Below are 43,252 nucleotides of genomic sequence, written 5' to 3'. Positions count from 1 at the left end.
GCGAAGAGGCCAGCCCGGACAATACAAATCCTGGAAATGATTCATGACTTCTGATCAACAGTGCTTTGTCCCGTCAGCGGTTTTTCTCAACCATCCGGATGCGGATACTCCTGGCCATTCCCACTGCAACCCCTGGAGTCTTTCATGTCTGTTCCCGCTTTCGGTCTTGGTACATTTCGTCTGCAAGGCCAGGTGGTCATCGATTCGGTGAACACCGCCCTGGAACTCGGCTACCGGGTCATCGACACCGCGCAGATCTACGAAAACGAAGCCGATGTCGGTGTGGCCATTGCGGCCAGCGGTATCCCGCGCGATGAGCTGTTCATCACCAGCAAGATCTGGATTGCCAACTTCGCCAGGGAGCGTCTGATCGCCAGTCTCAAAGAGAGCCTGGAGAAGCTGCAGACCGACTACCTCGACCTGACGCTCATCCACTGGCCATCGCCGGACGACCAAGTGCCCGTCGAAGAATTCATGGGCGCATTGCTGGAAGCCAAGCGTCTGGGCCTGACCCGGCAGATCGGCGTTTCGAACTTCACCATCGACCTGATGAAACAGGCCATTGCAGCCGTCGGCGCCGAAAACATCGCGACCCATCAGATCGAACTGCATCCGTACCTGCAAAACCGCCAAGTGGTCGAGTTCGCCCACAGCCAGGGCATTCACGTCACCTCATACATGACCCTCGCTTACGGCGAAGTACTCAAGGACCCGCTGATCCAGCAGATAGCCGAGCGCCTGCAGGCCACCCCGGCGCAAGTCACTCTTGCCTGGGCGATGCAATCGGGTTATGCGGTTATTCCGTCATCGACCAAGCGCGCCAACCTGCTCAGCAACCTCGGCGCCACCGCACTCACGCTGAGCGATACCGACATGATGCACATCGCCACGCTTGATCGCGGCTATCGCCTGACCAGTCCAACAGGCATTGCGCCACAGTGGGATTGAACCGTTAAGTCTCAAGACGTTGCGCGAGGCCGTGCATGGCATCGCGCAACGTCTTGATCGCCATGACGACCGCCACGGCTTCGGCCGCACGGCAAGCCTCTTCCAGATCCGTGCACGCGGACACCAGCCGCGCCGCGCCGACCATTTGCGCGCCCCCCTTGATGTGATGGGCCAACTCGCGCAGCCCGGAGCGGTCGTGTTCATGGCTCATCTGGTCGAGCTGTTGCAGATCGTTGTGCAGGCTGCTCAATACTTCTTCACGCAGGCGTCGGATCATCGAATGGTCATTGCCAGCCATCTGCTCCAGCGTACTCAGATCGAGCTCCTTCAGGGCGACCTCCTCGACCGACTGAACTTCACTGTCACAATGGCTGGCCCCCTTCAAGGCCTGCTGCAGATCGTGCAAGCGAATCGGTTTGAACAGACACTCATCCATACCGGCATCGAGGCAGCGAAGCTTTTCCTCCACTTGCGCGTTGGCGGTAAACCCGAGGATCAGGCAAGGTGCCCGAGCGCGCTGCGCTTCCTCATCACGAATGGCCCGCGCGAGCGCGTAGCCGTTACGCCGCGGCATGTTGCAGTCGGTGATCACCACATCGAACGCCTGTGCCCGCCACCGCTCCAGCCCGGCATGACCGTCCTCGGTGTCAACCGTGCGATGCCCCAGTTCACTCAACTGCCAGCACAACAACAAACGATTGACCGGATGATCGTCCACCACCAGAACACTGAGTGAATGCCCAACCGCCTCCAGTACTTGCGGGGAGGTCGGAACGTGTGACAACGCCTGCAGCAGAGGCATCTGGAGTCTGATTTCAACCCGAGTCCCGAGACCTGGTTCACTGTCGAGCCGCAATTCGCCGCCCATCATTTCGCACAGGCTGCGACTGATCACCAGGCCCAGACCGGAACCGCTGCGCGCCGATCGAACGTTATTGCTCGCCTGCACGAACGGACTGAACAGCCGTTGCCGGTCCTCATTGCTGATCCCGATCCCGCTGTCTTCGATGAGCACTTTCACCGCCAGTCGCTCGGCTGACGTTGGCGTCACAACCAGCCACAGACTCACTTCGCCTTCTTCGGTGAACTTGATCGCGTTGCTCAGCAGGTTTGACAGCACCTGCTTGAAGCGCGTCGGATCAATCAATACGTCGACGTCGCTATGGGCATCCAGTTCGATGTGCCACAGCAAGCGTTTCTGCCGTGCCAGCCCCTCGAACACCCGACACACCGACACCACCAGCTCACGTAGATTGGCCCGTTCGGGAGCCAGGGACAAATGGCCAGTCTCGATACGCGCGATGTCGAGAATGTCACCGATCAATGCCAACAACTGTTGGCCGGCGTTGGAGGCTACCTGAATCGCCAATCGATCGGTCACGCCTTCCTCTGCCCGTTTCAAGGCCAGCTCGAGCATGCCGATCAGGGCATTCATCGGGGTACGAATTTCATGGCTCATGGTTGCCAGAAACGTGGTCTTGGCCCGGTTGGCATCGTCCGCTGCGTCCTTGGCTTGCTGCAATTGCCGTAACCACTGCTGACGCTGGCGGATCTGCCAGCGCTGAAAACCGATCCACGCCAGCGCCAGTATCAGCAAGCCTGCCGCACCGGCAAAACCAAAGACAATCTCACGGCGATGCCGCAACCAATAGCTGTCATCCACCACCACGTCATGGCTCCAGCGTTCGACCAGTTCGTCCATCTGTTGCGGGGCGATGCTCAACAGCGCCTTGTTCAGGATCGAATGCAACGTCGATGCTTGCGGCGCAGTGGCCAGCGCGATACGGGCCGGTTGGTCGCCGATGGTACTGGCGATGCGCAGACGATCACGGTAATGACGCGAGATCAGAAAGCGCGCGACCAGCAAAGAGCTGACCGTGGCGTCGACCTGCCCCTTGGCAATCATTTCCATGCCCTCGGCGGGACTTCTGACGTCGACAATGCGTAAGCGCGCGACGCGTTCCTGCAGATAACCACGCAATGGATGGCCGCGATAAATCGCCAAGCGCTTGCCCTGCAGATCGTCGAGACTGCGCACACCCTGCGTCGTTGCCGCACTGACCAGCACAAACGGATTATTCAGATAGGCACGGGTAAATTGCAGTTCGTTTTCGCGCTCACTGCTGGGCGTTACCACGGGCAACAGATCCAGTTCCCCGGCCTTCAATTGCTCGATCTGACGATCCAGCGAGTTCCCTCGGACAATCTCGAAATTCAACCCGCTACGCTGGCTGATCAAGGCCAGCAGTTGCGCTGAAAGCCCGCTGAAACGGCCATCCGCGTCAAAGAACGTCAGAGGAGCGAAGTCTTCAATGCCGCCGACCCGTATCACTGGATGCTGATCTCGCCATTGCCGCTCGACGGCACTGAGTTGCACCCGTGATTGTTCCGCCATCTCGGCGAGGCCGGCACTCCAGCGCTGTTCGATGCGCTGCCGATGCTCCATGGGGATGGCTGCCAACGCCTTGTCAACGATACGCTTGAGGCGCACCTGGCTACGCAGCAGCGCAAAACCGAACGGATTGGCGTCGAGCCCGGCCGGCCCGGTCAACTGCAGATCGTTACGATAATTGGTGTTGATCAAGTAGTTGGCGCTGATGAAGTCGCCCAGGTAAACGTCATCTGTGCCAAACGCCACGGCGCCGAGTGCATCCATCGCCGATGGGTAGCGCTGCACGTTCGCTTCGGGATAGAACGCCTGCACACTCGCCAACGGCAGATAATCCTCGACCATGGCCACGCGCTTGCCCGCAAGATCCACCGGCAAGGTTTCTTCGAGTCGGGTCACCAGCATCGGCTGATCTTCGGCGTAGGCCCGGGACAAAATGAACGCAGGATCAGCAAGCTCGAAACTGTTCGAAGTGCCCAGCAGCTCCACTTCACCGTGTTTGAGCGCGGCCATGGCCGCATCCCGGTTGGCGTAGCGCTGTATCTGTATCCGTACGTTGAGCAATTGCGCGATCAGATCCGCGTAGTCAGCCGTCAGCCCTTCCAGCTCATGCCGATTGCGCGTCACCTCGAACGGCGGATAGTCGGGCCCTGAAATACCGACGCGCAAGAGTGGGTGCTCCTGCAGCCATTGACGATCCTGTTCATCCAGTCGTATCTGGATATTTTCCGGGCGGGTCCGGCTCAGCACTTCCAGCATCACTGGCGCGTCGTTTGCTCCTGCCGATGCGCCGAGGGTCATCAACAGCGCGAAAACGACCCGACGCAGCTCCATGGCCGATCCTCAAATCAAACTGTTACGTTGGGCAAATTCGCGTAGCATCACCAGTGACAAAATTCCCAGCTTGATCATCAGGCGGGTCTTGTAGGTGCTGACGGTTTTGTGGCTCAGGTGCATGTCCTGGGCAATGGTCTTGTTGGCTTTGCCTTGTGCCAGTTGCAGCAAAATGGCCAGCTCACGATCGGAAAGCTGATCGATCATCTGCTTTTCCGATAGCTGGATAGCGTTCAAAGTACTGGTGCTTTCAGGCAGCGCGCTGAAATAGCTGTAGCCCGCCATCAGCGCCTGGATCGCCTTGTGCAGCTGCTGCAGTTGATTGCTTTTGGTCACATAAGCCATGGCTCCGGCGCGCAGGCAGCGTTCCTGATAGATCTCCGGCGCATGCAGTGAGAACACCAGTATTCGGCAGGCCGGGAAGTTGGCTTTGATGCGCACGATCACATCCAGGCCACTGAGCCCCGGTAAATTGAGATCCAGCACCACCAGCTGTGGCGAGTGCTCACGGATCATTTCCAGCACTTGCTCGCCAGTGGAAACCTCATGTATCTGTTTGAAGCTTTCGGCCTGCAACACGATTTTAACGGCGGCGCGCACCACCGGATGATCCTCGACGATCAGCGCTGACCTCATGTCCACTCCCGGTGCAAAATCTGACGACGGACCACTGGCACAGGCTCACGCGGACTCAGTGGCTGCGCTGGGACTGTTACACGTAACGGGAAGTGAATCACCTGTCAGACCTGACAGTTGCGCCCAGTGTCTTTCTATGCATAAGCCAGACGCCGCACCGCCTCATCCTGCTCCGACCGAGGTCCGTCGACCCACGCCATCAAATGCATGATCGCCTGTGCATTGGGCAATGCCGCATGACTGATCTGCAGGTTGCCCTGGGCAAAGCCCTCGGCCATCTGTATCGTTTTCGACGGCACTTTGTAGACCAACGCATGACGCACCTGCGGGTTATCGAGCAGGAATTCCGGCAGATCCAGCGCGCCGCCCGCCAGTTCGGCGTTGATGACTACCACATCGAACGGTTCGCAACCGTAGTCCACCAGTGTCAACAGCTCGGCGAGGCTCTGCACTGGTGCAACACGGTAGTAATCGAGCTCGTTGAACAACCGCTCGATTTTCATCCGGTAAAAGTGTTGCGTGTCGGCGATGAGGATACGCAGGGCTTTATTGATCATGCTCAATCTCTTGGCAGCCAGGTTTTCGGGTGCGGCAAGACTACGCAACCTGATCGGCGGCTTCTGTAGGACTTTTCCGAAAAAATTGGCCCTTCGCCTGCGCGTCAGCACGGTTGCCACTCATTCGGTGGTACTCGGACTCCAGAACGCCTGCACCACCAGCGCCGACGTCGAGATCCGTGCCACCAGAGCATCCAGTTCATCACCATCCACCGAAGTGGTCGCCAGGGTGGCTTCGATCTCGATTTCATCGGCACCGAAGGCATGGACGTCGACATCACTGGCCGGGTAATTGCTGCGCTCAAGCTCGGCTTCGAGCAAAGCGAACACGGCGGTTTGCTGTGAGCGTCGAGCGATGACGTAGACAATGTTGGTGACTTCCGCCGAGACCACATCCAAAGGCTGACGGTTGATGTTGTTGACGATCGGCCGCAGCAAGGTGTTGGCGGCCAGAATGAACAGTGTGCCGAGCACGGCTTCGGCGAGCAGATCAGCCCCCGCGCAAGCGCCGACTGCGGCGGAGGTCCACAGAGTCGCGGCGGTATTGAGGCCACGTACGTTGCCTTCTTCTCGCATGATCACGCCGGCGCCAAGAAAGCCGATGCCGGAGACCACGTAGGCAACCACGCGCACCGCGCCTTCAGCACCGGCGAGACGGTTGGCCATGTCGACAAAAATCGCCGCGCCGACGGCGACCAGGACGTTGGTGCGCAGGCCGGCGGTGCGTTGCCGGTACTGGCGCTCGAAGCCGATCAGGCCACCGAGGATGAATGCAGCGCTGAGGCTGACGAGGGTGTCGAGCAGCGAATCGAGGTTGAGGTTGTTGATGGCTTGCATAGTCTTGTCCTTGAAAACACCCAAATCCCCTGTAGGAGCTGCCGCAGGCTGCGATCTTTTGATTTTGTTTTTAAAAGACAAGATCAAAAGATCGCAGCCTGCGGCAGCTCCTACAGGGGGGAGCAATCCTGCGGTTATTGCCAGCCGAAGCGGCGGATGTAGAAACCTTTCACTGCCTGGGTCAGCGCCATGTACGCCAGCAGAATCACCGGCAGGAACACGAAGTACAGCGACGGCAGCGCCTGCAATTTGAAGTAGTGCGCCAGCGGCCCCATCGGCAGGAAGATGCCGACCGCCATGATGATTCCGGTCATCACCAGCAGCGGCATGGCGGCGCGGCTTTGCAGGAACGGAATCTTCGGCGTACGGATCATGTGCACGATCAGCGTCTGGGTCAGTAGCCCGACCACGAACCAGCCGGACTGGAACAGCGTCTGGTGATCCGGGGTGTTGGCGTCAAACACGTACCACATCAAGGCGAACGTGGTGATGTCAAAGATCGAACTGATCGGGCCGAAGAACAGCATGAAGCGCCCGACGTCGCCCGGCTGCCAGCGTTGTGGTTTCTTCAGCATTTCCTCATCGACGTTATCGAATGGAATCGCAATCTGCGAAATGTCGTAGAGCAGGTTCTGCACCAGCAGGTGCATCGGCAGCATCGGCAGGAACGGAATGAACGCACTGGCGACCAGCACCGAGAACACGTTGCCGAAGTTGGAACTGGCGGTCATCTTGATGTACTTGAGCATGTTGGCGAAGGTGCGACGCCCTTCGAGCACGCCCTCCTCCAATACCATCAGACTCTTTTCGAGGAGGATGATGTCGGCCGCTTCCTTGGCGATGTCCACCGCGCTGTCCACGGAAATGCCGATGTCGGCGGTACGCAGCGCGGGTGCGTCGTTGATGCCGTCACCCATGAAACCGACCACATGGCCGTTGCCTTTGAGGATGCGCACGATGCGTTCCTTGTGCGACGGCGTCAGTTTGGCGAAGACATTGGTCTTCTCCACGGCCACCGCCAGTTCGGCATCGCTCATGCGCTCGACGTCGTTGCCCAGCAGCAGACCTTGTTGCGCGAGACCCACTTCGCGGCAGATCTTCGCGGTCACAAGTTCGTTGTCACCGGTCAGCACTTTCACCGCTACGCCATGTTCGGCCAAGGCTTTGAGCGCCGGCGCGGTGCTTTCCTTCGGTGGATCGAGGAACGCCACGTAACCGATCAGCGTCAGTTCCTGTTCATCGGCCAAGCTGTAAATCTCGCGACCTTCCGGCATCGAGCGAGCGGCTACCGCCACTACGCGCAAGCCTTCAGCGTTGAATGCTGCGGTGACCTGACGAATCCTGGTCAGCAATTCATCGCTCAAGGCTTCATCGACCTCGCCGTGACGCACGCGGCTGCACACCGCCAAGACTTCTTCCACCGCGCCTTTGCAGATCAGTTGATGTGGCTGGCCACGCCCTTCGACCACCACCGACATGCGCCGACGATTGAAGTCGAACGGGATCTCATCGACCTTGCGAAATGCCGTGCCGACTTTCAGTTCGCGGTGGACTTCCACGTGTTCCAGCACCGCGACGTCGAGCAGGTTTTTCAGGCCGGTCTGGTAGTAGCTGTTGAGGTAAGCCATTTCCAGCACGTCATCGGAGTCTTCACCCCAGACGTCGACATTGCGCGCCAGGAAGATCTTGTCCTGAGTCAGCGTGCCGGTCTTGTCGGTGCACAGCACGTCCATGGCGCCGAAGTTCTGGATCGCGTCGAGACGTTTGACGATGACTTTTTTGCGTGACAGAAATACCGCACCTTTGGCCAGCGTCGAGGTGACGATCATCGGCAGCATTTCCGGGGTCAGGCCGACGGCAATCGACAGCGCGAACAGCAGTGCTTCAGTCCAGTCGCCCTTGGTGAACCCGTTGATGAACAGCACCAGCGGCGCCATCACGAACATGAAGCGGATCAACAGCCAGCTGACTTTGTTGACGCCTTGCTGAAACGAAGTCACTGCGCGATCAGTCGCGCCGACACGCTGAGCCAGCGCACCAAAATAGGTGCTATTGCCGGTGGTCAGGATCACCGCCACCGCTGTGCCGGACACGACGTTGGTGCCCATGAACAGGATGTTTTCCAGCTCCAGCGGATTGCGCGTATCGCGATCAGCCTGACGTGGAAACTTCTCGACCGGCATCGATTCACCGGTCATCGCCGCCTGGCTGACGAACAGGTCCTTGGCGCTGAGCACCCGGCAATCGGCCGGAATCATGTCACCGGCCGAGAGCACGATGAGATCGCCCGGCACCAGTTGCTTGATCGGCAATTCGCTGCGCGGCGCGTCACGGCGCATTACCGTGGCGGTGTTGCTGACCATGGCTTTCAGTGCATCAGCGGCCTGGTTGGATTTGCTTTCCTGCCAGAAGCGCAGCAGCGTCGACAGCACCACCATGGAGAAAATCACCACGGCGGCCTTGAGGTCTTCAGTCAGCCACGAGATCACCGCCAACAGGGTCAGCAGCAGGTTGAACGGGTTTTTGTAGCAGTGCCACAGGTGAGTCCACCACGGCAGCGGCTGCTCGTGTTCGACCTCGTTGAGGCCGTACTGCGCACGCAGTGCATCGACTTCGAAATCGGTGAGGCCATCGGAATGCGTGCCGAGTGACGACAGTAAACCCGCGGTGTCGCAATGCGCGGCATCGACCAGGGTGTTGGCCAGAGTGGGTGGGACTTCACGGCTGACCGTGGTGTCGTTGATCGATTCCAGCAGCGCCAGGCGACGGAAGTGCCGGGCGATGTGGCGGGTCCGCAGAAAACCTGCGAAAAATTCCTTGAGCGTAAGTTTCATGGCTGTTGCCCCTATGGTCAGCCGGGAAACCGTCAAGCAGGTACGGCCGCGCCTCGTCCGCCGGAAAAACCGGCACGGCAAGGCCTGGCGCGCCGGTCAGGAAAGACAGGCGTGTCGATAGGGCTGCGATCACAACAATAAAGTCGCAATCACGCTCTGTTCAGCGTCGATGAGAAGGACGTCTAGACATGACCACGGACGGGCCATGCACGGGATGCCGCTGCTCGCTTTTACGGCGAGACAACGACAGAGAAAGTCTGCGCGTTATCTTGCCGAGAATCTGCCGGTTACCGAGACCGGCCGACAACTGTCACTCGAACAAGTACCCACTGTGGGTCTCCGCTATTGATGAAAACGCGCGAAGCTTACGCCCCGATGTCTGGAGAGTAAACCCGCAAAAGGCAGTGTGTCGGGGAATATGGGGGATGTTCAGGAAGGGTTCAGGAACAGAATGTGTGGCGCTTTTGATGGCCCCTTCGCGAGCAAGCTCGCTCCCACATTGGATCTTCATCTGACACAAAATCTGTGTTCACTGAAAATCCCCTGTGGGAGCGAGCTTGCTCGCGAAAGCGGTATGTGAGGCGCTAAAAATCAGCTGGCAGTTGCCAATAACAAATCCGCCATCGAACGATGCCCACGGTTTTTGCCATGCTCATACAAAGAACCGGCAATCTCGTCCGCGCGAATCGGCAACACCGACAGCAACGTATCGCTCAAACCATGGCTGGCCTGGCAGAAACCCTGCATGTAGATGCCGGCCTTGCAGCGTTCGTCGGTAATCAGTTTGTAGTTGCGATCAACCTCGAAATCGCCGAGGTATTCTTCCAGCGGCGCCAGCAGTTTGCGATGCATCTGCCGCTCGTAGCCGGTGGCCAGAACAACCGCGTCGTAATTGCGCACGGTGACTTCGCCAGTGGCGTTGTTGCGCACGGCCAGTTCGATACCGTTGTCGGTGGCAGTAGCGCTCTCGACAGTGGTCAGCGTGCGGAACGCGTGACGGGCAATCCCGGACACCTTCTGACGATAGAAGATGCCGTAGATGCGTTCGATCAGGTCAATGTCGACCACCGAGTAGTTGGTGTTGTGGTACTCGTTGACCAGACGCTCACGCTCGGCGCTGTTCTGCTGGAACACCAGGTCGGTGAATTCCGGCGAAAACACTTCGTTGACGAACGGGCTGTCATCCGCAGGTTTCAGGGCCGAGCCGCGCAGGATCATGTCGACCTGTACCGACGGGAACGAATCGTTCAGGTCGATAAAGGCTTCCGCCGCACTCTGCCCGCCACCGATGATCGCGATGCTCATCGGCTGATTGTTCACACACGGCTGCTTGGCCATTTGCGACAAATACTGCGAGTGGTGGAACACGCGAGTGTCGCCCTTCAGCGCTTTGAACGCCTCGGGAATACGCGGCGTGCCGCCGGCGCTGACCACCACCGAACGGGTGGTCCGCACATGCTGCTGGCCATCGCTGCCACGGGAAATCACGCGCAGGGCTTCAACCTGATGGTTGTGCAGCACCGGCTCGATGGTCAGCACTTCTTCGCCGTAACGGCTTTGTTCGGTGAACTGCCCGGCGACCCAACGCAGGTAGTCGTTGTACTCCATGCGGCATGGATAGAAGGTGCCGAGGTTGATGAAGTCGACCAGACGACCGTGGTACTTCAGGTAATTGACGAAGGAATACGGGCTGGTCGGATTGCGCAGGGTCACCAGATCCTTGAGGAAGGAAATCTGCAACTCGCTCTGGGTCGACAGGGTGTTGCCGTGCCAGCTGTAGTTGGCCTGCTTGTCGAGGAACAGCACATCCAGCTCGCCCTGGGTCGGGCCGCGCTCTTGCAGAGCGATGGCCAGCGCCAGGTTCGAAGGGCCGAAACCGACGCCGATCAGGTCGTGAACGATGGGCGATGCAATTGCCTGTGTCATTTCCAGTGTCCTCTGGATGAACCCCTCAACCGTGGGGATAAAGCCTGGGTGACCTGACCGGCCCGAAGCAGGACAGCAGATCGTCTGTTGAGTAGGAACGAGGACGGTGAAAAAAAATTTACTGAGGAAGGCTCAATGGGCGTCCCATTGTTTGATGCGTAGCCGGCAATGTTTCATGGCATTGACGATGTGTTTCTCTACCAGCGCTTTGGAAATCCCGAGGCTCTCGGCGATTTCGTTATGGGACAGGCCTTCGATCTTGCGCAGCAGAAAACTTTCGCGACACAGCGGCGACAATTCTGCCAGTGCGCGCTGAAGCATCGCCAGGCGCTGACCGTGATCAAGGGTGCCATGGGGCGACGGGGTGAAATAGCGCTCTTCGCTGTCCAGCACGTCAAGCGGCTCGGCCTGACGCAAGGCGTTGCGCCGATGATCATCGATGACCAGGTTCAAGGCCGTGCGATAAAGGAAGGCACGCGGTTGTTCGATCGGCGTGTCGCTGGAACGCTCCAGCACCCGCACATAAGCGTCATGCACCACATCTTCGGCCACCTGACGGTTGCCCAGCCTGGCGTTAAGGAAACACACCAGCTCGCGATAGTAGTTTTCCAACATGACTCCCGACCGCAACGGTGCGGTTTCGATCCTTGAGCCAGATCCGCCAGGGTCAAAACGACAATGGCACGATGGTGGCAATTTCAGATGCGTAATTTATAGTAATTCTCATATAGATTTAAAGTGCTGTTTCAATTTGCCCGACAAATTGTGGGCATCTATACCTGTTACCGGGTTTTTCAGCGCTTAAATTACCTGCCGCGTCTCTCGTTTAAAGGACAGTTCCCCGTATCTGTCGCCTCCTGCGCCAGCGTTCGGTCGTGGCCCGCGTGCGGTGCCGGCTGGATGACGGGTCGATTCTCACTGGCCGGAACCCTGCATGAAACGTCCCCGCCCCGCCCGACGCGCCCTGCTCGTAGCCCTTTGTCTGATTCCCGTTGTCGCCGTAGCCGCCTGGCAGATATTGCCGCCCGGTCGGGACAAGTTCGCCACCGTGCAAGTCAGTCGCGGCGACATTGAAAGCAGCGTCACTGCCCTTGGCACTTTGCAGCCACGGCGCTATGTGGACGTCGGCGCCCAGGCTTCCGGGCAAATCCGCAAAATCCATGTGGAAGTCGGCGACGTGGTCAAGCAAGGCCAATTGCTCGTCGAAATCGACCCGTCGACGCAAAAGGCCAAGCTCGACGCCAGCCAGTTCTCCATCGAAAACCTCAAGGCGCAGTTGCAAGAGCAACAGGCGCAGCACGAACTGGCGCGGCAGAAGTACCAGCGCCAGCAGAACCTCGCGGCCGGCGGCGCCACCCGTGAAGAAGACGTGCAGACCGCCCGCGCCGAGCTCAAGGCCACCCAGGCACGTATCGACATGTTCCGCGCCCAGATCCGTCAGGCCGAGGCCAGTCTGCGCAGTGATCAGGCCGAACTCGGTTACACGCGCATTTATGCGCCGATGGAAGGCACCGTGGTCGCACTCGATGCCCGCGAAGGCCAGACACTCAATGCCCAGCAGCAGACGCCACTGATCCTGCGCATCGCCAAACTGTCGCCGATGACGGTCTGGGCCGAGGTCTCCGAGGCCGATATCGGCCATGTAAAACCGGGCATGACTGCTTACTTCACCACACTCAGCGGTGGCAATCGGCGCTGGAGCAGCACCGTTCGGCAAATCCTGCCGGTGCCACCCAAACCGCTGGACCAGACCAGCCAGGGCGGTGGCAGCCCGGCCAGTTCGAGTAAAAGCGGCAGCGCGCGCGTGGTGCTGTACACAGTGCTGCTGGACGTCGATAACGCCGACAACGCTTTGATGGCAGAGATGACCACGCAAGTGTTCTTCGTCGCCGACCAGGCGAAAAACGTTCTCACCGCACCGGTCGCCGCCCTGCAAGGCAGCGCGGCGGCCAATCGGCAGACCGCGCAGGTCATTGCCGCCAATGGCGAGATTCAGTCCCGCGAAGTACGCACCGGCATCAGCGACCGCCTCAAAGTGCAGATTATCGAGGGCTTGAACGAAGGCGATCACTTGCTGATCGGCCCGGCCGACGGCAGCGGAGGTTGAATGCAAACGCCTCTGATCGACCTGCAGGACATCCGCAAATCCTACGGCGGCGGTGACGCTCCCGAAGTTCACGTGTTGCGCGGCATCGACCTGTCGATTCACGCCGGCGAGTTCGTGGCGATTGTCGGCGCGTCCGGTTCCGGCAAATCGACACTGATGAACATTCTCGGCTGCCTCGACCGGCCGACGTCCGGCGAATACCGCTTCGCCGGGGAAAACGTCGCCGGCCTCGACAGCGATGAACTGGCGTGGCTGCGGCGCGAAGCCTTCGGTTTCGTGTTTCAGGGCTATCACCTGATTCCGTCCGGCTCGGCCCAGGAGAACGTCGAGATGCCGGCCATCTACGCCGGCACCCCCGCCGCCGAACGGCATGCCCGCGCCGCCGCCCTGCTCGACCGTCTCGGCCTCGCCTCGCGCACCGGCAACCGCCCCCATCAGCTTTCCGGAGGCCAGCAACAACGCGTGTCGATTGCCCGCGCACTGATGAATGGCGGCCACATCATTCTGGCCGACGAACCGACCGGCGCCCTCGACAGCCACAGCGGCAAGGAAGTCATGGCGCTGCTCGATGAACTGGCGAGCCAGGGCCATGTGGTCATTCTCATCACCCACGACCGCGAAGTGGCGGCGCGTGCCAAGCGCATTATCGAAATCAGCGATGGCTTGATCATCAGCGATAGCGCCAGAGACAACCCCGACGCCCAGCACAGTGCCAATCCCGGCGCCCTGCAAGCGGTGGATCTGCGCAAGCGCTTGAGCGAAGGCGCCGAAGCTACCGGCGCCTGGAAAGGCGAACTGGTGGACGCCCTGCACGCCGCGTGGCGGGTGATGTGGATCAACCGCTTCCGCACCGCGCTGACCCTGCTCGGCATCATCATCGGCGTAGCCTCGGTGGTGGTGATGCTCGCCGTCGGCGAAGGCAGCAAGCGCCAGGTCATGGCACAAATGGGCGCGTTCGGCTCGAACATCATTTATCTCAGCGGCTCGGCGCCCAACCCGCGAACGCCACCGGGCATCATCACTCTTGACGATGTGCATGCCCTGGCGAGCCTGCCACAAGTGCAGCGGATCATGCCGGTGAATGGCGCCGAAGCCGGCGTGCGCTTCGGCAATGCCGACCACCTCAGTTACGTCGGCGGCAATGACACCAACTTCCCGGCGATCTTCAACTGGCCGGTGGTTCAGGGCAGTTACTTCACTGAGGCCGACGAACAGAACGCGGCAGCCGTTGCAGTGATCGGCCACAAGGTGCGCACCAAACTCCTCAAAGACATACCGAACCCGATCGGCCAGTACATCCTGATCGAGAACGTGCCGTTTCAGGTGGTCGGGGTACTGGCGGAAAAAGGTGCCAGCTCCGGCGACTCCGACAGTGACAACCGCATCGCCGTGCCCTACTCCGCCGCCAGCGTGAGGTTGTTTGGCACGCGTAATCCGGAGTACGTGGCCATCGCTGCCGCCGACGCGCGCAAGGTCAAGGACACCGAGCACGCCATCGAACAATTGATGCTGAACCTGCACAACGGCAAGAAGGATTTCGAACTGACCAACAACGCCGCGATGATCCAGGCCGAAGCGCGCACACAAAACACCCTGTCGCTGATGCTCGGCTCGATTGCGGCGATCTCGCTGCTGGTCGGCGGCATCGGCGTGATGAACATCATGCTCATGACCGTCCGCGAACGCACTCGCGAAATCGGCATCCGCATGGCCACCGGCGCCCGCCAGCGCGACATCTTGCGCCAGTTTCTCACTGAAGCGGTGATGCTCTCGGTGGTCGGCGGCATCGCCGGCATCGCCCTGGCGCTGATCATTGGTGGCGTGCTGATTCTCAGTGAAGTCGCGGTAGCGTTCTCGTTGATGGCGGTTCTCGGCGCTTTTGGTTGCGCCCTGGTCACCGGTGTTGTCTTCGGCTTCATGCCGGCCCGCAAAGCTGCCCGACTCGACCCGGTCACGGCCCTTACCAGTGAATGATCGCTCTATGAAACCGCGCCTCAGTCTGTTGACCGCCTGCCTGATACTCAGCGCTTGCGGCAGTTCCCCGCAACGCCCGGACAGCGGCATTGTGCCGCCCGCCGCCTGGCAATCACCGCACAACACCAGCGCCGAACGCGACACCCTGCACTGGTGGACGCGCTTCGCCAGCCCGCAACTCGATCAATTGATCGAGCAGGCCCAGGTCGGCAGTTACGACCTCGCCGCAGCCATCGCTCGCGTGCGCCAGGCGCGTGCCGACACCGTGATTGCCGGCGGCTCGTTGCTACCGGAAATACAAGGAACCGGCAACGCCAATCGACAGAAGCTGTTGCGCGGCGATGGCTATCGTCAACTGGATGCCGACAGCAGCAACAAGGCAGTGGATTATTTCGACGTCGGCCTCAGCGCCAGTTACGAAATCGACTTCTGGGGCGGCAAGCGCGCATCGCGCGACAGTGCCCAGTTCAGCCTGCAGGCCAGCGAGTTTGATCGCGCCACCGTCGAGCTGACCCTGCTCAGCAGCGTCGCCAACAGCTACACGCAGGTGCTGTCGCTGCAGGAACAGAGCCGCATCGCCGAGCTTAATCTGGCCAACGCGCAAAACGTCCTGCAACTGGTGCAGACGCGCTACAACGCAGGTTCCGCCACGGCGCTTGAACTGGCGCAACAGAAAAGCCTGGTGGCCGCGCAGCAACGCCAACTGCCGACCGTCCAGCAACAGGCTCGAGACGCTCAGATCGTCCTGGCGGCACTGCTTGGCCGCCCGGTGCAAGACCTGCCGGCCAGCCACGAGGCCTTCGACCAGTTGCAATGGCCGCCGATATCCGCCGGCCTGCCCAGCGAACTGCTGACCCGGCGTCCGGACATCGCCCGTGCCGAGGCGCAATTGGCGGCAGCTCAGGCGAACGTCACGGTGGCGCGGGCGGCGATGCTGCCGAAAATCACGCTGGGCGCGAGCATTGGCTCGGGTGCCAACCAGGCCGATGACCTGTTGCGCAGTCCGTTCTACAACCTCACCGCCGGGCTGATCGCACCGATCTTCAACAATGGCCGTCTGGGGGCCGAGCGCGACAAGGCCACGGCCCGCCAGGAGGAGCTGCTGCAAACCTATCGGGGCGCCATCATCAATGGTTTCGCCGACGTCGAAAAAGCCCTCAACAGCATCCGCGGTCTTGATCAACAACGGCAGTGGCAGAGCGAAGAACTGAATCAGGCGCAAACCGCCTTCAACATCGCCCAGAGCCGTTATCAGGCCGGCGCCGAAGACTTGCTGACCGTGCTGGAAACCCAGCGCACGCTGTATGCAGCGCAAGACCAGAACGTGCAACTGCGGCTGTCGCGAATGCAGGCGAGTATTGCCTTGTACAAGGCGCTGGGCGGCGGGTGGCAGACCCTGTAATCGCGCAGCCCGTTCAAGCGCGTTCGCGAGCAGGCTCGCTCCCACAGGGGATCACATTTCAATTGAAGGAATGCGGTCAACCTGTGGGAGCGAGCTTGCTCGCGAAGAACGATGACGCCGTCTCAGAGCGAAGCCTGTTTCGGTTTCAGATTGCGCGCATACCACGGCCGTTGCGGCACGCGGCGGAACAGGCCGGCGAGTTTTTTCTCGTCATTGAGAAAGGTAATGCGCAGTGCCAGCTTCATGGTTTCCGGGTCCATCTCCACCGTCTTGCCCGCCTGCAACCCTGGCGTAGTGCTGCAGCCATGCGTGACCGGCCCCAGCCACGGATCATCGACTTCGTTCCAGCGCCCTGGTGCAAACCACTGCACACCATTGACCACCTTGCGAGTGACTTCACCCGGATGGAAGCGCTCGTGCGCGCGAAACCAGTCTTCGATACGGTCGTCGATCCAGCCATGAAAATGCCAGAACGACGGATTGACGTGGGATGAAAACGGGTCGCCAAGGAAGTCATTTTCCGGGCCGTACCAACGCGCAGCGAAGTCGGCAGGATCACGCGCGAAAGGCACCGGCTGACCGTTCGACGGGTCGCGCGGTACAGACGCCCAGCGCATGTGCAGCCAGTCGTGCAGGCCCAATTCAACCTCGGAACCGAACTGTCCGAGCGTGAGCCTGGCCAGGTACACCGGATCACGGTATTGCGACTCCCAGACCTGGAAGTTGCTTTCGTAGGTCTCGGCCGTTTTGATGTCGCTGACCCACTTGCTGTACTCGTCATCACCGTCAGCCAGCCATGCGGGCGGCAGCGCCGTGCCGTCATGGTTGTCGAAGTAACGGGCGAAGCCCGGGCGATCACGGATCAATTCCGGTTGTGGCAGCGGAAAGTATTGCCACGATGGCAGGTCCTGCATAGAACGCGCCGTGCCGAGCATGTGCCGGTGCATGAAGAAGAAATCCACCCCGGAGCCGTTGCGATCCTTGCGCGGCCCACGGGCATCGCGCTCCTTGTCACGCGGTCCGGGCTGCCAGCCGATGCCGCGCAGGGCTTCGCGCTTGTCTTCGGGCAAGGTGTGCCACTTGTCCCGCGTGGCATGCCACAACTGGTGGAACAGTCGGTGCTCGGGGGAAATCAACCAGGCCAGCAACGTCGGATTCAACGGCGTACGTTCACGCGCCTCGGGAAACAGGCGCTTGACTGCGACGAAACCATTGTCCTGTACCGGCAAGGCCAAGGGGCGATCCAGGCGCAAGACTTTACCGCTGAGGGTGCCTTTGCCAGCGTTGCCGAAATCGGCCCAGACCTCATCGAGGATCATTTCCAGCTCATAGCTGATCTGGCCTTGCGCACCGATCAGCCGCCAACTCAGTTTCGCCGCATCGGCACCGGCCAGATCGCCAAGAATTCGGTAACGAGGTGTTTCGCCGGAACGCAAACGCTCCGGCGTATCAAGGAAACCACAGACGCCACGACCTTTCTGGCCGATGTCGAGGAACACTTGCAGCCCCCTGACCGGCAGGCCTTCAAGGCCCGCGTCACGGCCTTCGAAGCGAATATCCCAGACGCCCCGCAAGGCACTGGCCAAACGTTGTCCGGCGAGGTCGGCGACGTCGAAAGACGCTTCACCCGGAGTGATCGTCGGATCCGGCTTCGTCCATTCACGATGCCCAAAATAAGCCGCCGGCACGGCAGCGCCGGTCAGCGCCAGGCCTGCCATGAACCATCGTCGAGAAATCTTCATTGCCCTACCTGTGTCAGCCATGAAGCAGGCTTTATCCAAGCTAGAACGTTTGCTGCCCGGGCAAATTTAAGCCGTCATTTTCGCCGGGGGGCGCTCGTCCTAAATTTCCCGCTCGATCGCTCGTTCCTCCCAGATAGCAAAGGCTTTGCGCCTGCACCTCGATGGCGAACCCGACTGAGATGGCAATGACAAAACCACGTTCGAAAAAGGCTCTATTCATCGGCCTGCCCTTAGCCCTGGCGATCAGCGCCGGTGCAGGCTTTGCCGCTTGGCATCACTGGTTCAAGGACGACCTTGGCTATGACGCCAAGATTGTGAAACAGGCAGATGAACTGCACGAACGCATGCTCTCTTTCGACAGCCATGTCAGCCTGATGCAGAACTTCGGCACCGACGGTCACGAAGCCGACAAGGATGGCTCCGGCCAGTTCGATCTGGCCAAAACCAGTCGCGGTCGCTTGTCTGGCGCGGCGCTGACCATTTTCGGCTGGCCGGAAATGTGGAACGGCCCCGATGCCCCCCACAAACCGACTGCCGGCTTCATCGACGAAGCCCGCAACCAGCAGGAAATCCGCTACCGGATCATCTCCGGGATGGTTCGCGACTACCCCAATCAAGTCGCGATCGCCTATACCCCGGACGACATGCGCCGCCTGCACGGCGAAGGCAAGTTCGCGATTTTCATCAGCATGCTCAACGCCTATCCGCTGGGCCATGATCTGAATCTGCTGGACCTGTGGACGGCGCGCGGCATGCGCATGTTCGGCTTCAGCTACATCGGCAACAACGACTGGGCGGATTCGTCTCGCCCACTGCCATTTCTCAATGACTCACCGGACGCCCTCGACGGCCTCTCCGATCTGGGCAAGCAGGCGGTCAAGCGCCTCAATGATCTGGGCGTGATCATCGACGTGTCACAGATGTCGACCAAGGCCCTCGAACAAGTCGCACAGCTGAGCCGTACGCCGCTGGTTGCCTCGCACTCGGCGCCGCGCGCGATGGTCGACATCCCACGCAACCTCAGCGACAAAGAGATGCAGTTGATCAAGAACAGCGGCGGCGTGGTGCAAATCGTTGCGTTCTCGCAGTACCTGCGGCCGCTGACCCAGAAGACCCAGGATCGCCTCAACGAGCTGCGCAAGGAATTCGACTTGCCGCCCCTGCCGAACCTGGCGATGGCGCTGATGCCGGGCGACCCGATCATTGCGGCCTGGTCCGAAACCAAATTCGGTCTGTACGCCAGCCGCCTCTACGCGATCCTCGAAGACGAACCGAAGGCCAGTCTCAAGGATTTCGGCGACGCCATCGAATACGCCGTGCGCAAGATCGGCATCGACCATGTCGGCATCAGCTCCGACTTCAATGAGGGCGGCGGCGTCAAAGGGTTCGAGAACGTCGGCGAGATCCGCAATGTCACCGCTGAACTGCTGTCGCGCGGTTACTCCGAAGCCGACATCGGCAAACTCTGGGGCGGCAACTTCCTGCGCGTCTGGGATCAGGTCGAAAAAGCCGCGAAACCGGCGCTGGCCAACGCGCAGGGAACAACGCAGCCATGAACAATCGTCGTGATTTTCTGAAACAGGCCGGACTGCTCGCCGCTGCGCTGCCACTGGGCGCAAGCCTGCCGAACATCGCCAGCGCTGCCGCCACGGCTGCGCCCCCTGCGCCAATGCCGCGCAGCAAGTGGACGCAGTTGCAGCAATTGTTCGACCAGGATCCGGACTACCTGCACTTTTCCAACTTCCTGATCACCTCGCACCCGAAACCCGTGCGCGAAGCGATTGAACGGCATCGCGCCGCCCTCGACAAAAATCCCGGCCTGGCCATGGATTGGGACCTCGGCGTGATCGAGCAGCGCGAGGAAAACGTGCGCGTCTGGGCCGGCCAATACCTGCAAGCCAACGCCAAACAGATCGCCCTGACCGGCAGCACTACTGAAGGTCTGACGATGATTTACGGCGGTGTGCAGGTGCGCCCCGACCAGGAGATCCTCACCACCGCCCACGAACACTATGCCACTCACACCATCCTCGCCTTGCGCAAGGAACGTGAAGGCACGCAGGTGCGCAAGATCCGTCTGTTCAAGGATCCGCAGACCGCGACCAAAGCCGAAATCCTCGCCGCCATCGACACGGCCATCCGCCCTGAAACCCGCGTACTGGGCATGTGCTGGGTGCATTCGGGCAGCGGCGTGAAGCTGCCGATCGGTGACATCGGCGCCATCGTCGACAAGCACAACCGTGGCCGCAGCGATGCCGACCGGATCATTTATGTGGTCGACGGCGTGCACGGTTTCGGCGTCGACAACCTGAGCTTCGCGCAGATGAACTGTGACTTCTTCATCGCCGGCACCCACAAGTGGATGTTTGGCCCGCGCGGCACCGGCATCGTCTGCAGCCGTTTCGAGGAGGTCAGATACGTGACGCCGATCACCCCGACCTTCTCCGAGGCCACAGCGTTTTCCACCACCATGACGCCCGGTGGCTATCACTCCTTCGAGTATCGCTGGGCGCTGGACGAAGCCTTCAAGCTGCACCTGCAACTGGGCAAGGCCGAGGTCGAAGCGCGCATCCACGCGCTCAACAGCTACCTGAAGAAGCGTCTGCTGGAACACCCGCAAATCGAACTCGTCACCCCGCTGAGTCCGCAACTGTCGGCCGGTTTTACCTTCTTTCGGGTCAAGGGCCAGGACAGCGACAAAGTCGCCGCGTACCTGATGCAGAACCGCGTGGTTGCCGACGCCGTGAACCGCGACGTGGGTCCGGTGATTCGTACCGCACCGGGCCTGCTCAACGACGAAGCGCAAATCGATCGCTTGATGGCGCTATTGGCCAAACAGCTGTAGGCGCCCCGCTCTCACGTTTCCTTTCAACCTGTTATCGAGAATCATGATGAACAGTAGTGAACTGCGTAATTTTTCCTTGAAAGCGTTGCCCGCGCTCGGTCTCGCTGCATTGCTCGGTTGTGCCTTGCCGGGGCTGGCGCAAGCGGCCGAACCGCTCAAACCGGGCAAGGTCTTCAAGGACTGCAAGGACTGCCCGGAAATGGTCGTGCTGCCCACCGGCACCTTCACCATGGGCACCCCGGATGACGAAGTCGGCCGCGAACCGGACGAAGGTCCGATGCACCCGGTGACCTTTGCCAAACCGCTGGCCATCAGTCGTTTCCAGGTGCTCAAAGGGCAATGGGACGCCTACCTCGCCGACACCGGCTATCAGCTGCCCGACGGCGACAAACGCCCGGGCCGCGCGTGCAAGGCCGGTATTCCCGACTACGCGGGCAGCGATCCGAAAAAGCAGTACACCGACAAGCATCCGGCGGTGTGCATGGACTTCGCCGAAGCCGAGGCCTACGTGGCCTGGCTGTCAAAGAAAACCGCTAAATCGTATCGACTGGTCAGCGAATCGCTGCGTGAATACGCCGCCCGTGCCGGTAGCACCGGGCCTTTCCCGTTCCCCTTCGATGAGGGCAAGGAATACAGCATCGCCAAACACGCCAACACCTATGGCGCTGCCGACGGCTACAACTTCACCGCGCCGGCGGGCAAGTTTCCGGCCAATGCCTTCGGCGTCTACGACATGCACGGCAACATCTACGAATGGACCGCCGACTGCTACAACGAAAACTATGTCGGCGCGCCGAGTGATGGCAGCGCCTGGTTGACCGGTGACTGCAAGATTCGCCGCATCCGCGGCAACGACTGGGGTGAAGCACCAGTGTTCTCGCGCTCGGGCAACCGCAACGCCACCTACAGCGACACCCGCGGCGACTGGATTGGTTTTCGCGTCGCGCGCGATCTGTAAGGACAGCGGTAACGGCAACCGCCACGGCGGCGCTGGGCGCTCGCTCGTCGTCTCAGCCTCGATAAACCCGTGGTCGGCTAAATCGCCGCCCACGGGTTTCGTCTTTTAACCAGCCCAATCCTTGAAACGATGCCGTTAGCGGCACTAGAAGCGGAAACCTCCATGACCACAAAATCGCGCGGAGCCATCAGTGAAGTCCTCGGCCTGCTCAAGCCTTACCGGGTCGTCGTGGCGCTGTCGATCCTGCTCGGCATGCTCGGTGGCGTCAGCGTCACTGCCCTGCTCGCGACCATCAACAAAGCCCTGAACGGCAGCGGCGTTCCGTCAGCCACCGTACTCCTGACGTTTGCCGGCCTCTGCGCGTTCGCCCTGTTGACTTCGATTCTGTCGGACATCGGCACCAACCACGTCGGCCAGCACATCATCGCCGGTCTGCGTAAATCACTCGGCGAAAAAGTCCTGCTGGCGCCCATCGAGCAGATCGAACGGTTTCGCAGTCATCGCCTGATTCCGGTGCTGACCCATGACGTCGACACTGTCAGTGATTTCGCGTTTTCCTTTGCGCCACTGGCGATCGCTTTCACCGTCACTCTCGGTTGCCTGGGTTACCTGGCCTATCTGTCCCTGCCAATGTTTGCCCTGCTGTTGATCGCGATCGTGATCGGCACCGTCGTGCAATACATTGCTCGCGCCAAAGGCATCAAAGGTTTCGAAGCGGCGCGCGAAGCCGAGGACGAGCTGCAGAAGCACTACAGCGCAATCGCTGCGGGTGCCAAGGAACTGCGTATTCATCGCCCGCGCCGCCAGCGCATGTTCAGCCAGCGCATCGAGGGCACGGCGGATTACATCTGCAACACGCACATCCGCTCCATCAACACGTTCGTGGTGGCGAAAACCTTTGGCTCGATGCTGTTTTTCGTGGTGATCGGTCTGGCCCTGGCCCTGCAATCGTTCTGGCTCGGTACCGATAAAGCCGTGCTCAGCGGTTTCGTGCTGGTGCTGCTGTACATGAAAGGCCCACTGGAATATCTGGTCACCACCTTGCCGGTGGTCAGTCGCGCGAACATTGCCTTCAAACGCATCGCCGAACTGGCCGAACAGTTTTCTTCGCCGGAACCGCATTTGCTCCTGCGCGACTGCGCTGCGGCGAGCAAAACGGCGGTACAACAGTTGCAAATGCACAACGTGCACTACGCCTTCCCGCCGGTTCAGGGCAGCGCAGCGTTCGAGCTGGGGCCGGTCAATCTGGACATCGCGCAGGGTGACATCGTGTTTATCGTCGGCGAGAACGGCGGCGGTAAAACCACCCTGATCAAATTGTTGCTGGGCCTGTATGCGCCACAACGCGGGGAAGTCCTGCTCAATGGCCAGGTGGTCGATGCCCAGGCTCGCGATGACTATCGCCAACTGTTCACCACGATCTTCGCCGACTACTACCTGTTCGATGAACTGGTACAGGGCGACAAACAAGTGCCGGCCGACACCAGCCGCTATCTGGAACGCCTGGAGATTGCGCACAAGGTGAGCATTAACGACGGTGTTTTCAGCACCACCGATCTGTCCACCGGCCAGCGCAAACGCCTGGCGCTGATCAACGCCTGGCTGGAGGAGCGTCCGGTGCTGGTGTTCGACGAATGGGCTGCCGATCAGGACCCGGCCTTCCGGCGCATCTTCTACACCGAGCTGCTGCCGGAGCTGAAACAGATGGGCAAGACCATCATCGTGATCTCCCACGATGACCGCTACTTCGATGTCGCCGATCAGTTGGTGAGGATGGAGGGAGGCCGAGTGGTCACCCACAAGAAGCCCCTCGAGACTGCTTGATCGATTGCACCTTTGCAGCCGGCCGGACACCCGCCCTGCCGGCCTTCAATCCGAATGTTTATCGCCGTGGACCCGACTGTCGGCAACGCCGTCAGCGCTCACGGTGCTGCCAACCACGAGAGCCCGATGAACGACTTACTCGATGATGAGGTACTGGCGCTGCTGATGGCAGATGCCGGCGAGCAATCCCAAGGCATCATTGCCCGTCCCCACCCGGCCCCGGCCCCCCTCTCCTTCGCGCAGCAGCGACTGTGGTTCGTACAACAGCTGACACCTGACAGTGCCGCTTACAACTTGCCACGCGCCGTACGCCTGAGCGGCGCTCTGCAAGCACAGCATCTGGAAATGGCGCTGAATAGAGTCATCGAACGCCACGATGTCCTGCGCAGCGCGATCGTCGAGATCGACGGCGTAGCCATGCAGGTGGTCGATGCACACGCAACGCTGCAGTTGGGGTTCGATGATCTGCGCGGCCTGAGCGCTGAAGCACGCGAACAGCAGATTGCCCGGCGCACTGCCGAAGAGGCCGCCAAACCCTTCGACCTGAAGCAAGCACCACTGATGCGCGCGACACTGCTACAAGTCGCCGACAAGGAGCACTTGCTGTTGCTCAACATGCACCATATCGCCTCGGACGCCTGGTCCAACGCGATCCTGATGCAGGACCTGACCCGCGCCTATGCGCAAGCGGCAATGGGCATGAGCGCGCCACTGCCGCGCCCGGCCATCCAGTACGCCGACTATGCCGACTGGCAGCGTGGCGACTATCTGCACAGCCCAGCCTGCAAGACCAGCGCCGAATACTGGCAGAATTATCTGGGTCAGACGTTGCCGCCGCTGGATCTGCCGGTGGACTTTGCGCGCAACGACCAGCACAGCCATGCGGCCGGCAAACACGACTTCAGCCTGCCCGCCACCTTGGCGCAAGCACTTAATCGCTTCTGCCAGCAGCACGGTTTGACTCCCTTTGTGGTCGCCCTGGGCGCCTGGCAATTGCTCCTGAGCCGCTACAGCGGCCAGGACGATTTCACCGTCGGCGTGCCCAACGCCACACGCAACCGCAGTGAAATTCAGGACCTGGTCGGGTTCTTTGTCAGCACCCAGGTCTATCGCGCGCGGATTGACCCGCAGCTGCCTTGCAAGGACTTCCTGCTGCGTCTGCGCCGCGAATCGCTGGCCGCGCTCGACCATGCCGACTATCCGCTGGAATTGAGCTTCGACGACCTGCAACTGCAAAGCAGTCAGCAGATCAATCCGTTGTTCCAGGTGCTGTTCAACTGGCGCACGGACGGCGGCGCCTCGGTGCCGCTGAACCTGGGCGAATTGACCCTGGACTTTGTCGATGCCGGCAGCGGGCAGGCGAAATTCGACCTGTCGCTGGACGTCAGTTATTCCCTGAACCGCATCGACGCCAACATCGAATTCAGCCGCGATCTGTACAGCCCCGCCACCATCGAGCGGTTGGCCGGGCATTGGCAGAACCTGTTGCACGCCATCACCGCCAATCCCGAGGTTGCCCTGAGCGAATTGTCGCTGCTGAGCGACACCGAGTGCCGCCAGCAACGCGAACAATGGAATCCAGCCGTGGCGCCATTGCCGAGCGCAGGCGTGCATCAGCTCTTCGAACGCCAGGCACTGGCCACGCCGCATGCCCTCGCGCTGATTTGCGATGACGTGCGCATGAGCTATGCCCAACTCAACTCGGCAGCCAATGGCCTGGCACAGACCCTGCTCGGCTACGGCGTGGGCCCGGAAGTGCGGGTGGGCATCGCGGTCGAGCGCTCGGCGCGGATGATCGTCAGCCTGCTGGCGGTGCTCAAGGCCGGCGGTGTGTACGTGCCCCTCGATCCCGAATACCCGCAGGAACGCCTGACCTCGATGATCGAAGACAGCGGCCTGAGCGTGCTGCTCAGCCAGCGCTCTCTGCTCCAGCGCCTGCCCTCGGTAGACGCGGTGAGCGTGCTGTGCGTCGACGAACTCGACCTCGCCGACAGCGCGCACAGCGACAATCCGACCTGCCGTACCCATGGCCATAACCTGGCGTATGTGATGTTCACCTCAGGTTCCACCGGTCGACCAAAAGGTGTGGGAATTACCCAGGCGGCGTTGACCCGACACGCGCAAGTCGCCCTGGAATTCCTTGGCCTGACACCCGCCGATCGTTCGCTGCAATTTGCCACGTTCAACTTCGATGCCTTTGTCGAACAGCTCTACCCGGCGCTGATCTGCGGCGCGTCGGTGGTACTGCGCGGGCCGGACATCTGGGACAGCGAAACCTGGTACCAGCAGTTGCTCGACAAGCAATTCACGGTGAGCGACCTGACCACCACGTACTGGAACATGCTGGCGAGGGATTTTGCCGCTGCCGGTGTCCGTGACTATGGGCCGTTGCGCCAGGTGATCGTGGGCGGCGAAGCCATGCCACCGGAAGGCGTGGCGGCGTGGGGCAAGGCGGGACTTGGCCATGTGCGCCTGCTCAACACCTATGGCCCGACGGAAACCACGGTCAGTGCCACGGTGCTCGATTGCACGGACTACGTCACCGGGCATGCGCCGCTGCCGAAAACCATGCCGATCGGCCGCCCCTTGGCTGGACGCGCCATTTACCTGCTGGACAGCGGTGGCCAACCGGTCCCGGTGGGCGTCGTCGGTGAATTGGTGATTGCCGGCGATCTATTGGCGCGGGGCTATTTCCAGCGCCCGGAGCTGACCGCCGAACGCTTCATGCCTGATCCGTTCAGCACGCAGGGCGGGCGTCTGTACCGTACCGGCGATCTGGCACGCTATCGCGCCGATGGCGTCATCGAATACGTCGGCCGACTCGATCACCAAGTGAAGATTCGCGGCTTCCGTATCGAACTCGGTGAAATCGAATCCTGCCTGCTGCAAATTCCGGCCGTTCGCGAAGCCCTGGTCCTTGCCCGCGAAGGATTGGCCGGGATGCAGTTGATCGGTTATGTCGTGCCGAGCGACAGTGATTTGTCGAGCGAACAGCACGATCAACTGCGCGCAGCGCTCAAGGCTGAACTGAAAAGCCGTCTGCCCGCTTACATGGTACCGAGCCATCTGCTGATGCTTGAGACCATGCCCGTCAGCCCGACAGGCAAACTTGATCGCAAGGCGTTGCCGCTGCCTGACTTCAGTCAATCGGAGACCCGCTTCAAGGCCCCGGAAACTGCATTGGAGCAAGCGCTGGTCGAGCTCTGGCAGGAAACCCTGCACGTCGACCGGGTCGGCCTCGACGACAACTTCTTCGAACTGGGCGGGCATTCGATTCTGGCCATCCAGTTTATTGCCGCACTCAATGCGCGCCTGGGGATCAAACTCGCGTTGCAGCAAATGCTTGCCCACGCCACCGTCGAAGCCCTGGCGCAATTCATTGCTACGCAACACCAACAGCAAGCCCAATGCGTGGTGGAACTCTCGGCCTCAGCCGCCAGCGCCCCGCCGCTGTTCTGCCTGCATCCCAGCGGCGGCATCGTGTTCTGCTACCAATCGTTGGCCAAACGCCTGAGCAAACACGCGCGCACTTTCGGCGTGATGCACACAGGCTTCGCCGACAAAAACGCCCACGCCCAAACATGGGCGCAAATGATCGCCGATTACACCCGACAGATCATCGATAAACAGGCGGACGGCCCGTATCGCTTGATGGGCTGGTCGCTCGGCGGCTCCATCGCCATGGACATCGCCGCCGAACTGGAGCGTCAGGGACGTGAAGTGAGCTTCCTCGGTCTGGTCGATACCACACTGCCGGACAGCCTGTTGCCGGCCGACCTGCCGCGCAAACCGCTGGAAGAAGAAAATCCCGAGTACTTCAGTGCACAAAATGAACTGGCGACGGCCGTGGAAATGTTCAGCCTGATGTTCGCGCATCTGCACGAGCCGGCGGCACGCTTCCTCGCCGAAAACCCGCAAACCGATCTCAAGGCTTTCTACCAGTGGGCCAGCCAACAGGCCGCCACCAGCGAACAGGAAATGGTGGCGACGCTGGACGCCATCAAACAGGAAATCATGAACGCCCAGGCGTTCGAAATTCATGACCGACTGGTGAAATCCTACGACGCCTTCACGCTGCCAACGCTCAAGGTCGAGGCCAGTTGCTGGTGGTCGCTGTCGCACAAGACCCTGGAGCAGGTGTTGCACTCGGAACAGGTGCTGCGTGAACACACCGTCAGCGGACGACTGCAAGGCTCGGTGCATTCCAACCTGCCCCACCGCAGCATGATTTACGGTGAGTCGTTGCTCGAGTCCTTTGAAGCGGTGTTCTTGACGTGTGAGGCGGCACTGAACAACTGACTTTCATAGGGGCAAACAAAAACGCAGAAGCGCTGGCTTCTGCGTTTTTGTTTGCATGATTTGCCACATCACCTGCGCGCGCTGCGCCCACCGCGAATCACCTGCCGACGGTATGCAAAAAAAACGGCCCACGCCCTCTTTCGAGGAGCGTGGGCCGCTTCGGTGAAGGCCCTTCAGTGCATCAGAACTTTGGGGTCCACTTCACGGAGAACATCAGGTTGCGTGGATCACCGAAGTTGTTGTTGCCGTCGAGCTGGTTGTAACCGGCCGCAATGTACTTCTTGTCGAACAGGTTGTTGGCGTTCACGGCCAGATCGACTTCCGGTGTCAGCTGGTAACCGACACGGGCGTTCCATACGGTGTAACCCGCGACATCGTAGGTCCCTTCATAGCCCAGCGTATGGCTCTGAGTGGTGAAGCCCAGACCGGTGCTGACACGATCCCACTCACCCGGCAGCTGGTAGTTGGCCCACATGCGCAGCATGTGTTTTGGCGTCCAGGTGCTGAACACGCGGCCTTCCCTGTCCGGGTCTTTGAGGTACTTGGTGGTGTTGTAGGTGTAACCGGCAAACAGTTGCAGGTTTTCCACCACTTCGCCGCTGATCTCGGCGTCGATACCCTGGCTGCGCACTTTGCCCGAGGCCGTCGAGCAGTACGAACCGTCGCACTCGAAGCCACCGGCAATGTCGTTGACCGCACGGTTTTCCTGATCGTAGCGGAAGAGTGCCAAGGAGGTGTTGACCCGGCCGTCCATCAGCTCGCCCTTGAGACCGATTTCGTAGTTGCTGCCGACCACCGGTTTGAGCACGGTGCCACCGGCATCGCGGTTGGTCTGCGGCTGGAACACGTCGGTGTAACTGGCGTAAACCGCCCACTCGCGGCTCAGGTCATAGACGATACCGGCGTAAGGCGTGACTTCCCCGGTTTCGGTCGCGGTGCTTGGGTCGTTCTTGGTGATGCCGCCGAACGAGGATTGCGCCTTGGATTTGTAGCTGAAGTCGTACCAGCTGACACGGGAACCGAGCACCAGGGTCAGATCGTCGATCGGCTTGACGCGCCAGGTGCCATACAGGCCTTTCTGGCGGACGTCGTATTTACTCAGCGTGCCGCGACCACCGGAAGCGATCAGGCTGTCGTAGTTGATATCGGGACGGTCATTGTTGACGCCGAAAATCGTGTCGCTACTGTTGCTGAAGGTACGGGCGAGCTGATCGTCCGTTTCAAGCTGGGAAAAGTTACCGCCCAACATCACTTCCTGCTGCATCGACAAGGCTTCGAACTTGCCATTCAGGTTCATGTCGATACCGACTTTTGTCGAGTCGAAATCGGTCACGAAGTTGGCGTACTGCACGCCGCTGCCATCCGCTTCCAGACCGTCGCCGGCACTTTGCACGCGCTGGTTTTTCGCCTTGTTGCTCTCGGTCATGCGCACCGCACCGACCTTGAGTGCCCAGTCTTCGTTGAAGCGGTGTTCGAGGTCGGCGTAAAGCGTGGTGACGTCGATGTCGGAACTGTTCCAGCGTGCACCGGTGTAGGTGGAGCGCGAGACATCCGGCATCTTGCCGTCAGCGTAACGTGGCAGGCCACGAATCATCGGACGCGAATCACCGTCGGAACGGCTGACGGCCAGGCCCAGGGTGGTGTCTTCGCTCAGGTCGAAGTCCAGCGAGCCGTACAGCGACAACGTCCGGCTCCAGTCGTGGTCAATGAACGAGTTGCTTTGGTCCTGATCGGCCACCAGGCGACCGCGGATGGTGCCGGCCTGGTTCAGCGGGCCGCCCGCGTCTACCTGCAGACCGTAATGGTCCCAGGAGCCCGCCTTGGCGGTCACGGACACAGTCGGTGCAGCCTGGCCGCGCTTGCGCACCAGGTTGATGGCGCCACCCGGGCTGCCAGTGCCTTGCAGCAATCCGGAAGCACCGCGCAGGATTTCCAGGCGATCGAAAAACACCAGGTCCTGAGTGGCCCAGTTACCCAGCGAATAGGTGTTACGTGGAATCGGTACGCCGTCGTATTGCCAGTCATCGATCTGGAAACCGCGCGAGGAGATGATCAACCCCTTGCCGACACCCTGCAGACCCACGACACCGGTGGTCTGGTTCAGCGCATCCTTGAGGTCGACCAGGTCCTGGTCGTCCATCTGCTTGCGGGTCATCACGGTGACCGACTGGGGGATTTCCTTGAGGGTGTGGGTGCCCTTGCCAATCGTCACAGCGTTGGAGGTGTAGGAGTTGCTGCCTTCGGTGGTTGCGCCGACCTGATGTGCGCTGATGTTGGTCGCGCCCAGCTCCAGACCCTGAGTGTTGCTGCCCCGCACCAGCATCAGGGTGTTGCCCTCGACGCTGTAGCGCACGTCGGTGCCCTTGAGCAATTCGGCGATGGCCGCCTGCGGGCTCATCTTGCCGCTGACGGCGTGGCTTCTGAGCCCGGCCATGTCGTCAGCGTTGTAGATCACCTGCTGGTTGGTCTGCTGACCGAACGCCTGCAGTGCTTGTGGCAACGATTGCGCCGGGATATTGATGCTGACGCTTTCAGCCATCACCTGAGCGCTCAAAGGCAATACACAGACCAGCCCCAGACCGGTCAACACGCGACGTGAACGCAGGCCGCGGGACATGACGAGTGCCTTGAACAGAGGTTTCAACTCATGAATTGCTGACATCGTGCTCTCTATTATTGGTAGAAGTGAAAGTCCATTGGGCCAAAGGGCCCGCCACGGCCAGCACATGGGAACCGCGCACTGTCGTTGGCCCCGTGGGCGACATGACAGTGCGCGGTTGACCGGCCCCTCCCCGGGCGCGGTCATCCTGCTGGACGACGGCGAAATTTTTCTACTGAACAATCCGCTGCCTTGGCTGCCCTGCCTGACCGGATTTGCCCACATACCTTATTAAGACGCAGCACCTCCAAAAAACCGGAATGAGTTTATTTATCATTAACTCAAAAAGTTAAAAAAAAGGCCGACGCTGTTGGGCGACGGCCTTTTGTTTCTTTCTGTGTCAGCTTGTTTGCGCAGCCTTGGCGGCCTGTAACTGTCGCGCCTGCTCGGCCAGACGGGCCTTTTCCTCAGGACTCATCGCCTCCATGCGCAGGCGTACCTGAGCCATTTTCTCCAACTGCCCCGGGCTGCTTTCCACCGCCCGCAACGCCAGCGCCAGCGACGCCACGGTCGGATGATCGAAAACCAGTCCCGGATGAATTTCGCATTGCAGCAACTTGCGAATACCGGCGACCAGTTTGATCACCAACAACGAATGGCCTCCGGCCGCGAAAAAGTCGCGCTCGACGCTCAAGCGTTCAAGCCCCAGCAGTTGCGCCATGCGCACGGCGAGCAATTGCTCCAGTGCATCACGCGGCGCAACGCCTTCGTCATCCGCTGCCGTAGCGGCCAATTGTTGCAGCGCCTTGCGATCGATCTTGCCGTTGGCCAGCCGCGGAAACCGCTCGATCAGTTGCAAGTGCTGCGGCACCATCACGGCGGACAGACGCGCACTCAGTTCGGCTCGCGCGGTGTCGAGCAGATTCGCTGTGGCACCCTGCTGCGGCACGATAAACGCCAGCAGACCTTGCTCGGCCGACGCGGCAGGCACCACCAGCGCTTCGGCAATCGCCGGCAGGCGCAGCAACTCGGCTTCGATTTCCGCGAGTTCGATACGGAACCCGCGCACTTTGACCTGCTGATCACGTCGACCGTGCAACTGGATCGCTCCGTCGGTGCGGTAACGCGCCAGATCTCCGCTGCGATACAAACGCTGCGCCGCATCGAACGGACTCTGGATGAACGGCTGCGCATCGGCCTCGGCATTCAGATAACCACGGCACAATTGCGCACCGCCCAAGTACAACTCGCCCAGCACACCGACGGGCGCCAGACGCAAATCAGCGTCCAGCACAAACACCTGATTGTTGCCCAGCACTTGGCTCAGCGCCGAGCAATCGCTGGCCGTGCCGTCCAGGGTCAGTGGATGGATCATCACACCCACCGTGGTTTCGGTCGGGCCATAGTGGTTGAACACCCGACAATCACTGCGCAGCCGCGCAATGCGCTCGATCAGCGTCGGCGCAATCGGTTCGCCGCCCAGCACCAGCGTGTGCGGCAAGGTTGCCTGCTCATTGTCGAGCAGCGCCGCAAGGTGCGACGGGACGATTTTCAGGCAGTCGACCTGATGCTGCTTCAGGTAGTCGGCGAATAATGCGCCGTCCTGCATTTGCGCATCACTGGCGACGTGCAGGGTTGCCCCATTGAACAGCGCACCGAATAACGCCGTGTTGCCCAGATCTGCCGCGACCGTAGAACTGAAACCGAAGTTTTTGCATGGCTCCAGACCCAGCGCCTGACTGGCCTGAGCGACGTAGTTGAGCAATTGCCGATGTTCGATCACCACACCTTTCGGCACACCGGTAGAACCGGAGGTGAACAACACATAAGCAATGTCGGAGCCTTGCGTCGCGAGCGTCGGCAACGGCGCGCCCGACGCACCGAGTTCTGCCAGCGTCAGCGTTTTGTACGGCTGATCCTGCCAGGCCGTCAGGTGCGCCGCATCGGTCAACAACAGCGCGGCGCCGGCCTGTTCCAGCATCAATGCCTGACGCGCCTGCGGCCATTGCACATCCAGCGGCAGATACGCGCACCCGAGGCGCCAGCTCGCCAACATTGCGATCACCAGATCCGCCGAGCGTGGCAACGCCAGCGCGATGATCGAGCCTGCGCTGACACCTTGATGGTTCAAACCCTGAGCGGCGCTTTCGACGCGGGCCTGCAACTGGCCGTAGCTCAATGACTGCTCAGCGTCGGTCAAGGCAATGGCGTGCGGCGTACGCAGCGCCAGATCAGCAATGCGCTGTGGCAGATAACGCTGATCAGCCAGCGCCTGTATCGCCGGATTGATTGCCAGCAAGCGCTGTTCAGCGGCGCGACTGAGCAGGTTGAGTTGCGCCAGTGTCGCGTGTGGTGCATCGACAATCGCGCTCAACAGCACGCCAAACTGTTCCAGTACGGCGTTGGCGGTCGCTGGTGAATAGCGCGAAGCGGCGTACTGCAGACCAGCGCCGGCAAGACGCTGGTTTTCGTCCAGCTGCACCTGCAACAACAATTCGAAAGCATCCGGTTGCACCTGCACGACGTCAGCCACGCTCCAGCGCAGACCGCCGCTGCTCGCGGCAACGCCGATCTGGCCAAGGCTGAAACCGTAGGCCGAACGTGCTGCGTCGGGCGCCAGTTCCGGGGTCCAGTATTCCTGCCAGGTGCGATGTTCTTCGACACGCGCGGCCAATTGCCCCAGCCAGTCACTGAAGCGCGCACTGCCAGGCAGTTCCAGCGACAGCGGCAGGGTTTTCTCGAACACGCCCACGGCGTTGGCAAAATATTCATAATCAGCACGGCTGTCATGCCGCAGACCGACCAGTACCTGATCGAGCCCGCTCAAACGCCCCAGTAACACCCACCACGCGCCTTGCAGCAACGTGGCGACTGGCTGACCGAGCTGCTCGGCCAGCGCTTGCAGAGCATCACGCTGCGCCGACTGCAGACTCAGCGATTCGCGCGTATCAGCGGTATTGACTGACATGCCAGTGCTGCGAGCGGCGAGCCATGGCGTAGCGATATCGGCCTGCACACCTTGCAGGTGCTGCTGCCAGTAGGTACGCGCGGTGACGGCGTCTTCATCGAGCACCACCTCACTGCGCCATTCCAGATACTGGGCGAATTCCCCCGACTCTTCGTCTTCGCTTGGCTGAACCCCGGCGTACGCTTGCTGCACTTGTTGCAGCACAAGGTTCAACGATGGCGCGTCGGCACTGTAGCGAGCAATGCCCAGCACCAGTTGCCATTGCTGTGACGCCAGTCGATACAGCACCGCCTGAACACTGGCCGATTCGCCGACGACAAAGGCGCGTTCCAGCGATTCGCTGATTTGCGCCTGAACGTCCCCGCCGCGTTGCTCGCCGGCATGGATCGTCAGCGGGAAGCGCCCGGCGTCGCCCGCCGCCTGACGCAAACCGTGAAAACCGCTGACCTTGTCCAGCCGCGCCAACAGCATCGGCTGCTGTGTCAGTACGGTATCGAACGCGGCCTGCAAACGTTGCGGATCCAGATCACCGTCAATGACAACGCTGAGCCAGCGCATGGCCTCGCCACAGGTGGCGGTGTTCGACAGGCGCTCATGCAGCGCCTGTTGCTCAGGCGTCAGGGCGAAACCCGGATCCTGCACGTCCTTCATGACTTCGCTCATGCTCCGCTTTCCTCGGTATTCAATGCCGCCCGAGCGTTGGTGGCCGCGCGCTCCAGGCTGCTGTGGTCGTACATGTCACCCATCGCGACGACAATCTTGCGCGGGCCCTCGAACGGATCACGGGCATGCGCCACCAGCATGTTGTCGAGCAGGATCGCGTCGCCTTTCTGCCAGTCGAATCGCACGGCGCACTCTTCGTACAGCTCACCAATGCGCTGCATCACGTCGTCTTCGATCGGTGTGCCGTCGCCGTAGTACACATGACGCGGCATGCGCTCGGCGCCGAACATCGACAGCAGGTCTTCACGCACATCCGGCTCCAGCCAGTAGATGTGGTGCAACTGCACCTGATTGAAGAATGATTTGGCCCCGGTGATCGGGTGACGAATGATCGCCGGTCCCGGTGTGCGGGTTTGCAGTTCGTTGTTGTCGAGCCAGCGCCACTCGATACCGCCGGCGCGACAGCGGGCTTCGACTTCGGCACGGTCTTCGGTCTTGAAGAAGTGCTGCCACGACACGTCGAGGTTGTCGGTGAAGGTGCGCACATACAGCAAGCCTTTGGACTCGAACTTGTCACGCAGGTCTGCCGGCAGTTTTTCGTACATCAAGCGGCAGTCGACTACCGGCGTTGCACCGCCGACCGGCGCCGCTTGCTCGCAATAGAACATCTGCTTGCGCGGCCAGCGATCCTGGTGCGAGCTCTCGTTGTGGAACAGGATCATCTTGCGTTCCGGGTACGGCGTGGAGCGGTAGGTGTTCTTGCCGCCCTCCTTCTTCGGCAGATCGCCGTATTGACCGTACAGGCCCGGCTGGATCGCTTCGGCGAACGCTTCAAAACCCTGAATGCCGTCGAGCTCGAAACCACGGAAGAGAATGCCGGCGTGGGTCGCCAGTTTTTCTTCGATCAGCGGGCGGTTGTGCTTGATCCACTCGATCAAATCCAGCTGCGGCTCGTTCGGTTCCATCAACAGCGGGAACGGCTGCGGCGCAGCGATCAGCGATTCGCGGATCGGCGCCGGGCGAACCTTGGCCACCGGGGCGGCGCCACGCTTGAGGAACTTGCCCAGTTTGTCGGCCTTGGGTCCGGGGGCAGCGGGTTTGGCCGCCACTGCTAAATTGTCGACTGGCATGCTGATAGCTCCCAATTGAATGTCCTGATCAGCGACGATCTGTTCCAACAGGGCTATCCAGGCCTTCACCAGGTACTGAATGCGCTCGTGTCCGAACAAGGTTGTGGCGAATTGCCAATTACCCAGCAATTGCCCTTCTTCTTCGTCAACGAACAATGCCATGTCGAATTTAGAATGGCTCTGCAGTGCCGCCAGCGGCTCGACGCTCAAACCGCCCATGGATTGGGTGCGACCCGGCAGGTTGTTCATCACGAACAACACCTGCACCAACGGGTTCATGCCCTTGTGACGCGGCACGCCACAGGATTCGACGATCATGTCCAGCGGCAGGTCCTGATGCTCCAGCGCGCCGAGCAAGGTGTCCTGAGTGCCCGCGAGAAACGTCGAGAACGCCGTGTCGGCCGAGAAGCGTGAACGCAGCGGCAAGACGTTGACGAAGAAGCCGATCAGCCGCTCCAGCTGCGCCTGCTCGCGCCCGGCGACGTCGGCGCCGACCAACACGTCGTCGCCGCCGCTGAATTGATGCAACAGCACCTGGAACGACGCCAGCAGCGTGCTGTACAGCGTCACCCCGGCGTCATTGGCAACCTTGCGCAAGGCCTGACTCAAATCCTTCGGCAGATGGAACTGCACGGCATCACCGTCGTACGACGCCACCGGCCCGCGCGGGGTGTCCAGCGGCAGGTTGAGCTGCCCGCTGTAGCCACTGAGCCTCTCTCTCCAGTAATCCGCCTGCTGGCCGAGAATCCCTTGCCGCTCCAGCGCCTGTTGCCACAGGGCAAAATCCGAGTACTGCACTTCCAGCGCCGGCAACGACGCGGCAGCACCGGCCTTGCTCAACTCATAGAGCTGCACCAGCTCATTGATCAATACGCCCATCGACCAACCGTCAGAAATGATGTGATGCATGGCGAACAGCAGCACATGCTCGGTCGGCGACAGATGCAGGATGCGCCCGCGCCACAATGGCGCCTGCTCCAGATCGATCGGTGTCCGTGCGTTATCCAGCGCGGCCTGCGCGACCTGTTCTTCCTGGGCACTGCGCGACAGACCGGACAGATCGAGCAACGGGAAGTCGACGTCGACCTGCTCGGCAATCAGCGCAATCGGATCACCTTCGTCATCCTGCGAGTACGCGGTGCGCAACACTTCATGACGGCGCACCACTTCGGCAAAACTGCTCATGAAGCGCTCGACCGACAGCTCACCGCGCAAGCGCAAGGCCAGCGGCATGCCGTAGGCCGAGCTGCCGCCGGACAATTGTTCGGCGACCCACAGACGACGTTGCACCAACGACAGCGGTGCCGTCGACTTGGCGCCCCAGGCCTTCAGTGGAACGGCCTGACTGGCCGTCCCGCCGAGGGTCGGTGTCTGCTCCTCGGCCATCCAGGTGGCCAGATCCTTGAGGCGCGGATAGTTGAACAGGTCGCGCAGGCTCAACGCGCCGCCGGTCAAATGGCGCAAACGCGAGACGGCCTGAGTGGCCAGCAGCGAGTGCCCGCCCAGTTCGAAGAAATGATCCTCGCGGCTGACCTGATCGAGCTCCAGGACGTTCTGCCAGATGGCTGCGATCTGCTGTTCCAGTTCACCGACCGGGGCAACGAAATCACCCGCCGCGACAAACGCGTCGGCGCTCGGCAAGGCCTTGCGGTCGACCTTGCCGTTCGGCGTCAGCGGCAGGCTGGCGAGGAACAGCACGTGCGCCGGGATCATGTAGTCCGGCAGGTGCGTCTTGAGTCGCGTCTTCAGTGCTTCGCGCAGAGCGGCTTGCGCGGCCGCATCGGCGCTGGCCACGGTCGCATCATCGACCACCACATACGCCACCAGTTGATGGCTGGAGGCGATCGGTTGCGCCACCACTAGTGCCTGGCTGACGTTGTCGATCTGCAACAGACGCGCTTCGATTTCGCCCAGCTCGATACGGAAACCGCGCACCTTCACTTGGTGATCGATACGCCCGACGTATTGCAACGTGCCGTCGCCCAGATAACGGGTCAGGTCGCCGGTGCGGTACATACGTTCGCCATTGCCGGCGAACGGATTGGGCACGAATTTCTCTGCGGTCATCGCCGCCCGGCCCAGATAGCCACGGCTGAGACCGGCACCGGCCAGGTACAACTCCGCCGACACACCCTGCGGTGCCGGTTGCAGATCGCCGCCCAGCACATAACTGGCGGTGCGGATCATCGGTCGACCGATGTTCGCCGTGCCGCCAGCCTCTCGACGGGTCCAGGTGGAGTAAACGGTATCTTCCGACGGGCCGTACAAGTCGAAGATATCGGCGATGGTCGCCTGTTGATACAGGGTGTCCACCAGGTTCTGCTTCAGCGCTTCGCCGCACAGGTTGATGATGCGTACGCTGGCAGGAATATCGCCAGAGTCCTGCAAGGCATTGATTGCCGACGGCACGGTATTGATCAGGCGTACCTGATCGCGCGCCGGCAAGTGCGGCAACTCCAGCGCGTTGCGCGCGATGATCAACGAACCGCCATTGGCCAGGGTGACAAACAGCTCCCACACCGACAGGTCGAAACATACCGACGTCGAAGCGAGCACACCTTGAATGTCCTCGCGGCTGTAGAGGTGCTTCGACCAGTCGCTCAGCGCCATGATGTTGGCATGGCTGATCGATACGCCTTTGGGCTTGCCGGTGGAACCAGAGGTGTAAATCACGTAGGCAAGATTGTTCACACTCACGTCGGTGACAGGCGCGACCGTGCTGTAGGCCGAGAGATCCAGTTGATCCAGCAGCAACACTTGCATGTCGCCGGCGAGCGACAGGGTCGCGGCTACATCGGTTTCGGTCAGCAGCACGCGGGCGCGGCTGTCTTCAAGCATGTAGGCGACCCGATCCGCCGGGTAATCCGGGTCCAGCGGCACGTAGGTGCCACCGGCCTTGAGGACCGCGAGCAATGCCACCAGCAGATTGTCGGTGCGCTGCATCGCTACACCGACGCGCACTTCGGCGGCGACGCCCGTGCTGATCAAACGGTGCGCCAGGCGATTGGCCCGGGCATCGATATCGCTATAAGTGAAGGACTGCTGGCCGAACGTCACGGCGCGCGCGTCCGGCTGGGCAGCGACCTGACGCTCGATGGCCTGGTGGATGCAAATCGGCTCAAGATCAGCGCTTGCCTGCGGATTCCAGTCACGCAGAATACGTTGCTCGTCACCTTCCTCCAGCAAGTTCCACTCGCCCAGGCAGGCATCGGCGCTGGCGTGCATGCCGTCCAACAGTTGCTGCAACTGTGTCGCCAGTTTGATCACGGTGCTGGCGGCAAAGCTTGTGTGCTGATAGCTGAAGTGCACGGTCAGTTGCTGATCGAGGTTGACCATCAACGTCAGCGGATAGTTGGTCTGCTCATAGCGGTCAACCTCGCCAAAGCGCAGGTCAGCCGATTCGGCTTGCTGCAAGGCTTCGGCAATCGGGTAGTTCTCGAACACCAGAATGTTATCGAACAACGCCTCACCGCTCTGCCCTGCCCAACGTTGAATATCGAACAGCGGTGTGTGCTCTTGCTCGCGCAGCAACAGGTTCTGTGCCTGCACCTGTTGCAGCCATTGCGGCAACGACTGTTCGGCACGTGGGCTGGCAATGATCGGCAAGGTGTTGATGAACAGACCGATCTGCCCTTCGACACCATTCAACTGCGCCGGTCGCCCCGATACCGTGGCGCCGAACGTGACCGTGTCCTGCCCGGTGTAGCGTTGCAACAGCAACAGCCACGCGGCTTGCACCAGCGTGTTGACCGTGACCTTCTGCGCCCGGGCAAAACTGTTGAGTTCGGCGGTCGCGTGAGTGTCGAGGGTCAGCAGGTATTCACCCTGACCGCTGGCGGTTGCATCAACCAGGTGCGGCACGGCATCGGCCAGATACGTCGGTGTCTCGAAGTCGGCCAGTTGGCCTTTCCAGAAGTTTTCCGTGACCTGCGCGTCCTGCTGCGCCAACCACTCGATGTAATCGCGATAACGCCCCGCCCCCATCGCCGGCGCGTGGCCGTGATAGCGCTGCAATACATCGCCGAGCAACTGCGAGTTGCTCCAGCCGTCCATCAGAATGTGGTGCGAGGTGTAAATCAGATGGAAGCGCTCAGCCGCCACCTGCACCACGACCAAACGCAGTAACGGTGCCGCGTGCAGATCAAAGCCTTGCAGGCGTTGCTCAAGCTCCAGGGCTTTCAGGGCTGGCGCCAGGTCACCGCGATCACGCCAGTCGAGCACGCTGAACGGCACTTGCAAGCCTTTGTGCACCACTTGCAGGGCGTTGGGCAGATCCCCTTCCCAGACAAAACCGCTGCGCAGCACTTCGTGACTGTCCATCGCCGCTTGCCAGGCATCGCGGAAACGCTCGACCTGCAAGCCATCGACGGCCACACACATCTGGTTGATGTAATCACCGGACTGTTGCGCGTAGAGGGTGTGGAACAGCATGCCCTGCTGCATCGGCGACAACGGATAAATATCTGCAATCTGCTGTGGGCGGGTTGGCAAGCCGTCGAGCTGCGCCTGGGTCAAGCCGGCCAGCGGGAAGTCCGAAGGCGTCAGCCCAGCGACGCCCGGGGTCAGGCAATGGCCGATCAACGCGGCCAGCTCCTCGGCATAATCCGCCGCCAGTGCTTCGATCACAGCACTGTCGAAACGCTCGCTGCTGAAGGTCCAGCCTACGCGCAACTCGCCGCCGTACACCTGACCGTTTAGGGTCAGCCAATTGCCCATTGGCGCATCCGGGCTCTGGTCGAGACCGGCGTTGTCCGGCGCCGGGGCAAACAGCGCGCCGTCATCGCCCTCGAAACTGCCGTCGAACTGGCCGAGGTAGTTGAAGGTGATGCGCGGGGTCGGCAATTCACGCAGGCTCTGTTGTGCCTGAGCATCGCCAAGATGACGCAGTGCGCCGAAACCGATGCCCTTATTGGGAATCGAGCGCAGTTGTTCCTTGATCTGTTTGATCGACTCGCCCGGCGCCACCGCCGGGGTCAGACGCACCGGGAACAGACTGGTGAACCAGCCCACGGTGCGGGTCAGATCGACGCCGTCGAACAGCTCTTCGCGGCCATGGCCTTCGAGCTGAATCAGCGTCGATGCCTGCCCGCTCCAGCGGCCAATGACCCGCGCCAACGCCGTCAGCAGCAAGTCGTTGACCTGGGTGCGATACGCCGCCGGGGCTTCTTGCAGCAATTGTCGGGTCAGCTCGCTGCCGAGACGGGTCTGCACAGTGTGCGCCAGCCGATTGTGCTGACCGGCGTCGACACCTTTGCACGGCAGATCCGTGCTGACATCGCTCAGGCTGGCTTGCCAGTAAGCCAATTCCTGTTGCAACGCCGCGCTGTTGGCGTAGCGCTGCAAGTGCTCGCTCCAGTCCTTGAAAGCACTGGTTTTCGCCGGCAGCTTAAGTGGCTGACCGTCGAGCAATTGCTGATAAGCGTTTTGCAGGTCTTCCAGCAGAATCCGCCACGACACACCGTCGACGACCAGGTGATGGATCACCAACTGCAAGCGCTGAGTACCATCGGCCAGATTCGCCAGCACCGCGCGCAACAGCGGCCCGTTCTGCAGATCGAGGCTGCGCTGGGCGCGGTTGCCCAAGGCTTCCAGCGCGGCGGCATCGGCGACGTCTTCCTGCCACAGCAGGTTGTGCGGCTGATCTTCAACCGCGCGGTGCTCGGCCTGCCACACGCCGTTGTGCTGAGTGAAGCTCAGGCGCAAGGCATCGTGATGCGCGACCAGCGCACGCAACACTTGCTCGACTTTGTCCGCGTCCAGCGGCTGACGCGGCTTGAGCAGCACCGATTGGTTCCAGTGATGACGCTCAGGGATTTCATCGTCGAAGAACTGCTGCTGGATCGGCAGCAGCAACGCTGCGCCGGTCACCGCTTGTTGGTCGATGCCAGTTTCGTCATCGCCCAACTGCGCGACCAGGGCCAGACGTTGAATGGTCTGGTGCTGGAACAGGTCTTTCGGGTTCAGGCGAATGCCGGCCTGCCGTGCACGGCTGACCACTTGAATCGAGATGATCGAATCGCCGCCCAGTTCGAAGAAGTTGTCGTTGAGGCCCACTTGCGGCAGCTTCAGCACGTCTTGCCAGATCGCCGCCAAGCGTTGTTCCAGCTCACTTTGCGGCGCCTGATAGGTCTGCTGCGCCTGACTGGCATCCGGCGACGGCAACGCGCTGCGATTGAGCTTGCCGTTGGCGGTCAGCGGTAATTGCGCGAGCAGCAACAGGTGCGCCGGGATCATGTGATCCGGCAGGTTTTCCTTGAGTTCGGCCCGTACGCGGTCGCGCCACTGCGCCTGTTCAGCAGGGCTTGCGTCGAGTAACGCAGCATCGCTCGGCACCAGATACGCGACCAGTTGTTGACCACTGAGGCCCGGCTGCGCCAGCACCACCGCCTGACGCACGGCGGCCTGTTCAAGCAATTGCGCTTCGATCTCACCGAGTTCGATACGGAAACCGCGAATCTTCACCTGATGGTCGATCCGCCCGATGTATTCGATCACGCCGTCAGCGCGATAACGCGCCAGGTCGCCGGTGCGATACAGACGACCACCGTCAGCGGCAAACGGATCGGGAATAAACCGCAACGACGTCAGATCGGCACGGTTCAGATAACCGCGCGCCAGACCGGCGCGACCGACGTACAGCTCACCGATGCAGCCTTTGGCCACCGGGTTCAGGTCGCCGTCGAGCAAATACCACGACAGGTCCGGGATCGGCTCGCCGATCGGGCTGCTCGCGTCACGCTGCAAATCGGCCATCGACAACGGCCGGTACGTCACGTGGACGGTGGTTTCGGTGATGCCGTACATGTTGATCAGTTGCGGCGTTTGGTCGCCGAAACGCTCGAACCATGGACGCAGGCTTTTCACTTCCAGCGCCTCACCGCCAAACACCACGTAACGCAGCGCCAGTTGTTGCGCGGCGTGCTCCGGGGCGCAGGCGACTTGCATCAACTGCTTGAACGCAGACGGCGTCTGGTTGAGCACGGTAATGCCTTCGCGGCACAGTAAAGCGAAGAAATCTTCCGGCGCACGGCTGATCTCGTAAGGCACCACCACCAGTTTGCCACCGTACAGCAGCGCGCCGAAAATCTCCCACACGGAGAAGTCGAACGCGTAGGAATGGAACAGGCTCCAGACATCCTGCGCGCCGAAATCGAACCACGCGGCGCTGGCCTCGAACAGGCGCAGCACATTGCGATGGGCGAGCAAGGTGCCCTTCGGCTGACCGGTCGAACCCGAGGTGTAAATCACGTACGCGAGGTTATCCGCGCTCATGCTCACTTGCGGATTGCTGTCGCTGTAGCCCTCGAGGTCTTCGCGATCCTGATCGAGCATCAGGCTGCGCACCGAGTCCGGCACCGGCAGACGATCGAGCAAATGGCTCTGGGTCAACAGCAGGCCGATGCCGCTGTCGCCGATCATGTAGCTCAGGCGTTCTTCCGGGTAGCTTGGGTCCAGCGGCACGTAAGCACCGCCGGCCTTGAGAATGGCGAGCAGTCCGACCAGCATGTCGAGGCTGCGCTCGACCGCAAGGCCGACGCGCACGTCCGGGCCGACGCCATTGGCGATCAGCTTGTGCGCCAACTGGTTGGCGCGGCTGTTGAGCTCAAAGTAGCTCAGGCACTGCTCGGCATACGTCACGGCAATCGCTTGCGGTGCGCGGGCGGCCTGGGCTTCGATCAAGTGATGCAGGCACTGCTCGTTAGGGAAATCGGCCACGGCCGGGTTCCATTGCAGCAGGGTTGCTGCGCGTTCGGCGGCGTCGTGCAGCGGCAGTTCGGCG

Annotated in this window: 20 protein-coding genes (1 of these 20 running past the window's edge); 9 read left to right on the top strand and 11 right to left on the bottom strand. The window is 61.0% G+C overall.

Annotation, left to right across the window (positions count from 1 at the left end):
• The first annotated feature begins 144 nt into the window (after positions 1-144).
• Positions 145-948: a 2,5-didehydrogluconate reductase DkgB gene (dkgB, locus tag GTU76_RS25300; RefSeq protein ID WP_016983530.1), complete on the top strand. Its 804-nt coding sequence runs from the start codon at positions 145-147 to the stop codon at positions 946-948.
• A 4-nt stretch (positions 949-952) separates the two neighbouring features.
• Here the strand turns inward: dkgB and GTU76_RS25295 are convergent, their stop codons facing one another.
• The 7 genes from GTU76_RS25295 to GTU76_RS25265 all read right to left on the bottom strand — a co-directional run bounded on the left by GTU76_RS25295 (position 953) and on the right by GTU76_RS25265 (position 11,576).
• Positions 953-4,171, bottom strand: coding sequence for a transporter substrate-binding domain-containing protein (locus tag GTU76_RS25295; RefSeq protein ID WP_180699869.1), 3,219 nt, complete (start codon positions 4,169-4,171; stop codon positions 953-955).
• Positions 4,172-4,180: 9 nt separating this feature from the next.
• The gene (locus GTU76_RS25290; RefSeq protein WP_016983528.1) at positions 4,181-4,807 is read right to left on the bottom strand and encodes a response regulator transcription factor; all 627 of its coding nucleotides are present in this window, start codon (positions 4,805-4,807) and stop codon (positions 4,181-4,183) included.
• A gap of 134 nt (positions 4,808-4,941) precedes the next feature.
• Positions 4,942-5,364 (bottom strand): hypothetical protein, encoded by a 423-nt coding sequence (locus tag GTU76_RS25285; RefSeq protein WP_016983527.1) that lies wholly within the window; start codon positions 5,362-5,364, stop codon positions 4,942-4,944.
• A gap of 120 nt (positions 5,365-5,484) precedes the next feature.
• Positions 5,485-6,201, bottom strand: coding sequence for an MgtC/SapB family protein (locus tag GTU76_RS25280; RefSeq protein ID WP_007913384.1), 717 nt, complete (start codon positions 6,199-6,201; stop codon positions 5,485-5,487).
• Positions 6,202-6,335: 134 nt separating this feature from the next.
• A complete protein-coding gene (gene mgtA, locus GTU76_RS25275) occupies positions 6,336-9,035 on the bottom strand; it encodes a magnesium-translocating P-type ATPase (protein ID WP_175554855.1) in 2,700 nt (899 codons plus the stop codon).
• Positions 9,036-9,626: 591 nt separating this feature from the next.
• Entirely contained in the window at positions 9,627-10,961 is a 1,335-nt protein-coding gene (locus tag GTU76_RS25270; RefSeq protein ID WP_016983525.1) for a lysine N(6)-hydroxylase/L-ornithine N(5)-oxygenase family protein, read from the bottom strand.
• Between the two features lie 132 nt (positions 10,962-11,093).
• Positions 11,094-11,576 carry a sigma-70 family RNA polymerase sigma factor gene (locus GTU76_RS25265; RefSeq protein ID WP_016983524.1) on the bottom strand — a complete coding sequence of 161 codons (483 nt, stop codon included), beginning with the start codon at positions 11,574-11,576 and terminating at the stop codon, positions 11,094-11,096.
• A gap of 319 nt (positions 11,577-11,895) precedes the next feature.
• Between GTU76_RS25265 and GTU76_RS25260 the strand changes: the two genes are divergently transcribed.
• The 3 genes from GTU76_RS25260 to GTU76_RS25250 are packed head-to-tail and all read left to right on the top strand — an operon-like array spanning position 11,896 to position 16,444.
• Positions 11,896-13,068 (top strand): efflux RND transporter periplasmic adaptor subunit, encoded by a 1,173-nt coding sequence (locus GTU76_RS25260; protein WP_016983523.1) that lies wholly within the window; start codon positions 11,896-11,898, stop codon positions 13,066-13,068.
• Positions 13,069-15,042 carry a MacB family efflux pump subunit gene (locus tag GTU76_RS25255; RefSeq protein ID WP_016983522.1) on the top strand — a complete coding sequence of 658 codons (1,974 nt, stop codon included), beginning with the start codon at positions 13,069-13,071 and terminating at the stop codon, positions 15,040-15,042.
• A 7-nt stretch (positions 15,043-15,049) separates the two neighbouring features.
• Complete coding sequence (locus tag GTU76_RS25250; protein WP_180699868.1) at positions 15,050-16,444, top strand: efflux transporter outer membrane subunit; 1,395 nt, start codon at positions 15,050-15,052, stop codon at positions 16,442-16,444.
• Positions 16,445-16,566: 122 nt separating this feature from the next.
• Here GTU76_RS25250 and pvdP read toward each other — a convergent pair whose 3' ends face one another.
• Positions 16,567-18,186, bottom strand: coding sequence for a pyoverdine maturation tyrosinase PvdP (pvdP, locus tag GTU76_RS25245; RefSeq protein ID WP_180699867.1), 1,620 nt, complete (start codon positions 18,184-18,186; stop codon positions 16,567-16,569).
• Between the two features lie 185 nt (positions 18,187-18,371).
• On the opposite strand from pvdP, the gene pvdM reads away from it, so the two are divergent.
• From pvdM to GTU76_RS25220, 5 genes are all read left to right on the top strand, one after another.
• The gene (pvdM, locus tag GTU76_RS25240; RefSeq protein ID WP_180699866.1) at positions 18,372-19,742 is read left to right on the top strand and encodes a pyoverdine-tailoring dipeptidase-like protein PvdM; all 1,371 of its coding nucleotides are present in this window, start codon (positions 18,372-18,374) and stop codon (positions 19,740-19,742) included.
• A complete protein-coding gene (gene pvdN / locus GTU76_RS25235) occupies positions 19,739-21,031 on the top strand; it encodes a pyoverdine-tailoring periplasmic protein PvdN (RefSeq protein WP_180699865.1) in 1,293 nt (430 codons plus the stop codon). Before pvdM ends, pvdN begins: the two co-directional genes overlap by 4 nt.
• Positions 21,032-21,077: 46 nt before the next feature.
• Positions 21,078-21,989, top strand: a complete 912-nt coding sequence (pvdO, locus tag GTU76_RS25230; protein ID WP_026000480.1) for a dihydropyoverdine dehydrogenase — start codon at positions 21,078-21,080, stop codon at positions 21,987-21,989.
• A gap of 162 nt (positions 21,990-22,151) precedes the next feature.
• The gene (locus GTU76_RS25225; RefSeq protein ID WP_016983516.1) at positions 22,152-23,813 is read left to right on the top strand and encodes a cyclic peptide export ABC transporter; all 1,662 of its coding nucleotides are present in this window, start codon (positions 22,152-22,154) and stop codon (positions 23,811-23,813) included.
• Positions 23,814-23,939: 126 nt separating this feature from the next.
• Positions 23,940-28,112, top strand: coding sequence for a non-ribosomal peptide synthetase (locus GTU76_RS25220; protein ID WP_180699870.1), 4,173 nt, complete (start codon positions 23,940-23,942; stop codon positions 28,110-28,112).
• A gap of 181 nt (positions 28,113-28,293) precedes the next feature.
• Here the strand turns inward: GTU76_RS25220 and GTU76_RS25215 are convergent, their stop codons facing one another.
• The 3 genes from GTU76_RS25215 to GTU76_RS25205 form a co-directional block, all read right to left on the bottom strand.
• Entirely contained in the window at positions 28,294-30,774 is a 2,481-nt protein-coding gene (locus tag GTU76_RS25215) for a TonB-dependent siderophore receptor (protein ID WP_180699864.1), read from the bottom strand.
• A 337-nt stretch (positions 30,775-31,111) separates the two neighbouring features.
• A complete protein-coding gene (locus GTU76_RS25210) occupies positions 31,112-34,342 on the bottom strand; it encodes a non-ribosomal peptide synthetase (protein ID WP_180699863.1) in 3,231 nt (1,076 codons plus the stop codon).
• Positions 34,339-43,252, bottom strand: partial view of a non-ribosomal peptide synthase/polyketide synthase gene (locus GTU76_RS25205; RefSeq protein WP_180699862.1) — the 3' portion only. Its footprint extends 4,613 nt past the window's final position; the window shows 8,914 of its 13,527 coding nt (coding positions 4,614-13,527); its start codon lies beyond the right edge, outside the window — the gene reads right to left on this strand; it ends in the stop codon at positions 34,339-34,341. Before GTU76_RS25205 ends, GTU76_RS25210 begins: the two co-directional genes overlap by 4 nt.

Origin of the sequence: Pseudomonas crudilactis (genome assembly GCF_013433315.1) — a bacterium.
Classification (GTDB): domain Bacteria; phylum Pseudomonadota; class Gammaproteobacteria; order Pseudomonadales; family Pseudomonadaceae; genus Aquipseudomonas; species Aquipseudomonas crudilactis.
Note: the sequence above shows the minus strand (reverse complement) of the source record. Positions and strands in the feature narration are given on the sequence as shown.

Coding starts and splice junctions, on each gene's coding strand:
- dkgB (WP_016983530.1), top strand. CDS start 145: ATGTCTGTTCCCGCTTTCGGTCTTGGTACATTTCGTCTGCAAGGCCAG.
- GTU76_RS25295 (WP_180699869.1), bottom strand. CDS start 4,171: ATGGAGCTGCGTCGGGTCGTTTTCGCGCTGTTGATGACCCTCGGCGCA.
- GTU76_RS25290 (WP_016983528.1), bottom strand. CDS start 4,807: ATGAGGTCAGCGCTGATCGTCGAGGATCATCCGGTGGTGCGCGCCGCC.
- GTU76_RS25285 (WP_016983527.1), bottom strand. CDS start 5,364: ATGATCAATAAAGCCCTGCGTATCCTCATCGCCGACACGCAACACTTT.
- GTU76_RS25280 (WP_007913384.1), bottom strand. CDS start 6,201: ATGCAAGCCATCAACAACCTCAACCTCGATTCGCTGCTCGACACCCTC.
- mgtA (WP_175554855.1), bottom strand. CDS start 9,035: ATGAAACTTACGCTCAAGGAATTTTTCGCAGGTTTTCTGCGGACCCGC.
- GTU76_RS25270 (WP_016983525.1), bottom strand. CDS start 10,961: ATGACACAGGCAATTGCATCGCCCATCGTTCACGACCTGATCGGCGTC.
- GTU76_RS25265 (WP_016983524.1), bottom strand. CDS start 11,576: ATGTTGGAAAACTACTATCGCGAGCTGGTGTGTTTCCTTAACGCCAGG.
- GTU76_RS25260 (WP_016983523.1), top strand. CDS start 11,896: ATGAAACGTCCCCGCCCCGCCCGACGCGCCCTGCTCGTAGCCCTTTGT.
- GTU76_RS25255 (WP_016983522.1), top strand. CDS start 13,069: ATGCAAACGCCTCTGATCGACCTGCAGGACATCCGCAAATCCTACGGC.
- GTU76_RS25250 (WP_180699868.1), top strand. CDS start 15,050: ATGAAACCGCGCCTCAGTCTGTTGACCGCCTGCCTGATACTCAGCGCT.
- pvdP (WP_180699867.1), bottom strand. CDS start 18,186: ATGAAGATTTCTCGACGATGGTTCATGGCAGGCCTGGCGCTGACCGGC.
- pvdM (WP_180699866.1), top strand. CDS start 18,372: ATGACAAAACCACGTTCGAAAAAGGCTCTATTCATCGGCCTGCCCTTA.
- pvdN (WP_180699865.1), top strand. CDS start 19,739: ATGAACAATCGTCGTGATTTTCTGAAACAGGCCGGACTGCTCGCCGCT.
- pvdO (WP_026000480.1), top strand. CDS start 21,078: ATGAACAGTAGTGAACTGCGTAATTTTTCCTTGAAAGCGTTGCCCGCG.
- GTU76_RS25225 (WP_016983516.1), top strand. CDS start 22,152: ATGACCACAAAATCGCGCGGAGCCATCAGTGAAGTCCTCGGCCTGCTC.
- GTU76_RS25220 (WP_180699870.1), top strand. CDS start 23,940: ATGAACGACTTACTCGATGATGAGGTACTGGCGCTGCTGATGGCAGAT.
- GTU76_RS25215 (WP_180699864.1), bottom strand. CDS start 30,774: ATGTCAGCAATTCATGAGTTGAAACCTCTGTTCAAGGCACTCGTCATG.
- GTU76_RS25210 (WP_180699863.1), bottom strand. CDS start 34,342: ATGAGCGAAGTCATGAAGGACGTGCAGGATCCGGGTTTCGCCCTGACG.